This window comes from Bradyrhizobium sp. LTSP885 (genome assembly GCF_000938305.1).
Taxonomy (GTDB): domain Bacteria; phylum Pseudomonadota; class Alphaproteobacteria; order Rhizobiales; family Xanthobacteraceae; genus Bradyrhizobium.
Window position 1 is genome coordinate 57,672 of sequence record NZ_JYMT01000015.1, and the last position, 56,852, is coordinate 114,523.

A 56,852-nucleotide genomic window follows, 5' to 3' on the forward strand; every position below is an offset into this window, starting at 1 on the left:
AAAGAGATAAGCCGGATCGAGCCGGCCGCACGGCGCGATCTCCTGATCGAGGCGGAGGCGGCGCGACTCACCGCGCATCACGTCGGCCCGGTGATCGCAGCAGGTTCGACCGGTTCGATGCCGGCGACCGCGAAATTCCTGCATGCGGTCGCAAAGCTTTCGAACGGCGCGGTGGTGCTGCCGGGACTCGACACCGACCTCGACGAAGAGTCCTGGCAAACGATCGGCGGCGAGCGCAATGCGGACGGCCGGTTCTCTACGCCGCCGTCGTCGAACCATCCGCAATTCGCGATGCATGCGCTGCTCGACCGCTTCGGCATCAAACGACGCGATGTCGAGAGCCTCGCGGCGTCAGCGCCGCTCGGCCGCGACGTGCTGGCGTCGGAAACGATGCGGCCGTCGACCGCCACCGCACAATGGCACGACCGACTGGAACGGCCGGAGATCGCCGAACGCATCTCCGCCGGGATGACCAACCTTGCGGTGGTCGAGGCGCCCAATCCCGAGATGGAGGCGCTGGCGATCGCGGTGGCGATGCGCGAGGCGCGGCACCTCGGCAAGTCGGCCGCGCTGGTGACGCCGGATCGCGCGCTGGCGCGTCGCGTGATGGCCTCGCTGACGCGCTGGAATCTGGAATTCGACGATTCCGGCGGTGACGCGCTGATGGAGACCTCACCCGGCGTATTCGCCCGCCTCACCGCGGAAGCCGCGGCCAGAGGACTTGAACCGCCGACATTGCTCGCGCTGCTCAAGCATCCGCTGTTTCGGCTCGGCGGCGCCCATGGCGCGTTGAAAGGCGCGATCGAAGTTCTGGAGCTGGCACTGTTGCGCGGCACAAGGCCACAGGCCGGCAGCGCCGGCCTTGCGCGCGATTTCCAACGCTTCCGTGCCGAACTCGTGAAGCTCAACAGCGGTGAAACCTCATCGTTGCACAAGCTGGAGCAGCGCGCGCGCCTGCGAGACGACGAACTCAATCAGGCACAGGCGCTGATCGCAAAACTGCAAGCGGCGCTGGCGCCGCTCGAGGGCATGGCGTCGTCAAAACCTTACGACTTCGCCGAGCTGGCATCGCGCCATCGCGAGGCGTTGCTGGCATTGTCCTCAGACCAGCACGGCGTCGCCATCGTGTTCGAGGAGCGGGCTGGCGCAGCGCTGGCGTCGGCATTCGACGACCTCCTCGCCAAGCAGCAGCCGAGCGGGCTGATGACGCCGCTGGCCGACTATCCCGAAGTGTTCCAGACGGCGTTTGCCGACCGCATGGTGCGACGGCCGGAGTCCGCTCGCGCGCAACTCAACATCTTCGGTCAGCTCGAAGCGCGTCTCACCGAATCCGATCGCGTCATTCTCGGCGGACTGGTCGAGGGCGTCTGGCCGCCGGCGCCGCGGATCGATCCCTGGCTGAGCCGGCCGATGCGGCACGAACTTGGACTCGATCTGCCGGAGCGACGCATCGGTCTCTCCGCGCACGACTTTGCGCAACTGCTCGGCCATGACGAGGTGATCCTCACCCACGCCGCCAAGGTCGGCGGCGCGCCCGCTGTCGCCTCGCGCTTCCTGCATCGGCTGGAAGCGGTCGCCGGCGAGGCGCGCTGGAAAACGGCGACAGCGGCCGGCGATATCTATGTGCAATATGCCGCTGAGCTCGATCGCCCCGACAAGGTCGAACCGGTCCCGCAGCCGGAGCCCCGGCCGCCGCGCGAAACCCGCCCGCTGAAAATGTCGGTCACCGCCATCGAGGACTGGTTGCGCGATCCCTATACGATCTATGCGCGCTTCATCCTGAAGCTCGATCCGCTCGATCCCGTCGACATGCCGCTGTCGGCCGCTGATCGCGGCTCGGCGATCCATGAGGCGCTCGGCGAATTCACGCAAGTTTATGCCGATGCGCTGCCACCAGACGCGATCCGGGCGCTGCGCGAGATCGGCAGCAAGTATTTCGCGCCGCTGATGGAGCGCCCCGAGGCGCGCGCGCTGTGGTGGCCGCGCTTCCAGCGCATCGCGGCATGGTTTGCGGAATGGGAGACCGCGCGGCGCGGTCAGATCGTTGCCATCAAGGCCGAGACAAGGGGCGAGATCGGCATTCCCCTCGATGCTATCAGGACCTTCACCCTCTCTGCACGCGCCGACCGCATCGAGCGGCGTGACGACGGCAGCTTTGCGATCCTCGATTACAAGACCGGCCAGCCGCCGACCGGAAAACAGGTGCGCATGGGCCTGTCGCCGCAGCTCACGCTGGAAGCCGCGATCCTGCGCGAGGGCGGTTTCACTGACATTCCCGCCAACTCCTCGGTCGGCGAACTCGTCTATGTCAGGCTGAGCGGCAACAATCCGCCGGGCGAGGAGCGCTCGCTGGAACTGAAGATACGCCCCAACGACACACCGCAGCCGCCGGATGAAGCTGCCGACAGCGCGCGGCGCAAGTTGGAGGCGCTGATTCGCGCATTCGACGACGAGCAGCAGGCCTACACCTCGCTGAACCTGTCGATGTGGGCCAACCGCTACGGCGCCTATGACGATCTCGCGCGCATCAAGGAATGGTCCGCCGCCGGCGGCCTGGGGATCGAGGAATGGTGAAGGCTATCAGACCGATTCCGCCGGCGGTGCGCGACGCCCAGGCGCGCGCCTCCGATCCGAAGGCGTCGACCTTCGTGTCGGCCAATGCCGGCTCGGGCAAGACGCATGTGCTGGTGCAGCGGGTGATCCGCTTGCTGCTCGACGGCGTGCCGCCGGAAAAGATTCTCTGCATTACCTTCACCAAGGCCGCAGCCGCCAACATGGCCGAACGCGTGTTCACAACGCTCGGCCACTGGGTGACGCTTGATGACGCTGCACTCGATGACGCGATCCGCGATGCCGGCATCGCCCACCCGAATCCAAAGCTCAGGCGCGATGCGCGAAAACTGTTCGCCTGCGCGCTGGAGACGCCGGGCGGCCTGAAGGTGCAAACCATCCATGCGCTGTGCACGCGGCTGCTGCAGCAATTTCCGTTCGAGGCCAACGTACCGGCGCGCTTCGCCGTGCTCGACGACCGCGACCAGAACGAAATGATGGAGCGGGCCAATCTCGCCGTGTTCCTCGACGCCGCGCGCAATCCCGACAGTCCAATCGGCCGTGCGCTGATGACCGCGATGGCGAACGCCGCCGACGTTACCTTCAAGGACGTGGTCCGCGAGGCCTGCCTCAGCCGCGACCATTTCATGGCCTGGACCGATGCCGCGGGCAGCGCGGCCGCGGCCGCCGCGCAGATGTCGGCCGCGCTCGGCGTCGAGCCCGACGATCGCATCGAGGACGTCGAGCGTGAGATCGTCGACGGACCAAACCTGCCAAGGTCGGGCTGGAAAGAAACGGCATCGATACTCGACACCAGCACCAAAGCGGATCAAAAGCAGGCAGACCGGCTGCGGAGTGCATTGACGTTCACCGGCGCAGCTCAGGTCGAAGAATACCTCGGTGTATTCCTTACGGATGACCGCGCGCCTCGTGCATCGGTCGTCACTAACAACTTCATCAAGAAGAATCCTGTCGCAGGCCGGCGGTTCGAATCGGAGGTCGATCGGCTCGGTCCCTTGATCGAGCGGCGCCGCGCCATGGTTGCCTGCGACCGCACCGAGGCCCTGATCTACATCGCCACGGCGGCAGCCGCGAACTATCGCCGCGAGAAGCTGGAACGCGGCCTGCTCGACTATGACGATTTGATCGACAAGACGCTCGACATGCTCGACCGCGTCTCCTCGGGCTGGGTCCATTACAAGCTCGATCGCGGCGTCGATCACGTGCTGATCGACGAGGCGCAGGATACCAGCCCGCGGCAGTGGGACATCGTTGCGCATATCATTTCGGAATTCACTTCGGGCGCCGGCGCGCGCGACGGCCTGATGCGCACGGTGTTTGCGGTAGGCGACGAGAAGCAGTCGATCTTCTCGTTCCAGGGCGCCGCGCCGCGCGAATTCGACCTGCGCCGCCGCGAGTTGCAAAGGCGGTTCGAGGATGCCGGGCTGAAATTCGATCCGGTCTCCTTCACCTATTCGTTCCGCTCGGGGCCGACGATCCTGCATTCGGTCGACAATGTGTTCCGCGAGCAGGAGATCTTTCGCAGCATCCACGCGGTCGAGAACGGCTATCCGATCCACAATGCAATGGCGGACGCCGGCCCGAGCCTGATCGAGCTCTGGGATCTCGCCGTGGCCGACGACCGCCAGGACATCGAAGGCTGGCGCGCGCCGTTCGACGGCGTCGCGATGACGAGCCCCGAGGTCAAGCTGGCAAAGCGGATCCAGGCCGAGATCAGGCGCCTGGTCGAGAGCGGCACCATGACCGGCAGCGAAGGTGCGCGCCGCCCCTTGCGCTATGGCGACATGCTGATCCTGGTGCGACGGCGCGGCAACGCCTTCGATGCGGTGATCCAGGCGTTGAAGCACGCCGGCGTTCCAGTCGCCGGCGCCGACCGACTGAAGCTGACCGAGCACATCGCGATCATCGATCTGATGAATCTCGCCGATGCATTGTTGCTGCCGCAGGACGATCTCGCGCTCGCGGTGGCGCTGAAGAGCCCGCTGTTCGGCCTTACCGACGACGATCTGTTCAAGCTGGCCTGGCAACGCCGCGGCTCGCTGCGCGACGCGCTCGCCAAGCACGCGCCGACCGACGATCGGTTCTCGGCGGTACTTCAGCGTCTCGAGCAATGCGAGCGCCGCTTTGCCGACGAGACGCCGTTCGCGTTCTACGCCTGGCTGCTGGGCGGCGACGGCGGCCGCGCGCGCATCCTGCGGCGACTCGGGCATGAGGCCAACGACGCGCTCGACGAATTTCTGGAGCTCGCACTGAACTATGAGCGCAAGGCGCCGGCCTCGCTGCAAGGCTTCGTGGCTTGGCTGCGCGCGGCCGACACCGAGGTGAAGCGCGACATGGAGATCTCGCGCGACGAGGTCCGTGTCATGACCGTGCACGGCGCCAAGGGCCTCGAATCCGCGGTGGTATTCCTCGTCGACACCACGACCTCCCCCTCCGACACCCAACGGCTGCGGCTGATCCATCTTCCCCAGGGCAACGCCGCGCCGCACGCGCCCGGCGTCGTGGTGTGGGCCGGCAAGAAGGCGGAGGATCCGCCCAGCGTGGCCGACGCGCGCAAGGCGATGCTCGGCGACACCGAGGATGAGTATCGCCGCCTGCTCTATGTCGCGATGACGCGCGCCGCGGATCGGCTGATCGTCGGCGGCTGCCTGCCCGGCAACATGAACAGTGTGCGGAAATCCTCCTGGTACGATTTGATCACCAAGGGCCTCGCCAATTCCGGGCTGAAGCTCGAGGAGCTGGAGACGCCCGCCGGCAAAGTGATGCGCTATTCGCGGCCGGAGGACGTCACGGATGCCACCGGCGCAGCCGCGGCGGCGGCGCCGGTGACATCCGCACTGCCGCCATGGCTGCGTGCCTCGGCCACGCCCGAAGCCTCCACGCCGGGCCTGCTGCGTCCCTCCGACCCCGCTGACCATGACGGCCATCAGGTGCGGACCGGCGAATCCATCCTGCTGCGCGCCCGCGCCCTGCAGCGCGGCACGCTGGTGCATCGCCTGCTGCAGTCGCTGCCCGACGTCGCCGCCGAGCGCCGCCAGGACGCCGCGCTGGCCTATCTCGCCCGCAATGCCGATAGCTGGAGCGACGAAGAACGCGCGGCGCTCGCAGCCCAGGTGCTTGGCCTGATCGACGATCCGCGCTTTGCGCCGGTGTTCGCGCCCGGCAGCCGCCCCGAGGTCTCGATCGTCGGCCGGCTGGAGCGGCCGGGTCAGCCGAAGGCGCTGGTCTCCGGCCAGATCGACCGGCTGGTGGTGACACCAGGCGAGGTTCTGATCGTGGATTTCAAGACCAACCACACCCCGCCGAAGACCGCCGCCGAGGCGCCCAGGGGCCATGTCAGGCAGCTCGCGCTGTACCGCGCGGTGCTGTCGAAGCTTTATCCCCAGCGCCCGGTGCGCGCCGCGCTGCTCTGGACCGAAACGCCTGAAATGATGGAGATTTCCGCCCCCGCGCTGGACGCCGGGCTGGCATAAGATCATCATGGCGTGACCGAGCTTGACCCGGCAAGGTCGCGTTCATACGTTTGCCCCATGCTCACCGGGCGCGATTCTCCTCCGCGCCCTTTTGTTTCAACCGAACGAGGTACTCCCATGGCCGTTGGCAAGGTTTCTGACGCCGATTTCGAAGCCGAAGTGCTCAAGGCGACCGGGCCGGTGGTCGTGGACTTCTGGGCCGAGTGGTGCGGGCCGTGCCGCATGATCGCGCCCGCCCTTGACGAGATTTCCGGCGCGATGGGCGACAAGGTCAAGATCGTGAAGCTCAACGTCGACGAGAGCCCGAAGACCGCGTCGAAATATGGCGTGATGTCGATCCCGACCCTGATGATCTTCAAGGGCGGCGAGATGGCCTCGCGTCAGGTCGGCGCTGCGCCGAAGGCGAAGCTGCAGCAGTGGATCACTGCTGCGGTCTGATCCGTTTCGAAGTTGCTGATTTGCGAAACGGCCGGCGCATTGCTGGCCGTTTTTGTTTGTGACGCGTCCGTAGCCCGGATGGAGCGAAGCGTAATCCGGGGTGCTGCGTCTGAGGATCGGTTTGTCCCGGATTTCGCTGCGCTTCATCCGGGCTACAGATTACCTGATCCATCCCGTCGCCAGCGCCGACGCCATCTCGGCCTTGCCGTGCTGCCGCGCCAGCGCCGCCATCGCCTCGTGGTCGTATGGGATATGGCGGAAGGTCACCTGCCAGTCGCCATCGACCTGTTCGAGGATCGCATAGCGCGCGTCGGGCGAGCCGGCCTCGACGACATGCGGGTGTGGATGGGTATCGCGATAGCCAGGCGAGCCGACGCTGCCGGGATTGACGATCAGCCGGCCGTCGCGAAGCCGGACCGCGCGGGCGATGTGGGTATGGGCGCAGAGGATCAGCTTCTGCGCCACGCCAACGGCCCTCGCCTCGATCGATTCCAACGACGACATGCAGACCTCGCCGCTCGGCAGCACCGTCTCCAGCCAATAGGTTTCGTCATCCGCGGGCGTCGCGTGGCAGAGAAAGACCTGGTCGCGATAGACTGAATTCGCCGGCAGCGTGCGCAGCCAGTCGAGATGCCGCGGCTCGAGTTGCGTATGGACCAACCGTTCCCATGAGCTCATTTTCTCGTGTGGGCGGTCGATCAGATAGCGGTCGTGATTGCCGAGCAAATGGACCGCGCCGAGCTCCATCAGGATATCCACCGTCGGCCGTGCGTCGAGCGGTCCGCTCAGCATGTCGCCGAGATCGACGATCTCGGAAATCCCCTGCGCGCGAATGTCCGATAGCACGGCCTGGAGCGCGAGGTGATTGCCGTGGATGTCGGCGATGGCCGCAAAACGCATTGTGTCTCTCATTCTTTCGTAGCCCGGATGCAGCGAAGCGTAATCCGGGGTTCATTGTCGGCGGAGTGAGACGCCCCCGGATTTCGCTTCGCTCCATCCGGGCTACGGGATCAATGTTGTCTCATGCAGGAGGCGTGCCGTTGGCGGCAAGCACCGGACCGGCGAGATAGAGCGAGCCGGTGATAAGGATCCGCGGCGGCACCTCGTAGGCCAGCGCGGCGAGCCGCTGCAGCGCGACGTCGACCCCGGTTGCATTCTCGACGCGCATGCCGAGCGCGCGCGCGGCATCGGCCAGTCGGTCCGGCGGCATGCCGTTGTCACGGCCAGGCACCGGGACTGCGATGATGTGCCGCGTCAGCCCGGCGAAGTTGGCGAGGAAGGCACCGGCGTCCTTGTTGCCCATCATGCCGGCGATGACGACCAGCGGCCGCGACACGCGCTCCTCGAGATCGCCGAGAGCTGCGGCCGCGACCCGGCCGCCTTCGGCATTGTGCCCGCCGTCGAGCCAGATCTCGCAGCCTCGCGGCCCCTGGCTGACGAGCGTTCCGGAGACCAGCCGCTGCATCCGCGCCGGCCATTCGGCATTGACGATGCCGGCCTCGTAGGCCGCGATATTGAGCTTGAACGCGTCGATTGAACGCAGTGTTGCGATCGCAAGTCCCGCATTGTCGAACTGGTGACGGCCGAACAGTTTTGGTGCCGCGAGATCCATCAAACCGCGTTCGTCCTGATAGACCAGCCGGCCGCGTTCGACGCTGACGTGCCATTGCTGCCCGGCCGCGTGCAGCGGCGCGCGCATGCGATTGGCCTCTGCCTCGACGACTGCCATCGCTTCAGGCGCCTGCTCGGCAGAAATCACCGGCACCTTGCGCTTGATGATCGCGGCCTTCTCGCCGGCGATCAATGGCAACGTATCACCGAGGAATTCCATGTGGTCCATGCTGACAGGCGCGATCACGCAAGCCAGCGGTGTCTCGACCACGTTGGTCGAATCCAGCCGGCCGCCGAGGCCGACCTCGAGCAGCGCGACGTCAGCCGGGTGCTTTGCGAACAGGCTGAAGGCAACAGCCGTTTCCATCTCGAAGATGGTGACGGGGTTGCCGGCGTTGAGGCGCTCGCAATGTTCGAACGTCGCGCGCAGCTCGTCGTCGCCAACGAGCTTACCGCCACCCACTGCGCCCAGCCGGTAGCATTCGTTGATCCGCACCAGATAGGGCGAGGTGAAGACGTGGACGCGCAGGCCGGCGGCCTCCAGGATCGCGCGCAAATAGGCGATCGTTGAGCCCTTGCCGTTGGTGCCGGCGACATGGATGACCGGCGGCAGCTTGCGCTCGGGATGGTCGAGCCGCTCCATCAGCGCGAGCATGCGATCCAGGCTGAGATCGATGCGCTTGGGATGCAGCGCCGACACCCGCGCGATCAGCGCCTCGAACGAGGGCTGCGATGAGGCGGCGCTCGCGGTCACGCGTGGGGCGCAGCCGGCACCGCCTCCGGCGCCGTGACGATCTGGGCCGGCTCGGTGACGACGACCGCAGGCTTCGACGGGGTGTCGAGCGCCGGCGACTTCGTGAACAGACGGCACAGTCGCGCCAGCGTGGCCCGCATCTCGTGGCGGTGCACGACCATGTCGACCATGCCGTGCTCGCGCAGATATTCGGCGCGCTGAAATCCCTCGGGAAGCTTTTCGCGGATGGTCTGCTCGATCACGCGCGCGCCGGCAAAGCCGATCAACGCGCCGGGCTCGGCGATCTGAACGTCGCCGAGCATCGCATAGGACGCGGTGACGCCGCCGGTGGTCGGATTGGTCAACACGACAATGTAGGGCTGCTTGGCCTCGCGCAGCATCTGCACGCCGACCGTGGTGCGGGGCATCTGCATCAGCGACAAAATGCCCTCCTGCATCCGCGCGCCGCCAGAGGCCGCGAACACGATGAAGGGCGACTTCTTCTCGACCGCGAGCTCGAGCCCGCGCACCATGGCCTCACCGGCGGCCATGCCGAGCGAGCCGCCCATGAAATCGAAATCCTGCACTGCGATCACGACGCCGGCGCCTTCGAGCTTGCCGTAACCGACCTTGATCGCGTCGTGCAGCCCGGTCTTGGTGCGGGCGTCCTTGATGCGGTCGACATATTTGCGTTCGTCGCGGAATTTTAGCGGATCGGCCGTGACCTCAGGCAACGCGACGTCGAACCAGGTCTCGTTGTCGAACGTCGACTTCAGCCGCGCCACCGCGCCCATGCGCATGTGGTAATTCGAACCGGGAATCACGAACTGGTTGGCCTCGACGTCCTTGTAGAACACGAGCTGCCCGGAATCCGGACATTTGATCCAGAGATTCTCCGGCGTCTCGCGGCGCAGGATGTTGCGGATCTTCGGCCGGACAACGTTGGTGAGCCAATTCATGGTTCGCTCCGACATGCGGGTCGGTCCCGCATCACATGGATATATGGCGGGCCGGCCGAAACCCGGCAAGCTGCCATCAGCGGCGTTGTTGCCGCAAATTGTGGCTTATTCTGCGGCCTGTTTGGCGCCCCGGACCCCCTGGGCCAGCGACGACACGAGGTCCGCCACCGCCGTCACAGTCCTGGACGTCGCGCGGCCCTCGGCATCCAGACTGTCCTTGAGGGCATCAACCAGGGCGGTGCCGACCACCGCGCCGTTGGCGCTTTCGGCAATCGCGCGCGCCGCCTCGGGGGTGCGGATGCCGAAGCCAACGCAGACCGGCAGCTTGGTATGCCGCTTGATGCGGGCGACAGCTTCCCCAACCGCATTCGTGTCGGCCGATGCGCTACCGGTGATGCCGGTGATCGAGACGTAATAGACGAAGCCCGAGGTGTTCGCGAGCACCGCCGGCAGGCGCTTGTCGTCCGTGGTCGGCGTCGCCAGCCGGATGAAGTTCAGCCCCGCCTTCATCGCGGGGATGCAGAGCTCCGTGTCTTCTTCCGGCGGCAGGTCGACGATGATCAGGCCGTCGACGCCTGCGGCCTTCGCGTCCACCAAAAATGTGTCGACGCCGTAGATGTAGATCGGATTGTAATAGCCCATCAGCACGATCGGCGTAGCATCGTCGTCCTTGCGGAAGCCGCGGACCATCTCCAGCGTCTTCCTGAGCGTCATGCCGGCTTTCAGCGCGCGCAGGCCCGCGGCCTGGATCGACGGGCCGTCGGCCATCGGATCGGTAAACGGCATGCCGATCTCGATGATGTCGGCACCAGCCTTCGGCAGCGCCTTGATGACGTCGAGCGCAGTCTTGGGGTCGGGATCGCCGGCCATCACGAAGGTGACGAAGGCGGAGCGGCCCTGCTTCTTGAGCTCGGCGAAGGTAGCATCGATACGGGTGGTCACGTCTTCCTGCCCTTCAAGATGTCGCCGACCTGCGGCACGTCCTTGTCGCCGCGGCCGGAGAGATTGACCACCATCAGATGATCCTTCGGCCGCTGTGGCGCGAGCTCCGGCAATTTCGCGATGGCGTGCGCCGATTCCAGCGCGGGGATGATGCCCTCCAGCCGCGACAGCAGCTGGAAGGCAGCCAAGGCCTCCTCGTCGGTCGCCGAGAGATACTTTACGCGGCCAGTCTCGTGCAGCCAGGCATGCTCGGGGCCGATGCCGGGATAATCGAGCCCGGCCGAGATCGAATGCGCTTCCTCGATCTGGCCGTCAGCATCCATCAGGAGGTAGGTGCGGTTGCCGTGCAGCACGCCCGGGCGGCCACCGGCGATGGAGGCAGCATGCAGCTGCGTCAGGCCGTGGCCAGCAGCCTCGACGCCAAAGATTTCCACGCTGGGATCGTCGAGGAACGGGTGGAACAGGCCCATCGCGTTCGAGCCGCCGCCGATACAGGCGATCAGCGAGTCCGGCAGGCGGCCCTCGGCCTCCTGCATCTGCGTGCGGGTCTCATGGCCGATGATCGACTGGAAGTCGCGCACCATCATCGGATAGGGGTGCGGACCCGCGACCGTGCCGATGCAATAGAACGTGTTGTGCACGTTGGTGACCCAATCGCGCAGCGCGTCGTTCATCGCATCCTTCAGCGTGCGCGCGCCTGACTGCACCGGGATCACCGTGGCGCCCAGCATCTCCATGCGGATCACATTGGGCTGCTGCCGCGCGACGTCGACCGCGCCCATATAGACCACGCATTCGAGCCCGAAGCGGGCGCACAGCGTCGCGGTCGCAACGCCATGCTGGCCGGCGCCGGTCTCGGCGATGATGCGCTTCTTGCCCATGCGGCGCGCAACCATGATCTGGCCGAGCACGTTATTGACCTTGTGCGAGCCGGTGTGGTTGAGCTCCTCGCGCTTCAGATAGATCTTGGCGCCGCCGAGATGCTCGGTGAGCCGTTCGGCGAAATAGAGCGGCGAGGGCCGGCCGACATAGTCCTTCAGGTAGCCGTTCATCTCGGCCTGGAACGCCGGATCGGCCTTGGCCTCGGCGTAGGCCTTTTCCAGCTCGAGGATCAGCGGCATCAGCGTTTCCGCGACGAAGCGTCCGCCGAAAATGCCGAAATGCCCGCGCTCGTCGGGCCCGCTGCGGAAGGAATTGGGCAGGTTTGGATTCATCGAACCATCAGTTCTTGGGTGGCGCGCGCGGCGCGGATGAAGGCGCGGATCAGCTCGGGATCCTTGATGCCAGGCGAGCGCTCGACGCCCGAAGACACATCGACGCCGCCGGCGCGAGTGACCCTGACAGCCTCGGCGACGTTGTCGGCGGAGAGCCCGCCCGAGACCATATACGGCAAAGCGAGATCGAGATTTTCCAGCACGTGCCAGTCGAAGGTGGCGCCGAGCCCGCCGGGCCGCGTGGCATCCTTCGGCGCGCGGGCATCGAACAGGATGCGGTCGGCGACACCGGCATAGCCCGGGAGCGGGGCGAGGTCGGCAACGGTCTCGACCGGCAGCGCCTTCATCACGGGCAAGCCGAATTTCTGCTTGATGTCGCGCAGCCGCGCCACCGTCTCCTTGCCGTGCAGTTGCAGGATATCCGGCCGCAGCGTCTCAATGATGTTTTCCAGCGTGGCATCGTCGGCATCGACTGTGAGCGCGACCTTCACCGCGCGGCCCTTGGCGCGGCTGCCGAGATCGCGCGCGACCTCGAGGCTGATGTGGCGGGGCGACGGGGAGAAGAACACGAACCCGACCATATCGGCGCCGGCCGCAAGCGCGACGTCGAGCGTCTCGCGCGTGGACAGGCCGCAGATTTTGACGAGCAGGGACATGATCTTGGAACGGGCGTCTCTCAAACGGGTTTTTTGGGGCCGGAACCAGGGTGCGGCCCCCGACGGGGCGGGTTCTACAACGTCGCGCCCTGCTTGTCTCGCCCGGCGGACCCGTAAAAGCCGATCTGGGCCGGCGCCGGAAGCCGCTGCGCGTCGCCCCGGGAGGGGACCGCCGCGGCCCTGAGATCGGTCAACTCGGCGCGGGCCTGGCGGGCGTCGGCTTCGTGCTGCCGGGCGGCGCGGCGCCAGCGCCGCTGCCGGACCCAGGTCGCGGCGCCGCCTGCGATCACGCCCAGGATTGCGGATGCGATGATGACGACAAACAGCGGCAGCGTGACTGCAATCGCCGGCGTGATGGAATTGAAGGGATCAAACGACACCGTCACCCAATGACGGTTGGCGACCGCGAAGATGATGAAGATCAGCCCGAGCGGGATGACGACCAGTGCCGTAATGAACTTTCGCATGACCATCTCTCAGTGCGATGGAGAACGCACGGGCGCACAGCCCGCAGCACGGCAACGCCAGACGTCGCGTTACGCGTCGGCCTTCGGCGCGTCGACCTCGGGCGCTTCAGCTTCGTCGCGATTGAGGCGCTCGCGCATCTCCTTGCCGGTCTTGAAGAACGGCACGCTCTTCTGATCGACCGGCACATGCTCGCCCGTCCGCGGATTGCGGCCTGCCCGCGCCGGGCGGTGCTTTACCGAAAACGCGCCAAAACCGCGCAGCTCGACGCGGTCGCCACGTGCCAGCGCAGCGACGATCTCATCGAGAATCGCGTTCACGATGTTCTCGACATCCCGCTGATAGAGGTGCGGGTTGTGCTCGGCGATACGCTGAACAAGTTCGGATTTGATCATTGACAGTGGGATCCGGGATCTTGCGGAAGTCCATTTCCGTGAAAATGCCTTGCACTGTCAAGACGCTAAATGAGTTTTGGGCGCCGTGAAATTACGTGACAAATAGCCCAAACAGGGCATGTGGCAATTCCCGCAGAGCGGGAAGCGCCTAAAGGCACGCCTCCGTGCAGATCAGTTGGTTCCGGCCGGGCTCCACAGAGCCAGCATGCCGTCGAGCCCAAACCGGTCGACCGCCTGCACCATCCCGCCCTGCTCGATCCGCCGCGCGATGGCGCCAAGACCAAGCGCATCTGCTGTCACGGACGCCGCGGTGCGCAGGAATGTCAGGTCGCCGAAGCGCGGATTGAGCTTGTAGTCGCGCACCGGCAGGTCGCTCTTGACCTTCTTTTCCGCAACAAGCCAGGCGATCGCAGTGTTCTCGTCGCCGAGCTGGTCGATCAGCTTGAGATCGACCGCCTGCCGGCCGGTGAAGACGCGTCCGTCCGCGACCTTTTGCAGCAGCGCGTCATCCATGCCGCGCCGCTCCTTCACCAATCCACGGAACCATGCATAAGAGTCCTTCACCAGCGCGTCGATCGCGTCATGCGCTTCCGGGCTGGTCGGCTCAAAGCCGTTCGGCGCCGCCTTCAGCGGCGAAGATTTGATCTCTTCCATCTTCACGCCGACTGTCTTCAGCAGTTCGGAGACGTTCGGGAACTGGAACAGCACGCCGATCGAACCGACCAGCGAGGTCTGTTGCGCGACGATGTGGTCGGCCGCGATCGCCGTGATGTAGCCGCCCGACGCGGCCAGTCCCTCGACGACGACAACGAGCGGCTTCTTGGCCTTCAGCTGCACCAGCGAGTCGTAGAGCTGCTCGGAGCCCGCGGTGGTGCCGCCGGGTGAATTGACGTGCACGACGACAGCCGCGTATTGCGACGTCTCGAGTCGCTTCAGCGCCTCGACGCGCTCCTGGTCGCTGCGGATCAGCCCCTCGATGGTGACGCGCGCGATCGCACCCGGTGCTGCGAACATGCCGCGCCCGCCACTGGCGATCACAGCCACACCCACAATGGCCGCAATCGCAACAAGAGCGGCGGTGACGCGCCAGAACGTCAGCTTGCGCCTGATACGGCGGCGATCGACGATCACGTCTGAATCCAGCGACATCGAATTTCTCCAAATACGTCCCGCGCGTTTTGCAGTCGCAGCGTCATTATAGCCCTAATCAAATACATCAATTGCGGTGCAATATGAAGAAAACAAGGCCCGCAGAACCGTAGCCGGGATGGGAGCCAACGGGACCCGCAAAACAAAAGGCCCCGGCGTGCGCCGGGGCCTCGTTGATCACTCGGATTGAGCGAATGCTTACTTGTCGCCGCCGCGGTTCTTCAGCGCGGTGCCGAGGATGTCGCCAAGCGTGGCTCCCGAATCGGAGGAGCCGTACTGCGCGATGGCTTCCTTCTCTTCGGCGACTTCCAGCGCCTTGATCGAGACCTGCACCTTGCGGGCCTTCTTGTCGAACTGGATGACGCGGGCATCGACCTTCTCACCGACGGCAAAGCGTTCGGCGCGTTGGTCGTTGCGGTCGCGGGCCAGCTCGGACCGCTTGATGAAGGTGGTGAACTCGGTGCCCGAGATCCGGACCTCGATGCCGCTTTCCTTGACCTCAAGGATTTCGCAGGTCACGACCGCGCCCTTCTTGACGTCGCCCGGCTCCGCGAAGGGGTCGCCTTCGAGTTGCTTGACGCCGAGGGAAATGCGCTCCTTCTCGACATCGACATCGAGCACCACGGCCTTGACCATGTCGCCCTTCTTGAAGTTGTCGATCACCTGCTCGCCCGGAAGCTTCCAGTCGAGGTCGGACAGATGCACCATGCCGTCCACGTCGCCGTCGAGGCCCAAGAAAAGTCCGAACTCGGTCTTGTTCTTGACTTCGCCTTCGACCGTGGAGCCGACCGGGAATTTCTCGACGAACACTTCCCAGGGGTTGCGCATGGTCTGCTTGAGGCCGAGCGAGATGCGGCGCTTGACCGAATCGACTTCGAGAACCTGCACTTCGACTTCCTGCGAGGTCGAAACGATCTTGCCGGGGTGCATGTTCTTCTTGGTCCACGACATCTCCGAGACGTGGATCAGGCCTTCGATGCCCGGCTCCAGCTCGACGAACGCGCCGTAGTCGGTGATGTTGGTGACGCGGCCGGTGAAGCGGGCGCCGAGCGGATACTTCGCCTCGATGCCCTGCCACGGATCGTCCAGCAGCTGCTTCATGCCGAGCGAGATGCGGTGGGTCTCGTGGTTGATCTTGATGATCTTGACCTTCACGGTCTGGCCGATCGTCAGCACCTCGGTCGGGTGGTTGACGCGCCGCCAGGCGATGTCGGTGACGTGCAGCAGGCCGTCGATGCCGCCGAGATCAACGAACGCACCGTAATCGGTGATGTTCTTGACCACGCCGTCGATCACCTGGCCCTCTTCGAGGTTCTGCACCAGCTCCTGGCGCTGCTCGGCGCGGGTCTCTTCGAGAACCGTGCGGCGCGACACCACGATGTTGCCGCGGCGGCGGTCCATCTTGAGGATCTGGAACGGCTGCGAGTTGTTCATCAGCGGCGCAACGTCGCGGATCGGACGGATGTCGACCTGCGAGCGCGGCAGGAAGGCGACCGCGCCGTCGAGGTCGACGGTGAAGCCGCCCTTGACCTGGTTGAAGATGACGCCGTTGACCTTTTCGTTGTTCTGGAAGGCCTTCTCGAGCTTGCCCCAGCTCTCCTCGCGGCGCGCCTTGTCGCGCGACAGCACGGCTTCGCCGAGCGCATTCTCGATCCGGTCGAGGAACACCTCGACGGTGTCGCCGACCTTCAGATCGCTTTCACGGCCGGGGCCGGCGAATTCGCGCAGCGCGACGCGGCCTTCGGTCTTCAGGCCGACGTCGATGACGGCCATGTCTTTCTCAATTGCAACCACCGTACCCTTGATGACGGAGCTTTCCTGCAGGTTACCGCCGGCAAAGGACTCATCGAGCATCGCGGCGAAATCGTCGCGGGTCGGACTATAGGAAGCAGCAGAATTCGAAGCCATTTGTTCTCCAGATGCGGAATCTCGCCGGCTGTTAGGGTTGTTGGGCGCACCGCGCGTGGAGTGTCAGGGTTCCGCAAACCCTGACGACCGCTCGTTGCGGGAGGCGCAACAGCGGGCCGGCAGCAAAACTGCACGTTCGGTACGTTTGATTTTATCCGGGACCTGAAACGAGAGTATCGACTTCAAGACCGGGAGCGGGCGTTCCTCCTGATGCGGCTGGGGCTAAAACCCGTCACCGGCCCGCTCGGACGCAGCCTCGACATGATCGATGGTGGCCCGGACGGCGCTGATATAGCCCCGAGGCCGCTTTTGGGCAAGCCGGAAATGGCCGATTTACGGGGCTTTAAGCGTGCTAGCGGCCTCAAATCCTGCATTTCAACGCGTTGTTGACCGCACCAGGTGAAATGACCGGCGCCGGACTTCGGTGAGGCTTGGGCCGGAACCCACCCTTAACCAGGCCCCCACAGGATGACACCGTTCAAAACAGGGGGGTTACCCAATGAAAAGCTTTGTGGTGCTGGCGGCGATTGCCGTCCTGACGCTTGGAAATGCCGTCGCCGCGATGCCTGGTGCCGTTTCGACCGAGCATGCTGCTTCGATCCAGGCCGATCAGCCGCTTCTGACGATGGCCGATCAGGAGCTGCCGTTCGACCGCTACTGGTCAAAGAACTGATCCATCAGGACGTTATGTAGCCAGGACGTTGTGTAACAAAGAGCGCGATGACCCTGTCATCGCGCTCTTTGCCGTGATGCACTGGCTGAATCAGCGCCTGGCGCGAACCGCCTCGACGATGGCGATGGCGGCACGGACACCGGCCTCGATGTCGAGATAGGAATTGTCCAGCGTGTGGGCGTCCGGCGCCGCACGTAACGGCGCTGTCGACCGGTTCTGGTCGCGCTCGTCGCGCTTGAGGATATCGGCCAGCACCGCGTCCTCGTCGGCCTCCTCGCCGCGCGAGCGGGCCTCCAGCGTGCGCCGTTTGGCGCGCACCCGCGGGTCGGCGATCACGAAAATCTTCACGTCGGCGTCCGGGCAGATCACCGTGCCGATGTCGCGGCCATCGAGCACCGCGCCGGGCGGATCGGCGGCGAACTGACGCTGGAAGCTGACCAGCGCCTCGCGCACCCGGGGAAACGCCGAGACCACGGATGCGGCATCGCCGACCTTCTGCGTCTTCAGCACCGGATTACCAAATCTCTCGGGATCAAGCTCGAGCGCCGCGGCCACCGCCAGCGCCTCATCGTTGAGGTCGGCGCCCGCCTCCATCAGCGTATAGGCGACGGCGCGATAGATCACGCCGGTGTCGAGATGGCGATAGCCGTAATGATGGGCGAGCCGCTTGCCGAGTGTGCCCTTGCCCGAGGCGGCGGGACCGTCGATGGCGATGATCATGAGAAATCCGCTCCGAGCGAACGCATCATCGGGATGAAATCCGGAAAGCTGGTGGCGATGAAGGCGGTGTCGTCGACCTTGACCGGCTTGTCGGAAGCGAGGCCCATCACCAGCGCCGACATCGCGATGCGATGATCCATGTGGGTCGCGACAAGGCCGCCGCCCTCGACATGGCCGCGGCCTTCGACGATCAGATCGTCGCCGGAGATCTCGACCTTGACGCCGTTGACCCGCAGCATGTCCGCGGTGGCCTCGAGCCGATCGGATTCCTTGACACGCAATTCCTGCAAGCCGCGCATGATCGTGGTGCCCTCGGCGAAGCTCGCCGCAACCGCCAGCACCAGGTATTCGTCGATCATCGAGGGCGCGCGCTCCGGCGGCACCTCGACGCCGCGCAGCTTCGAGGCCCGCACGCGCAGCTGCGCCATCGGCTCGCCGGCGTCGCCGCGCACCTCGCTCTCCTCGATGGACGCGCCCATCTCGCGCAGCGTTGTGAACAGGCCGGTGCGCAGCGGATTGGTCATGACGTCGGAGAATACGACGTCGGAGCCGCCGACGATCAGCGCCGCCACGATCGGGAATGCCGCCGAGGACGGATCGGCCGGCACCACGACCTCCGCGCCGTGCAGCTCGGGCTCGCCTGACAGCGTGATCCTGCGGCCGTGGCTGCCGGCCTTCTCCGATGAGATCTCGGCGCCGAAATGCTTGAGCATCAGCTCGGTATGGTCCCGGCTGGCTTCCTGCTCGATCACGGTCGTCATGCCGGGTGCAGATAGCCCCGCCAGCAGCACCGCGGACTTGATCTGGGCCGAGGCGACCGGCGTCTTGTAGACGATCGGCACCGGATAGCGCGCGCCGCTCAGCGTCAGCGGCAACCGGCCGCCTTCCCTTATATCGCTGGTCCTGGCGCCCATCAGCTCCAGCGGGTCGAGGATCCGGCGCATCGGGCGGGTGCGCAGCGAGGCGTCGCCGTCGAACACCGCCGTGATCGGGCATCCGGCGACCGCCCCCATCACCAGCCGGCAGCCGGTGCCGGAATTGCCAAAATCGAGCGCGGTGGCCGGCTGGGCGAAGCCACCGACGCCGACGCCCGAGACCGTCCAGGCGAACGGGCCGGTTCGCTCGACCCTGGCGCCCAGCGCCTGCATGGATTTGGCCGTATTGAGCACGTCCTCGCCTTCCAGAAGGCCGGAAATGCGGGTTTCGCCAACCGAAAGCGCTCCGAGGATCAGGGCGCGGTGGGAAATCGATTTGTCCCCGGGAACGCGGACTCTGCCGGCCAAGGGGCCGCTCGCGCGGGATTCCAGTGGAGTCGGGGTGTCAGAATGGGCCAATATTGTGTCCTCTCGCGCCGCGGCAGGTATCACATAGGCAACACCGCGTCACGCGCCCGTCGAATGCGCGCAAAGCGCTATTGACAGCAGCGCCTCAACTAGCCAAGTGAAGCACCGTTTTTCAGCAAAATTCCCAGGATCACCACGTGGCCAAGTCCGATCTCGGAACCAAACGCATTTGCCCGACGACGGGCAAGAAGTTCTACGACCTGAACAAGAGTCCGGTGATCTCGCCCTACACCGGCGAAGTCGTGCCGATCGCGCCAGTTGCCCCGCCGCGAGGCCGTGCCGCTGCTGCCGCGGCGGCGCCGACAGCCGCAGCCGACACGCCGGAGCCGGCGGAAGCCGAGGAATTGGTCTCGCTCGAGGAGGCCGATGCCGAGGAGAACACCGGCAAGGTCAAGGCCGTGGTTCCCGAATCCGAGGACGACATCGAGGCCGATGAGACCATCGACGACGATGATGACGACGATTCGACCTTCATCGCCGACGAGGAAGAGGGCGATGAGGACGTGACCGACATCATTGGTGACGTCGGAGGCGACGAAGAGACTTGAGATCGTCGCCGATCTGTGGTGAAGGGTGCTGCCTCACGAGTCGCCTAGGGCTCGGGGGCCGGGCAGGATCGAAGGGTCGCGCCTAAACTGAAAGACTTTAAGGGGCCATAGCTCAGCTGGGAGAGCGCTTGCATGGCATGCAAGAGGTCGGCGGTTCGATCCCGCCTGGCTCCACCAGCCTTCGCTGGCTTCGCCAGCTTCGGCTCGGCAAGCCCTCTCGTAGCGAAGGCTGCCGCGGCGTAGCCCGAAGGGCGAAGCCGGGCTCTCGCCCCCTACTCCTCCAGCACTGCATTCAGCCGGTCGCGCAGCGCGACGATCTCGTCCTTCATCGCCAGCAATTCGCCGACCGAGCAGGCCGACGCCGCCAGGATCGACTGCGGCACGGCCTTGGCCTTGTCGCGCAGCGCGTGGCCCTGCGGTGTCAGCGCGATCAGCACCTGGCGTTCGTCCACGGTGCTGCGGGTTCGCTTGATCAAATCCGCCGCCTCGAGCCGCTTCAGGAGCGGCGTCAGGGTGCCGGAGTCCAGAAACAGCCGCTCACCGATGTCCTTGAGCGGAACGCCGTCGCGCTCCCACAGCGTCAGCATCACCAGATATTGCGGATAGGTCAGACCGAGCCGGTCGAGCAGCGGCTTGTAGACGCGGTTGAACGCATGCGCGGTCGAATAGACCGCGAAGCAGATTTGGTTGTCGAGCCGCAGCGCCTGGTCCGCCGCGGTTTGTTTCCTGACCATGGGAGATCCCGTCAAAACCTGTCACATTCCAAATTCATTCTGGGCCGGCGCGAGCCGGGATTCAATTGCGAACAATTAAATGTGAGGCCATCTGTTTTATATTGTACACAATCTAATTGCGTGCAATACATGATCTATCGAAACCAAGCCCAAGGGAGACCACCATGTCTGTGAACGTGCTCTACAAGACCAGCGCCAAGGCCACCGGCGGCCGTGACGGCCATGCAGCGACCCTCGATGGCGCGCTCGACGTCAAGCTCACCACTCCGAAGGAGCTCGGTGGCGGCGGCGGCGCCGGCAACAATCCCGAGCAGCTGTTCGCGGCCGGCTACGCCGCCTGCTTCATCGGTGCCATGAAATTCGTCGCCTCGCAGGGCGGCCCCAAGGTTCCCGCCGACGCCGCGGTGACCTCGACCGTCGGCATCGGCCCGCGCGCGGCCGGCGGCTTTGGCCTGACCGTCGACCTCGCCGTCTCCCTGCCCGGCCTTCCCCACGCCGAGGCCGAGGCCCTGGTCGAGAAGGCCCACCAGGTGTGCCCCTACTCCAACGCGACCCGCGGCAATATCGACGTCAAGCTGACCGTCGTCTAAGTCCCGGCCGATCCGGGAAATCCATCACACGGAATGGCCCGCCCTCACGGCGGGCCATTTGCGTTGCGGCGGCATGTGCCCGTGCGCGCCAGGCCATTGCTGGCGCCGGCGAAGCCCGTTAGCTCTGGGACCCCTAATTGACGATCCCATCTGAGCGAAGGTTGCTTCCATGAATACCCCAGCGGCTTCGGGCGCGATGACCGGACTGCGCGTGATCGATCTGACGCGCGTGCTCGGCGGCCCCTACTGCACCCAGATCCTGGCCGACCACGGCGCCGACGTGATCAAGGTCGAACCGCCCGCCGGCGATGAAGTCCGCGACTGGGGCCCTCCCTTCCACGAGGAGGACGCGGCCTATTTCGTCGGCATCAACCGCAACAAGCGCTCGATCGGCCTCGATCTCGCCTCCGAGGGCGGCCGCGCCGTGCTGATGAAGATGCTCGAGACCGCCGACGTGCTGATCGAGAATTTCAAGCCGGGTACCCTCGACAAATGGGGCATCGGCAACGACGTACTGCGCGCCAAATTTCCGCGCCTCGTGCATTGCCGCATCTCCGGCTTCGGCGCCGACGGCCCGCGCGGCGGCAATCCGGGCTATGACGCCATCATCCAGGCGATGACGGGCATGATCGCCGCGACCGGCTCGCCCGAGAGCGGACCGATGCGGATCGGCGTGCCGCTGGTCGACATCACCACCGGGCTCTATGCGGCGATCGGCATCCTGATGGCGCTGTCGGAGCGGCAGCGCTCGGGTCTCGGCCAATTCCTCGAGACCACGCTGTATGAGACCGGCCTTGCGATCATGCATCCGCACACCGCGAACTATTTCATGCATGGCAAGCCGCCGTCGCTGACCGGCAACGAGCATCCCAACCTCGTGCCTTACGCGATCTTCCCGACCAGGACCGACAACATCTTCATCGGCGTCGGCAATGACGGCACCTTCCGCAAGCTCGCCAGGGAGATCGGCAAGCCCGAGCTCGGCACTGATCCGCGCTTTGCCCGCAACAAGGACCGCATCGCCAACCGCGACGCGCTGCGCGCCGAGTTGGCCGCCGTGTTCAGCCAGCACGAGGCCGAGCCGCTGTGCAATCGCCTGCTCGCCGCGGGCCTGCCGGCAGGGCCGGTGCAGAAGATCGACCAGGCGCTGACCAACCCGCACACCATCCATCGCGGCGACGTCATTGAAAAGGATTGGTACAAGGGCGTCGCCTCGCCGATCCGGCTCGAGCGCACCAAGCCGAGCCTGCGCCGCACGCCACCGAAATTCAGCCAGCACTCCGCGGAAGTGCTCGGCGAGTTCGGCTACTCCAGGGACGAGATCAACGCCCTGGTCGACAAGGGCGTGGTCTGCCCCACGCGCAAGCGCTGATCGCACCTCTGATGCGGCGCAGCGTCACCCCTGACGTTGCGCCGCACGCGCGCGGCTGCAAGCTCCACCTTTTTTACCGCTTCCCACCGGCCTCGCTTCCCCCCTACGATCGGCTGGCTTATACGGTCATTTGAACGTCATCCGGCGCTGCTAGGCGCAACGGCTTATCGATGACGGTCCCAAGGGAGGAATTTTTGATGGGTTTTCGGCAATTTGGCGCTGCCGCGGCAGTCGCGGTCACACTGGCATTCGGCGCCTCGCCCGCGCTGGCCGTCACGGAAATCCAGTGGTGGCATGCGATGACCGGCGCCAATAACGACGTCATCGTCAAGCTCGCCAACGATTTCAATGCCGCGCAGAGCGATTACAAGGTCGTCCCGACCTACAAGGGCAGCTATCCCGATACGATGAACGCCGGCATTGCCGCGTTTCGCGCCGGCAGCGCGCCGCACATCATGCAGGTGTTCGAGGTCGGCACCGCGACCATGATGGCCGCTACCGGCGCCGTCAAACCGGTCTACAAGCTGATGGCCGACGCCGGCGAGAAGTTCGATCCCGGCAATTATCTGCCCGCGATCACTGGCTATTACTCGACCTCGAAGGGCGAGATGCTGTCGTTCCCCTTCAACTCGTCGTCGACCGTGATGTGGATCAATCTCGACGCGCTGAAGAAGGCCAATATCGCGGAAATTCCGAAGACCTGGCCCGAAGTGTTCGACGATGCCAAGAAGCTGAAGGCGTCCGGCTACACCACCTGCGGCTTCTCCGGATCCTGGGTCACCTGGGTCAATCTCGAGCAGCTCTCCGCCTGGCACAACGTGCCGCTCGCCAGCAAGGCGAACGGTCTCGACGGCTTCGACACAGTGCTCGAATTCAACGGCCCGCTGCAGGTCAAGCATCTCGAGAACCTGATCGAGCTGCAAAAGGACAAGACCTACGACTACGCCGGCCGCACCAACACCGGCGAGGGCCGCTTCACTTCCGGTGAATGCCCGATCTACCTGACCTCGTCGTCCTTCTTCGGCAACGTCAAGGCGCAGGCCAAGTTCAACTTCACCGCGGCGCCGATGCCCATTTATCCCGACGTCAAGGGCGCGCCGCAGAACTCGATCATCGGCGGCGCCTCGCTCTGGGTGATGGGCGGCAAGTCGGCCGAGGAATACAAGGGCGTGGCGAAATTCCTGACCTTCCTGTCGGACACCGACCGTCAGGTCTGGATCCACAAGGCCTCGGGCTATCTGCCGATCACCAAGGCCGCCTATGCCAAGGCCAAGGAAGAGGGCTTCTACAAGGACCAGCCCTATCTCGAGACCCCGCTGCTCGAGCTGACCAACAAGGAGCCGACCGAGAATTCCCGCGGTCTGCGCCTCGGCAACATGGTGCAGCTGCGTGATATGTGGTCGGAGGAAATCGAGCAGGCGCTGGCTGGCAAGAAGACCGCCAAACAGGCGCTGGATGCCGCCGTCGAACGCGGCAACCAGATGCTGCGACAGTTTGAAAAGACCGCCGTCCACTGAGACGGCACTCTAGATTCTTCTCTTGACGCGTTTTCTTCACGCGAACCGGTATCCACTTCGCTCGAAAACGCTCTAGACCGGCAACCCGGCAGGCCGCATCATGCGGCCTGCCATTTTCAGGACATCATGGAAAAGCAGTCGGTTTTTCAGTCAAAGCTGTTGCCCTACGCGCTGGTTGCCCCGCAGCTCGCAATCGTCCTGATATTCTTCTACTGGCCGGCCGTGCAGGCCGTGATCCAGTCGTTCCTGCTGCAGGACGCATTCGGTCTTTCCACGACCTTCGTCTGGTTCGAGAACTATCTCGAACTGTTCAAGGACGCAGCCTATTTCGAAGCGATCGTTAGAACGTTCGCGTTCTCGTTTGCGATCGCCTTCTCGTCGCTGTCCTTTGCGCTGCTGCTCGCGGTCATGGCCGACAAGCCGCTGCGCGGCGTCACGCTCTACCGTACGCTCTTGATCTGGCCCTATGCGGTGGCGCCGCCGGTCGTCGGCGTGCTCTTCATCTTCATGCTGCATCCCTCGCTCGGCGTGCTCTCGCGCTATCTGCGCGCGCTCGGCGTCGACTGGAATCCGCTGCTCAACGGCGACCAGGCGGCGCTGCTAATCATCCTCGCCGCCGCCTGGAAGCAGATCTCCTATAATTTCCTGTTCTTCCTCGCCGGCCTGCAGGCGATTCCGAAAAGCGTGTTCGAGGCCGCCGCGATCGACGGCGCCCGTCCGATGCGGCGGTTCTGGACCGTGACCTTCCCGTTGCTGTCACCGACCATCTTCTTCCTCCTTGTCATCAACATCGTCTACGCCTTCTTCGAGACCTTCGGTATCATCGACACGATGACCCGCGGCGGTCCCGGAAAATCAACTGAGACGCTGGTGTACAAGGTCTATTCCGACGGCCTGCTTGGCGGCAATCTCGGCTCCTCGGCCGCGCAGTCGGTCATCCTGATGGTCATCGTCATCGTGCTGACGGGAATCCAGTTCCGCTTCGTCGAACGCAAGGTGACCTACTGATGGTCGAGGAAGAAGGCATTCGCCGCTACGTCGCTCACATCATCCTGTGGATCGGCATCGCGATCGTCGCGTTCCCGGTCTATATCGCCATCATCGCCTCCACCCAGGACAACGCGGCGATCGCCAACGGCCAGATGTCGCTGTTGCCGGGCGGCCATTTCTTCGAGACCTACTACCAAACGCTGTTCGTGGGCACGAGCGGTTCGACCCGCGAGCCGGTCCTCAACATGATGCTGAATTCGCTGATCATGGCGATGATGATCGCGGTCGGAAAGATCGCGATCTCGATCATCTCGGCCTACGGAATCGTCTATTTCCGCTTCCCGTTCCGGATGCCTATCTTCTGGATCATCTTCATCACCTTGATGCTGCCGGTCGAGGTCCGTATCTATCCGACCTACAAGATCGTCGCCGACCTGCATCTGCTCGACAGCTACGCCGGCCTGTCGCTGCCGCTGATCGCCTCCGCCACCGCAACGCTTCTGTTCCGGCAGTTCTTCATGACGGTGCCGGACGAGTTGCTGGAGGCGTCGCGGATCGACGGCGCGGGCCCGTTCCGCTTCTTCTGGGATACGCTGCTGCCGCTGTCGCGCACCAACATGGCGGCGCTGTTCGTGATCCTGTTCATCCTGGGCTGGAATCAGTATCTCTGGCCGCTTTTGATCACCACCCGCGACGACATGCAGACCATCCAGGTCGGCATCCGCAAGATGATCACCACGACCGACGCGCTGACCGAATGGCCCGTGGTGATGGCGACCGCTTTGCTCGCGATGCTGCCGCCGATCTTCGTCGTCGTCGCGATGCAGAAATTGTTCGTGCGCGGATTGGTCGAGACGGAAAAGTAATTCCAAGAGAGAGTTCATGGCAAACGTCACGCTGCGCAACGTCCGCAAGACCTATCCCGGCGGCTTCGAAGCCATCAAGGGCGTCAACGTCGATGTCGGCGACGGCCAATTCTGCGTGCTGGTTGGCCCCTCCGGCTGCGGCAAGTCCACGCTCTTGCGCATGGTCGCAGGCCTTGAAACTATTTCCAGCGGCGAGATCGATATCGGCGGCCGCATCGTCAACCAGATCGAGCCCGCCGATCGCGACATCGCAATGGTGTTCCAGAATTACGCGCTCTATCCGCATATGAGCGTCTACAACAACATGGCCTACGGCCTGCGCAACCGCGGCATGGCGGAGGCCGAGGTCAAGACCCGGGTCGAGGAGGCCGCGCGCGTCCTCGAGCTGGCGCCGATGCTGGAGCGCAAGCCGCGACAGCTCTCCGGCGGCCAACGCCAGCGCGTCGCGATGGGCCGCGCCATCGTGCGGCAACCAAAAGTGTTCCTGTTCGACGAGCCGCTGTCGAACCTCGACGCCAAGCTGCGCATCGCGATGCGGGTCGAGATCCGGAAACTGCAACGCCGCCTCAACACCACGTCGATCTACGTCACCCACGACCAGCTGGAGGCGATGACACTCGCCGACATCCTCGTGGTCATGAACGGCGGCCAGGTCGAGCAGATCGGCAACCCGCTCGACATCTACCAGAAGCCGGCGACCACCTTCGTCGCCTCCTTCATCGGCGCACCGCCGATGAATTTGATGCCGCTCGGCTCGGACGAGCTGAAATCCCAGATCGCCGGCCCCGATGGCGCCGGCATCCTCGGGATCCGGCCGGAGGATTTTGTCCTCTCCAGCGAGACCGTATCCGGCGGCGTCGCGCTCGACCTGACGGTCGAGGCGATCGAACATGTCGGCGCCGAGACCTTCGTCTATGGCAGCCGCCAACGCGCGGAACAGGGGGTTGCCGCCAACCCGGGCGAACTGCCGCCCGGCGAGGTCATCGTCCGGGTTCCCGGCGCCACCGGACCCGCCATCGGCGAACGGATCCGGGCGCTTGCCCCCCGCGACAAATTGCACCTGTTCACGGCTGACGGCCGGAAACGGGTCGGCTGAGAGTCCCGCACGTGGTCATTCCGGGGCACCCGCGAGCGGGAACTCCCCTTGATTCCGGGTCAGGCGTTCGGCCGGCCGGCCTGCCATGACGGAAAAGCAATGTTCAAGAGCAATTAAGCCTGATTCCTGAGATGCTTGAACCCTGTCCAAATCACCCCCATATTGACGATTGACCGGAGGCCAAACGGGCCCGCCGGTTGCATGGGGTGCCGCAAGGGCCCCTCAAAGTCGCTTCGAGAGGACTTTGTAATGTCTCGTGTTCCATCGTTGTCCAGTCCGTTCCTTCTAGGGTTCGACGAAATCGAGCGTGCGCTCGATCGGGTCGTGAAGGGCGCTGACGGCTATCCTCCCTACAACATCGAACGGTGTGACCGGTCCAACGGTGCACCCGAACGCCTGCGCATCACGCTGGCGGTGGCCGGGTTTACCCGCGACCAACTCGATGTGACCATTGAGGAAAACCAGCTCGTCATCCGCGGCCGCCAGCAGGACGACAAGGCCCGGCAATACATCCATCGCGGCATCGCCGCGCGCCACTTCCAGCGCACCTTCGTGCTGGCGGAGGGGATGCATGTGCTGGGTGCGGATCTGAAGAACGGGCTGTTGTCGATCGACCTCGCCAGGCCAGAACCTGAACGGGTCGTTAAGACAATCGCTATCAATGAGCACGAATAATAGAAACCAGGAGCGGACTCGACCGCTTATCTGACTGAGGAGTCGAGACCATGAGTGACATGAGCACCACCACCATCGAATCCGACAGCGTCACGCCGGAAGCACTGGCCCATCTGGGCGAGGGTCATATCGCGTACGTGAAGCAGGTCCGTTCCGAGGATGTGCCGGGACTGTTTCCCGAGGCACCCAAGATTGCGCCGGGCCTCAAGCTGTTTGCGCTTCACGCCGCCGACGGCACCCCGATCATGCTGACCGACAGCCGCGAAGCCGCCGTCGCGAACGCCTGGAGCAACGAGCTACAGGCCGTCAGCGTCCACTGAGCGCCGGCTGACAGTTCATCCGCGAGTTCAAATGCGCGGGCATGCCTCGACACCGGTCGATGCGGCCCGCGCATTTTTTGTGGGTGACCTGCGACGCGACAGAGCATGATGCGATCTGCTTCGCGATTAGCCCAAACCGACACGCGTCCTCAGGTCCGGCCTCTCGGCGAGCACCTGGACCAGCCAGGACACACATCGTTCGGCGGTATCCAGGGCATCAGTTGCTGAAGCGTAGCTAACGCCCGAATAATACTGGACGGGCGTCCATTGCCCGGCATCTTCGATGTCCCGCCTGAATTCCTCGAATCCGTAGCTGCCATCCGATCTGGAAAACATATCCACGCATCTGTCGTGCTCGGCATTTTCGATGCTGACGAAGACGGTCCATGACTTGTCGATGCGCTTCGACATGAAGCTCTCTATCTTGGCCTTGTCGAAATGAGCCCGGGTCACTCCGGAATTCCGCCCTCCGATCGATCTCAAACGGAGTTCTCTCCGGCGATAGCGCGGTCGAGGGCGTCGATCAGCGTTTGAAGCTCGACGAACTTGTTGCGTGCTCGCTCGGCCTTTTCACGATCAAACGGAGCCGCCAGCACTTTCGCATGCGCGTCCCTGTCCTCGATCATGCGGCCACGGGCTTTCTTCAGTGTTTCAAGCCGCTCGTTCACCCGGGATCCTCCGCAATAGCTTGTCGCTCGCAACCTGGAGCATGATGACACGTCGAGGATAAGTCATCATGTCTTAACGACTCAATCGAAGGCAGCCGGGAGATCGCCCTTCCGGAAGAACACCGTAGGCTCATCGTCATAATCGCCAAACTCGGGATCGCCGGTGGACGAGAACGCGACGACGGCGAGCTTGCTCAAAGCCAGTCTCTCCGCCGTTCGCAGGGCTCCACTTGCCGACTTGCAGACGATTGGAGAGTCGGGCTTCAGATATCCGCCCTTGCCGGCATTGAATGCCTGCACGACGTAGGTTGTTTCGCGGGCCATCGTGGCTCCTATGACCTGTCGGGAAACGCGGTTGACGCCAACGACTGCCCGGCCGCGCTCAGCGGCTCATCGAGTCCATGAGCGCGGAAATCTTGATTGTTGCGAAACTGGAGTAGGTGTCCGACACGGCATAAGGCAAAACGATCAGGTCATTGTGCCTCATCGCACCGCAGGTATAGACGACGTTGGGAACGTATCCTTCGCGCTCGGATGGTTCGGGCCGCAACAGCGGCTCGCTCGAACGCGCCAGCACTTTCGATGGGTCCCGCTTGTCGAGCAGCGCCGCCCCGATCGAGTATTTGCGGACCGGACCAACGCCGTGCGTCAGCAGCAGCCAGCCTTCATCAAGCTCGATCGGCGACCCGCAATTGCCGATCTGGACGAACTCCCAGGGAAATTGCGGCTTCAGAATCGGCTGACCGTCCTCCCACGAGTAGAGGTCGTCCGAATAGATCAGATACAAGTTCTCGTTGTCCTGTCGTGCGATCATGGCATACTTGCCGTCGATCTTGCGCGGGAACAGCGCCATTCCCTTGTTGCGTGCTGCGGCCCCCCGCAAAGGCGACAGTCGAAACGACATGAAATCGCTGGTCTCGATCAACTCAGAACGGATCGCCCGTCCGCTGTAGGCCGTGTAGGTCGCGTAGTAGATCTTCCGATCGCCATCGACAAATTCAACAAAGCGTACATCTTCGATGCCGTTGGACTGGGATTCGGTCACTGGAAAGATCACGCGTTCGCTGAGATCTTCCTCAGGCTTGAAGATCAATTCGACGGACTCGCCGTCCGGCCCGGAGATGCGATTGGAAATCCGGGGAACCGAGGCGAGGCGAGCCGTCGGATCAACCGTCAGGCTGCCATCGGCCGCGATTGCTCCGGTTCGAAACGTCAGTGACGACACATGTCCTTCGCCGATCGCACGCAGGCTGATGATGACGCGCGTGCCGCCCTTCGGCGCATCAGATTGGTCGGGATGCGGCACGATGCTGGGATTGAACAAGGCGGAGGCTTCGAACGAATACTCGCTGAGAAAATAAGCGCCCACCAGCTGACGCTGGGTCTTCGAGAACAGGCCGTGGGTCGCAAGAGCGTCTTCCATCTCATCCGCGCGGGCTTCGAAGGTCTCCAACAAATTCCGATGTCGACCCAGGAAATTATCCAGGACATCGGCGAGCTGAGCGGCGACGGCCTCCGAATCGAGTGCGAGAACCCGGTCGACGATATGATTTGCGCGCATCTTGTCGGTCGGATTCAAATCGCGCGGTTCAGTCGTCGGCTTGAATGGCCGCACGATGACCCGCGCGGGATCGGGGCGCAAATGAAGCGCCTGCCGGTTCAGGAAGGTTGCTTGTGACACGGTATCCTCGGCTTGCTGGAATAGGGGGTGAAGTTCAGGCGCCCACGGCGCGCAAGGCAGCGGGCTTTGTCAGGCTGGTACTAACGCGCGCAAGCTGACGCATCTCCGCGAGTCCGAGGAGATAGCAAACAACCGACTCGCCTCCGCGGTTTTCATTGGCGCGATCGGGGTGCAATCCATCGCGGCAACTTCCGGTGTTCGGATCGACCAGCGCCACGGACAGATCGTTGCTGCCGAGAAACCAGCCGAAGGCGCGCGCTGCCATGGCCTTCCATTCGGAATCGCCGTTCGCGCGCCACGCCGCCAGGCAGGCAGCGATCGTCGCCGTCGCTTCGACGGGTTGCTGATCGAAGGCACGGGGATGTTGCCGCTGCTCGCCGAAGCCGGCGGTGCCGACCGGCCGGAAATGACCTGCCGGTGTCGTTTGTTGCGTCATGAGCCAGCGCAGAGACCGCAATCCGGCATCGAGGTACTTTGGCGTTTTCGTCGCCATGCCTGCAAGCATCAAGGCCTGCGGCAGTCGCGCATTGTCGTAAGCGAGCCCATCCTCAAACCACACCCAGTCCGGCGTCTCGACCGACGCCAGACAGGACATCAACCTGTCGGCGAGAGAGTGCCGGACTTCCCTGGCGTGGAGATCGTCCAGAGCGACGACGCAATAAGCGTCCAGACCCAGAAGTGCGAAAGCCCACGCTCGGGGCGAACGGAAGCTCTCCACGGTCGGCAATGCCTCGGCGAACAAGGCCGTGGCCCAGCGGCGCCGCGATGGACTTGCATCACTGCGCGCAGCCTCCCCTAAGGCCCATAGCGTTCGCCCGTGACTGTCTTCGGAGCCCCGGTCTTCAAGCCAGGTTCGATTGAAGCCCATGAAGTTGCGAAAATGCCTGGTGTCAGGGTTCCAAGCATGCTGCACGAAAGCCGCAAAGCGAGTCGTCAAGACATCCGGCAGCGGCTGTTCACCTGGATTGTTCAGCGCGCAGGCCAGCAGCAAGGCGCGAGCATTGTCGTCGACGCAATAGCCGTGCGCGCGGTCGGGCACCGAATGGACCGCATGCTGGTACAGCCCGGTATCGTCGCACATCGACAGGAAATGGCCGATCTGCATATCCGGCGGCGCGGGAGCGCGTGGTTCCGGCGCGCCCATGTCGGAGCGCGCGAAGATCTTGGGCCGGTTCGCTTGCCGTGCATTCTCGAAGACGGACATGTAGCGCTCGGCGGTGCGCTCCCACGTCATCGTTCGGCTCGCCGCATAGGCGCGCCTGGACATCGCCTGCCGGCGAGCGTCGTCGGTAAGCAATTTTGCGATTTCGCTGCCGATCGCCGAAGCGTCGCCAAAAGGCACCAGAACGCCGCATCCGTCAGCCAGCAGCTCGCGTGCATGCCAGTAGGGCGTCGAAACCACCGGCTTCCCCAGTCCGAAGCTGTAGGCCAGGGTTCCCGACGTCATCTGCGCCTCGTTGAGATAGGGCGTGACATAGACGTCGCACATCGAGATGAATTCGAGCAGCGTGGCCAGATCGACGAACCGGTCAAGGAACTCGACATGGCCCTCTATTCCAAGCTCACGCACCCGCGCCTTCAGGCCATCGCGATAGGCCTCGCCCTGGTTTCGAACCAAATTAGGGTGCGTTGCGCCGAGCACGACGTACACCGCATCCGCGCAGCGTTTCAGAATCGACGGCATGGCGTCGATCATGACTTCGATGCCCTTGTTCGGCGATAACAGGCCGAATGTCAGGATGACCGAATTTCGCTCGAAGCCGAGCCTGGCCTTCGCTGCATCAGGCTCGACAAAGGCGACGTCGGGAATGCCGTGGGCGATGACCTCGATCTTATCGTCGGGTACCTGGTAGACATCGCGCAACAGCTCGCGGCCCTTGTTGGCCATCACCACGACCTTCGACGACGCATCGACGATGCGCTCCATGACCGTACGTTGCCTGACCGTCGGATCGGCCAGCACGGTATGGAACGTCGTCACGACAGGCATGGTGAGGCGCGACAACAGCACGAGGATATGGGCGCCGGCTTCACCGCCGAAAATCCCGAATTCATGCTGCAGGCACACGGTGTCGAACTGGCCGGCATTGAGGAAATCTGCGGCGCGCGTGTATTCTTCGATATTGCCGTCTCTGATCTGAAAAGCGACCGCAGGGGGATAATCATAGGCTTGGCCGCGATCGGTCATCGCAACGATGCAAGTCTCAAGATCCGGGCGCGAAACCGATAGCGCGTTACGGAGATCGGTCGTGAAGGTTGCAATTCCGCATCGACGAGGCAACGAGTTGCCGATAATGGCGATACGGCGGAGCGGCGTCATGCGGGCGATCTGTACCGAGGCATGCTCGATGGTCATGAATTGTCCTGACGTGTAACGTGCACGCCAACGCGACATGCCGTTGGTCGGTTCCATTCGGAGGATCTGGCGTGGCTAAGACGTCGCGCTTCGCGACAGGCGCTGCCGCAACGATTCGACGACGTCATCTCATCAAGTGGCTACTCGGGTACCCGATAGCAACCTTTGCGCAGGGCGGTACCCTCTCCGTCTCCCGCTTCCGCGCAGACCTCAACAACCGCGACAGATATTCTTGAGCTTCGCCGCGATCCGGGCGTCTTCTGCGATCAACGGATCATTGTATGCGGCACGCGGCGCGCTGTTATTGGCCGCTGGTGGCTCCTTCGGCTTCGGAGGATACGCAACGTCGTAACAGGCGAGACGCGGGCCCGTGCCTTCGATCGTGCGACAGTTCGGTTCTGCGGCGAGCGCGTCTTGCGCGAATGTACCGAGCGCGAATGCGACGACAAGCGTATTCATGTCGGCCAGACGAAATCGCGGCACGCACGCTCCTCCTCTTTGGCGGGAGCGTTTCGTTACCCTCAGTCACCGATCGAAGCCGTGGGAAGGACGGTGATGGAGCGACATTACGCTTACGCTCGGCGAATAGCGAGCTTTAAACGCAGTGCGATATCGAATGCGATTTCGGCGTAACGGACCTGGTTTTCGTTTTCACGCGTTTTCTTTACGCGAACCGATATCCACTCCGGCCGAAAACGCTCTAACCGCTCAAAAGGGCGGCGAGCCGCGCGCGGATGTCCGGCTTCAGCACCTTGCCGACCTTGGAGCGCGGAAGGTCGTCCCAGACCTCGATCTGCTTCGGCGCCTTGACGCTGCCGATCCGCTGCTTGACGAAGCCGGCGAGCTCCGTCGCATCGATGCTGTGACCGGCGCGGGGTTGCACCACGGCGACGATCCGTTCGCCCCATTTATCGTCGGGCAGACCGATCACGGCGCAATCCTGTACCGACTGATGGGCGCGCAGCGCATTCTCGACCTCGATCGAATAGACGTTGAAGCCGCCGGTGATGATCATGTCCTTGGCGCGGTCGACAATGAAGAGATAGCCGTCCTCGTCGAGGTAGCCGATGTCGCCGGTGTGGTGCCAACCATGTGTCGAGGCCTCGGCCGTGGCTTCGGGGTTTTTGTAATAGCCGTCCATCACCAGCGAGCCGCGCACCACGATCTCGCCGCGCTCACCCGTCGGCATCAGATGGCCATCGCCATTGATGATGCCGGCCTGGACCAGCGGGCTGATCCGCCCGGCCGAGGCGAGGCGCTCGATCGCGATCGTGCCGTCGGGGTGATAATGCTCGTCGGGCGCCATGGTCGAGATCATCATCGGCGCTTCGGTCTGGCCAAACAGCTGCGCCATCGGCCCGATCCGTCGCAGCGCCTCCGCAAGCCGCGTCGCCGAAATCGGCGCCGCGCCGTACCAGAAGCATTGCAAGGAGGTGAGATCAGCCGAATCGAGCTTCGGATGGTCGAGCAGCATGTAGATTACCGTCGGCGGCAGGAAGGTGTGCGTGACGCTGTAACGCGCGATCAGCGTGAGGAACTCGCCGATGTCGGGGTGATGCATGATCACGATGCGGCCGCCGCGCGTCATGATCGGGAAACACAGCACACCGGCAGCGTGGGTCAGGGGCGCCAGCGCGAGATAGACCGGGCGGCCCTTGAATGGATAGCCGATCAGCGTCAGCGCGGTCATCGTCTCGATGTTGCGGCCGGACAACATCACGCCCTTGGGCTTGCCGGTGGTGCCCCCGGTGCCCGGGATCATCGCGAGATCGTCGACCGGCGCGCGCTGATAGTGATCGTTGGCGAGGCCGTTGAGCCAACTTTCGAACGATGGCGCGAACGGCAGCTCGGCATCGAGGCAGACCAGCGCGCGCAGCTTCGGCAGGTCGGACCGCACCGCCTCGACCATGGCGGCGAAGCTGGAATGAAACAGCAGCAGGCTGCAATCGAACGCATCGAGGATGAATTTGTTCTCGGCCGCCTCATTGCGCGGATTGATCGGGCACCACACAGCAGCAGCGCGCGAGATGCCGAACACGCAGGCAAAGGCGATCGGATCGTTGCCGGAGAGGATCGCGATTTTCTCGCCGGGCGCAACGCCCGAACGGTCGAGCCCGCGCGCGATCCGGTAGCTCAGCTGCTGGACTTCGCGATAGCTGAGGTCGCGGCCATCCATCGTCAGGCATGGCGCATCGGCGCCGAGCGAGGCGCCTTTGTCGAGATAGTCGATGAAGCGCATGATCAATCCCCGCGGGACGGAAGCAGGTGGCGCGTGTGATCGCGCCGCCCGCTTTGATGCTTCAGTCGTGCACGGTCAGGATCGGCTTGCTGACCAGGCCGAAGCTGCGCAACTGCCCGAGCAGCTCATGATGGCCGAACGCCTGGCAGCCGGAGGCGAAGCCCACGCGCTTGGGCGGCTGCTGCAGCAGGTGTGCCGCGGCATAGGCCTGCAGCAGGCCGGTCTGCTTGTAGTTGCTGTTGCCGTAGATGATGCAGTGCGCGCGCCCCAGCGGGCCGGAGGCATGCACCGAATCCATCGACTTGTTGACGCGCGGATTCTCGCGCGGCGGCATGCTGTTCATCACGCCGGCGGCGGTCTGCGCCAACGCGGCGTAGCGTTCGTCAGGCTTCATGTCCTTGGTCGCATCCAGCGCGGCAGCGACGATCTGCGGCACGGCCTGCATCAGCCCGCGGTTGAAGACGCCGCCCAGCACCTTCACGTTGGCCACGCGCGGATCGCGCTTGAACCACACCGGGTGCGAGGTGCCGCCCCAGGGCAGCGCCAGAGCCAGCTCGTGCTGGCCGGGGATGGCGAGGCTGTAGAGGCCGGCATCGGGCTGATGCTCGACATACTTGTTCTGCTCCAGGTAGTAGGCCTTGGCCATCGCGGCGTTGACCAGGATGGTCGCCGTCGAGGCGATGGTCGGGCTGCCGCCCCAGAACACGGCGATGTCAAGCGTGTCGAGGCCGGGCGTTTCCAGGCACAGCTGGGCTGCGATCTCGCCGGTGGTGTACATCTGCGCGATGCCCGGCGCCAGCAGGAGGCCGGCATTTGCGAATTTCGCGCCCCACTCCTGTTCGAGCGTGATCAGCCAGTCCTGCTCGCCGGTGGTGTCGGTGTAGTGGCATCTGGAAGCCCAACAGGCCTGCACCACCTCGCCGCCGAACTTGGCGAAGGGGCCCACTGTGTTGAGTACCACGGAGGCGCCGTTGAACAATTCGGTCAGCGCGGCCACGGTGTGCGGCACCTCAACAACCTCGTAGTCCGCGGTCTCGATGCCGGCCACGTTCGCCTTCATTGCGCCGTTGAGCTTCTCGGCGCTGCGGCCGGCGGCGATGAAGGGGATGTTGTACTCGCGCAGATATTCGCAGACCAGGCGGCCGGTGTAGCCGGAAGCGCCATAGACGATGACGGGCTTCTTGTCGCTCATTGCGATCCTCCAGAATGATTGTTGTCGCGTTGGTTGTTTAGATGCCCAGCTACATACCCATGCCGCCGTCGACCGGCAGTCCGATGCCGGTGATGAAGCGCGCCTCGTTCGAGCAGAGGAACACTGCGGCGTCGCCGATATCGGTGACCTCGGCGAGCCGGCCAAGCGGTGTCTGCTCGACGACGGAGCCCACCGCCGCGTTGATGTCGGCCGCGAGCCCGACCTGAACGATGTCGTTGGCGAGCTGCATGCCCATGTCGGTCGGAATCAGACCCGGATAGATGCAGTTGACGCGCACGCCGAAGCCGAGCTTGCCAGCTTCCATCGCCGCGACCCGGGTCATGCGATCGACCGCGGATTTGGTGCCCGAATAGACTGCGATGCTCGGGAAGGCGATGGTTGCCGCGACCGAGGAGATGTTGACGACGGCGCCGCCCTTGCCTGCCGGCCCGCCCGGCCGCATCGCGCGCAGTGCGTGTTTCATGCCGAGCACGGTGCCGACGATGTTGACGTTGCACATCCGCAGCGCGTCCTCCGCCTTGACCTCGCTGACCAGCGAGGTGATCTCGATGCCGGCGTTGTTGATCAGGATGTCGAAGCCGCCGAGCGTTGCGACCGTCGCGGCCACGGCCCTTTCCCATTGCGCGTCGTCGGTGACGTCGAGCTTGACGAAGCCGGTCTTCACGCCGGTTTTCGCGATTTCGCCGGCTGTGGTCTTGCCGACATCGTCGAGAATGTCGCCGATCATGACCGCCGCGCCAGCCTTTGCCAGCGCCTGCGCGATGGCCGCGCCGATACCCCGGGCGCCGCCGGTGATCAGGGCTGTCCTGCCTTCAAGACTCTTTCCGCTCATGACGTAGTCCTCCCTTTGCTGGTTGTTGATTGGTGCTGTGGTGATTGGCGGCATGTGCCGGCGGGCTGACGTGATCGCAGCCGAGCGCGGTGTCGGCGGAGCGCAGCATTGGCGCTTCCCGCGACGGATTTCCTCCCTGTTTTCGACGTCTTGACGACTGTCCAAATTATTGAACCAAACCTCGTCCAGAAGCTTGACACTTGTCAAGCGCGAATTTGACAAGTGTCCAAGAGAATGGTTGTGAGAGGATGGAGCGCGCCGCACTTGGCGCGGTATAAGTCGTTGCAAGAACGGCCGAGAGGGAATGCATTAGATGGCGCGGCAAGCGACGCGAGTGGCTCAACGGGTGGCGGTGGCGACCGAAGTGCTGCGCGATGAAAAATTCAACGCGCGACGGATCGAGCTTGCTGAAGCCGCGCTGGAAACGCTCGGGGAGCTCGGCTTCGCACGCACCAGCCTGCGCGAGATCGCGCAGAACTCGGCGTTCACGCACGGCGTGTTTCATTATTACTTCAGCGACAAGCTCGACCTGATCTGCTGCTGCGTCCGCCACTACAAGGCCAAATGCGTGACGCGGTATGACGAGGTGGTGACGTCAGCGCAGAGCCGCGACGAATTGACCGAAGGCTTCCTCGCCAAGCTCGCGGCAACCTTGCAGGACGAAGCCCGCATGCACCGTCTCTGGTACGATCTGCGCTCGCAGGCGATGTTCGAGGCCGCGTTCCGCAAGGACGTGCTCGAGATCGACAAGAGCCTGGAGGCAATGATCTGGCGGATCGCCTCGCGCTATGCCGAACTGGGCGGCACACGGCCCGCGTCATCTCCGGCCGCGCTCTATGCATTGTTCGACGGCCTGTTCCAGAGCGCGCTGCTCAAGCACCTCGCCAATGACGACCGCGCGATTCCCGAACTGCTCGACGAAGTGCGGCGCCTGCTGCCGACGATCTGCTGAGCATTGCAACCTGCAACGAGCGACCGTGCTGTGTGTGCTACCCCCAAAGGCACAGCGGCTCTGGGTGCGCGCTATCTCAAGGATTCCCTGAGAACGAGCAACGCCGCCTTGAGCGGCGGCAGATCGTCCTTCACTGCCTTCCAGATGATCGTGGCATCAACGCGCTGGTAGTCGTGGCGCAGAATATTGCCAATGCCGGCAATGTCCATCCAGCGGACATCCTTATGTTGCGCTTTCAGATCGCCGCTGAGATGGCGGCTCGCTTCCAAAATGATTTCTATTCCGCGCTCGACTGCGGAACGCAGCAGCCATGAGCGCTCGTAGTCGCGGATTGTCTTGCCTACAAGCGCCTTATCGATCCCACGAATTGCTTCGAGCATATCGTGGATGCGCAGCAACGGCGTTCGCGCGATCATTCAGAAAACCCGCGTCGCCTCGGCCTCGATCTGCTTGCGTAGCAGCGGATGGAGCCCCTTGCGGGTGGTCAGATCGACCGGAACACCCAGGTTTTCCTCGAGCATTCGCTTGGCCGCGACCAGATCCAGGACGTTGAAACGTCCGCGAGGATCATAGTCGACGAAAAGATCGAGATCGCTCTTCGCCGTGGCCTTGTTGCGAGCCGTTGAACCGAACAGGTAAAGCGAGGTGGCTCCGAGCGCCTTGATGGCGTCGGCCTGTCCGCGCAACCTTCTGAGTGCTTCGGTTCTCGTCATACCGCTGTTCTATCACGGCCGGCGCAATGCGAGCAAAAGGCCGTTAAGCTGGACCTGCGAGAGCTACGCCGCGCTCGCCGGCGGCAGCGCCAGCACCGAGTAGATCGCCTGCGCGTCGCGGGAGGCGCGCAGCTTCTTGGCGACGTCCTGGTCGCGCAGCAGGCGGGCGATCCGTGCCAGCGCCTTGAGGTGGTCGGCGCCGGCGCCTTCGGGCGCCAGCAACAGGAAGATCAGGTCGACCGGCTGGCCGTCCATGGCTTCGAAATCGATCGGGCGCTCGAGGCGAGCAAACAGCCCGAACAGCTTTTCGAGCTTGGGCAGCTTGCCGTGCGGAATCGCGACGCCGTAGCCGACGGCGGTGGTGCCGAGCTTCTCGCGCTGCAGCAGCACCTCGAAAACGGCGCGCTCATTCTGCCCGGTCAGGCTAGATGCGCGCGCGGCAAGTTCCTGCAGCGCCTGCTTCTTGCTGATGACTTTCAAAGTCGGGAGAATCGCCTCGGGTGCGACCAGATCGGTAATCGGCATGGGACGTTCCGAGGTGAATGAAACCGTCAGGTTGCGAAATAGGCGTTACAGCGGTGGTGTCAAGAATGTGTGGTGGGAGATGGCCTTAGCCCGGGTCCCGGTTGGCAGGGCTTCTACTCCAACGCATTGGCAGTGCCAACACCTGCAAATCCCACCTGCAAACCCTGTTCCACCCCTTATCCCTTGGGGCGGCGGACCATAAGCAGGGCTGGCTTCCGCCGTCAATGCCATGCGTCATATATCTCAGGGGTTAACCGCCGGGGGGTCGACCCAGCCGACATTGCCGTCGGTGCGGCGGTAGATGATGTTCACCCGGCCGCTGCCGCCGTGCTGGAAAACCAGGCAGGCGGCGCCGCTCAGGTCGAGCTCCATGACGGCTTCGCTGACCGACAGCCGCTTCAGCGCGGTGGTCGCCTCGGCAATGATCACCGGGCTGTACTCGGTGACCTCGTCGTCGCTCTCGGGCGCCTCGATGACATAGCTCGGCGCGTCGAGCTCGACCCCGTTCAGTTCGGCGAACGCGGTGGCGGCAGCATAGGTCTTGCGGGCCGAGCGGTCCTTCAACCGGCTCTTGTAGCGGCGCAGGCGCTTTTCGATCATCAACAGCGCCGCGTCGGCGCTGGCATAGGCGTCGGCCGCGTTGGATTCCGCTTCCAGCGAGATGCCGGAATCCAGATGCAGCGCGCAATCGGTCCGGAAGCCGAAGCCGTCCTTGCTCAGCGTGATGTGACCGGAATAGTTGCCATCAAAATACTTTCGCAGGACCTCGTCGGTGCGGTCGCCGACGCGCGCGCGAAGCGCTTCGCCGATGCTGATGCTCTTTCCCGAGATTCGAAGGGTCATTTGATGCCTCGATTGCTGGATGCCTCGATCACTCGCTTGCTGGAGCATGATGCTTTCGGAATGCGACGACCTGCCTTTCTGGATCACGCTGCAAGGAGAACAAGGGGAGTTGAGAGTATCGCGATTTGACGCGAACGCAACGAGCCGATGATCCGGATCGGATCATGCTCAAAAAGTAACCTAAACTGCAGCCGTATCGCGCGACCGGTCCGGAGCGGAGGCAGGGGCCGAAAGGGCATTACCGAGCATGCTCTGTTTGTCACGGCGGCGCTGCACCGAGGACGGTATCCGCATCGCTTCGCGGTACTTCGCGACGGTGCGGCGGGCAATATCAATGCCGGACACCCGCAAACGTTCCACGATCGTGTCGTCGGACAGGATCGCCACCGGCGCTTCGCCGTCGATCAGCTGCTTGATGTGGTGCCGCACCGCTTCCGCCGAATGCGCTTCGCCGCCGTCGGCGGATGCGATCGACGCGGTGAAAAAATACTTCAATTCAAAACTGCCGCGATTGGTCGCCATGTACTTGTTGGCGGTGACGCGCGACACCGTCGATTCATGCATCTGGATCGCGTCAGCGACCGCCTTCAGATTGAGCGGCCGCAGATGCGCGACGCCGTGGGTGAAGAAGCCATCCTGCTGGCGAACGATTTCGGTCGCGACCTTCAGGATGGTGCGGGCACGCTGGTCGAGCGCGCGCACCAGCCAGGTCGCGTTCTGCAGGCAATCGGTGAAGTACGATTTGTCACCGTCCTTGCGGATCGTCTTCGACAGCTCAGTGTAATAGGTCTGGTTGACCAGCACGCGCGGCAGAGTGTCGCTGTTGAGTTCGACATGCCAGCCGCCGTCGGGACCCGGACGCACATAGACGTCGGGCACCATGGTTTGCGTCTTCGCGGCGCCGAACTTCAGGCCGGGCTTCGGATTGAGCCGGCGGATCTCCGCGATCATGTCAGTGATGTCGTCGTCATCGACGCCGCAGAGCTTTCGCAGACTGGCGATGTCGCGCTTGGCGAGCAGGTCGAGATGCTCGACCAGCGCCTGCATCGCGGGATCATAGCGGTTGAGCTCGCGCAGCTGGATCGCGAGGCACTCGCTCAGGTTTCGCGCGCAGACGCCCGGCGGATCGAACTTCTGCAGCGTCGCGACGACCTCGTCGACCGCCTGCTGCGACGCGCCGAGCCGTTCGGCGGCCTGGCCGAGATCGGAAGGCAGGTAACCGGCGTCGTCGACCAGGTCGATCAGATACTGCCCGATCATGCGCTGCGCCGGCGCCGAGAAGGCGACCGCGAGCTGCTCGGCGAGATGGTCGCCCAGCGTCATCTCGGCGGCGACGAAGGCTTCGAGATTGTAATCGTCGTCGCTGGAGGCGCCGCCACCCCATTCGGTGTAGACCGACGGCGGCGCATCCTGCGCGGCGCGCGCGGCGGCTTCGGCGGGCTCTTCGGTGAAGACGTTGTCGAGGCCGGTATCCAGCGTCTGTTCGATCTCGGTGCGGGTCCCGAGGTCGCGGTTCATCCACTCCTCCTGGCCGGGCTCGAAGGCGTCGCCACTGGCACCGCCGGCCAGGTCACCACCGTCATCGCCGTAGCTCGTGGAACCGTCGCCATCGGCGTAGTCGGACCGCTCCATGGCGGGTTCCCCCGCCACCGGCGCCTCGGGGCCGTCAGCCCCCCGGTCGAGCAGCGGATTGCGTTCCAGCTCCTCCTCGACGAAGGCCGACAGATCGAGGTTCGACAGCTGCAGCAGCTTGATCGCCTGCATCAGCTGCGGCGTCATCACCAGCGACTGCGATTGTCGGAACTCTAGTCTCTGTGTCAGTGCCATGGAGGCAAGAACGGTCCCAAAATTGGCTCGATTCTTGCTTATCCTACTCTTCAGCCGATGTACACGGCTTGACGGACCAGAAAGTTGCGCCTAGAGGCGGAATTCCTCGCCAAGGTAAAGGCGACGTACGTCCGGATCATTCACGATCTCATCCGGGCTGCCCTCCGTCAAGATTTCCCCGGCATAGACGATATACGCACGGTCGGTGAGGCCGAGCGTCTCGCGGACATTGTGGTCGGTGATGAGCACGCCGATGCCGCGATTGGTCAAATGGCGCACCAGATCCTGGATGTCGCCGACCGCGATCGGGTCGATGCCGGCGAACGGTTCGTCGAGCAGCATGTAATTGGGGCGCGTCGCCAGCGCGCGGGCAATTTCGACGCGGCGGCGCTCGCCGCCGGACAGCGCGATCGATGGGCTTTTGCGCAGGCGCGTGATGTTGAATTCGTCGAGCAGCGAATCCAGCTCGTGCTCGCGCTTCTTCGCCGAGGTCTCGACGACCTCGAGCACCGCGCGGATGTTCTGCTCGACGGTCAGACCGCGGAAGATCGAAGCTTCCTGCGGCAGATAGCCGATGCCGAGACGGGCGCGCTGGTACATCGGCAGCTTGGTGACGTCATGGCCGTCGAGTTCGATCGCACCGCGATCGGCCTTGATCAGGCCGGTGATCATGTAGAACACGGTGGTCTTGCCGGCGCCGTTGGGCCCGAGCAGGCCGACCGCTTCGCCGCGGCGCACATAGATGCTGACGCCGCGCACGACCTGGCGGCTGCCAAAGCTCTTTTCCACGCTATGCACAGCCAGGTAGCCCGGCTTTTTGATCAGGCGCGGCGCGGTGGCGCCGTTGCTCTTCGCACGCGGCTTGTCGGCGCGGGTCGGCTCAGGTGACGGCTGGGCTCGCAACTCGACGCCGGGAACGGCGGCGGCGCGCGCCATCGGCGGCGCATCACGCACCGGGCTCGCCAGCATGTCGCCGAACGAATCGCCGAGCGCTGTGATGTCGTCGTGCGAGCGCGCAAATCCGGCACTGCGTTTCGCAGGGCGCCGCCGGAACATGCCGAGTAAATCCACCATCCCCGCTTCGCTTTAGCCCTCTTAAGGTGATCCCGCGACCTTGCCTGCGGTCGAATTGATTCGCACGCGCGCCTCGCCAGCATGATCCGGAAAAGTGGATACCGGCTTTCCCCCGACAAACGCGAAACGCATTTGCGCGGCGATCATGCTCAAACAACGGCAAAGCGCGATATCAGCGCTTTGAATGACTGGATGCCCCTTGCTCCGGCTGACGCCACGATCCCCTCAGATGCGCCTCACAGCCGAGCCGCCACAGTAGATACAGGCTCACGGGGCGAGCTTCAACCTCGCGGCTGCGAGATATTATATAACATGCTGATATATATTGGTTTATTTTGATTTCCCAGGATTCGGCGAAGGCAGCGCGGATCCCGCCGCATTGCCACAATCCTGTCCCTGACCGACCAATGCCTGCACCTTGCCGCTGTCGGATTCCACGCGCGAGACGCCGGTGGTCATGTCGACCAGCAGCCGATCGCCGCGCACCACATTCTTGCACTGGGTCAGCACTACGCCGCCGAGCATGGTGATCAAATTGGCCTTGGTATCGAAGATCGCGGTCTCGCCGGTCACAACCTGATCCTTCTGGGTGACGACGACATTGCCCTTCGCCACCAGCCGCTTGATCGACGAGGCACCACCGGGACCGGGGGTCGCCGACTGCATCGGGGCGCCGCCCTTTGCGGCCTTGGTGTCCGCTGGGGGCGCCGACGGCTGGGTGGATTTGTCCTCGTAGAACGCGACCAATGTTTTCGAGATCATGGTGGTGTCGCCCTGCACCACTTTCACATTGCCGGCAAAGGTGGCCTCCTTCTTCTTGTCGCGCATTTCGAGCGAGGCCGCTTCGATCCGGACCGGCTGGTCGCGATTCTGCGCGAAGCCTTGCATGGCGTTCGGCAGGGAGGCTGCGCCCTGCGCACGCGCCTCGTCGAACGCGATCACCGCGAGGACGCAGATGGCGGCGGCAAGAATGCGCAGAAAAGCCTCCTGATCTACTTGGGCTTACTTTGGCTTCCCGGGAGCAGGGACGGGAGCGCCGGGGCAGCACCAGGAGCGCCGGGCGTCCCGCAGCCCTGGTTGGGCTGGCCGGCCTGGTTCTGGATGAACAGCCCCTGCACCTTGCCGCTGTCGGATTCGACCCGCGAGACGCCCGTGGTCATGTCGACCAGCAGGCGGTCGCCGCGCAGCACGTTCTTGCACTGGGTCAGCACCACCTGACCACCGCTGCCGCCGAGCATGGTGATCAGGTTGGTCTTGGTGTCGAAGATCGCGGTCTCGCCGGTGACGACCTGATCCTTCTGGGTGACGACGACATTGCCCTTCGCCTCCAGCCGCTTGATCGACGAAGCGCCGCCGGGACCGGGGGCCGCCGCCGGCATCGGGGCAGCGGCGCCCTTCGCGGCCTTGGCGGGCGCGGCCGGCGCCGCCGGCTGGGTGGATTTGTCCTCGTAGAACACGACCAGGATCTTCGAGGTCATGGTGGTGTCGCCCTGCACCACCTTCACATTGCCGGAGAAGGTCGCTTCCTTCTTCTTGTCGCGCATTTCAAGCGCCGCGGCCTCGATCTGGATCGGCTGGTCGCGGTTCTGCGAAAAGCCCTGCATCGCGTTGGGTACGCCCGTCATCGTCGAGCTCTGCGCGGATGCAGCGCTCGCCGCGATGAGCGCGAGCAGGAAGGCCGCGATGGCCGTGACGCGCGGAGAAAATCTCATCATCAGGATCATTTCGGGTTGGCTGATTTGCGCGTCTTCGGCGCCGGCGGAGGAGGCGGTGCCGGCTCGGCGGCGGGTGGATTGTTGTCGCCGAGCTTATCCAGGTTCATCACGACGTTGCCCTCGAACCGGACCAGCTCGCCGCTGTTATAGATCCGCAATCTGTCTGACGTCAGCGTGCCGTCGAGCAGCTTGACGTCGACATGCTCGTCCGAACTCACGTCACCCTTGTTGATGTCGACCAGCGCCGACGTCAGCTTCGCCTCATAGCCGGTGGACGATTGCAGGAAGATATCCTGGCGAAGGTCGAGCATCTGCTTCTTTTGGTCGAAGAAACCGGTGCGCGCGTCCATGATCACCGTCGACTGATCCTGTTGCGCCACCTTGGCGCGGATGGTTTTCAACTCGAGATGATCGGGATCGGTGACGTCCTGGATCGCGGCCTTGGCCCACATTTCGTAGGGCCGCCCGTCGGCCGAGAAGCCGGCCAGATGCGGCGCTTCCATCGTAATCTTGGTGCCGGAGACCACGAGATTGTCCATCTCGACCGGCAGGTTGGGCATCAAGGCGCGGAACGGATTGACGACCGAGACGAAGACGATCGCCGCCATCGACACCACCACCGCGGCGGGAACGGCGACGCGCAGGATCCGCACCATACGGCTGTGGCGCGCGGCCGCGGCAAAGCGCGCCTCGAGACCGACGACGTCATAGGCTGGATTCTGGACCGAACTCACACATGCTCCCGAGGCGCGAAATCGCACCCCATTCTACCCGCAGCTGTCCAAATATGCAGCTAACGCCTTGCGTCGCGCCCCGGAGTGGGACCTCGCGGGAACAGTTTGGCCGAAACGGGGCGGAAATCGCCCCTCGCTCCCAAAATCGCCATTCAGGAATGGGCGAAGATGTCCTCGGCTTCCCAGCCGTCGAGATCGAGCCGGGCGCGGGAGGGGAGGAATTCGAAGCAGGCCTTGGCGAGGTCGGTCCGCCCCTCGCGCGCCAGCATGACGTTGAGCCGCTCCCGCAGCGCATGCAGATGCAGCACGTCGGAGGCCGCGTAAGCCAGCTGGGCCTCGGACAGGCTCGGCGCGCCCCAGTCGCTCGACTGCTGCTGCTTTGACAGGTCGACGTTCAGGACTTCCCGCACCAGGTCCTTGAGGCCATGGCGGTCGGTATAGGTGCGGGTCAGGCGCGAGGCGATCTTGGTGCAGTAAACGGGGGTCGGCATCACGCCCAAGGCGTTATAGAGCACAGCGACGTCGAACCGCGCGAAATGGAAGATCTTGGTGATGCCAGGGTTGGCCAGCAGCGCCTTCAGGTTCGGCGAATCGGTGTGGCCCTTCGGAATCTGGATCACGTCGGCGGTGCCGTCGCCGTTCGACATCTGCACCACGCAGAGCCGGTCGCGATGCGGGTGCAGCCCCATGGTCTCGGTGTCGATCGCGACCGAATCGGTGTAGCGGGACAGATCGGGCAGGTCGCCGCGATGCAGGCGGATAGTCATGAAAAACAACCTCGGGTTCCAAATGTCGATTCGGGCGAAACACTAGCGTCCTAAGGCTCGAAGGGCGAGCGGGTAGACGGCCCCAAGGCGGGTCAGACCAAGCTTTTCGCCGCGATTTTTGCCGTTGGCCCCCGCATTTCGGCATACGGCTTTGCTTCCCTTTGCCGATGAAATCGGCCCGCACCCACCCTATCTGTTGCCAGCCCCTCGCCCGCCCGCCTCCAATGAAATGAGCCACATGTCCGAACAGACCATCGCTGCGCCGATCGACGACCCGCAAGAGCTGGAGCGCGGCTTTACGCGCTACCAGTCGGTCCTGATTGCGCTGCTCGCATTCACCCAATTCACGATCATTCTCGACTTCATCATCATGTCGCCGCTCGGCGCCATCCTGATGCCCGCGCTCAACATCACGGCCGCGCAATTCGGCGTCGCGGTGTCGGCCTACGCCTTCAGCGCGGGACTGGCGGGCATCCTTGCCGCCGGCTTTGCCGACCGCTTCGACCGCAAACGCCTGCTGCTGTTCTTCTATGCCGGTTTCACGCTTGGCACCCTGCTCTGCGCGCTGGCGCCGAACTACCATGTGCTGCTGATGGGGCGGATCGTGACCGGCTTGTTCGGCGGCGTGATCGGCTCGGTCGTGCTCGCCATCGTCACCGATTTGTTCGCGCTGCATCTGCGCGGCCGCGTGATGGGCTTCGTTCAAACTGCGTTTGCCGCAAGCCAGGTCCTCGGCATTCCGGCCGGCCTGTTTCTCGCCAATCACTGGAACTGGCACATTGCCTTCTTCGCGATCGTCGGCCTGTCGATCGCGGCGATGGTCGTCATCGCGTTCATGATGCAACCGGTCGACGCGCATCTGCGGCTGAAGCCGGACCACAATCCCTTTCATCATCTGATCGCGACCATCGGACAGCCGCGCTACACGCTGGCCTTCCTGGTCACGACGCTGCTGGCGACCGGCGGATTCATGCTGATGCCGTTCGGCAGCGCCTTCACCGTGCATAACCTCGGCATCGATATCGTGCACCTTCCGACCATCTATCTGGTCACTGGCCTGTTCACGATCGCCATCGGGCCGCTGGTCGGCCGTGCGAGCGATGCGTTCGGCAAATATCCGACTTTCGTGTTCGGCAGCGCCGTGTCCGTGACCATGGTGCTGATCTACACGCATCTCGGTCAGGTCTCGTTGACGACCGCGATCGTCGTCAACGTACTGATGTTCGTCGGCATCTTTTCGCGCATGATCCCGTCGCAGGCGCTGATGTCGGCGATTCCCGATCCGAGCCAGCGCGGCTCGTTCAGCGCGATCAGCGCATCCGTGCAGCAACTCTCCGGCGGACTCGGCTCGGTGTTCGCCGCCGCGATCATCGCGGAGAATGCGGACGGCTCGCTGTTGCATTTCGAGCGGATCGGATACGTCGTCGTGACGACGTCGATCATCTCTGTCATCGCGATGTATTTTGTGCAGCGATCAGTCGCGAAGCGGGCCGGCAGGCGGGTGGTATGAGGGCAGGCGCCGGGCAGGTACGTCGATCCCGCCTGAGACGGTCAACATCAACGCGATCACACCGGTGCTCGTGGCCGTCTGCGTCCGGCTTTATGGCGCGAGGCCTGGCAAGCGAACCGGCGGCCGACTGAGCCGCCATTCCTTATCGTTGCACTCAAGCAACACCCCACGGAAAAGCAAATCCAGTGGCACGCCAAACTGTCGCACCCAGAGGTTTCATGACAGAAATCGGGCGGCAATATTTTGGGAATGCTGGGGAATGGGAATGCATCGTTTTGCGATCTTCGGACTTGGGCTGCTTTCGATTGTGGACGTGTCAGGCACGGCATCGGCCGCCGACCTTGCGGCGCGGCCCTATACCAAGGCGCCCGCTCTCGCCTCGGTCTATGACTGGAGCGGCTTTTACATCGGTCTCAATGGCGGCGGCGGGTCGGCCCATGGCTGCTGGGACCTCACCAGCGTGGCCGGTGTCGCGATCGCGCCCGCCGCGAGGGAAGGCTGCAACACCGGGACCGGCGCGTTGGCCGGCGGTCAGATCGGATATCGCTGGCAGTCCGCGAATTGGGTGTTCGGCCTCGAAGCCCAGGGCGATTGGGCCGACCTGAAGGGAACGAACGCCAGCCTGACGGCACTGATTCCCTACAACAACCAGACCAAGGTCGACGCCATCGGCCTGTTCACCGGCCAGATCGGTTACGCCTGGAACAACGTCCTCCTCTATCTGAAGGGCGGCGCTGCGGTCACCGACAACAAGTACTCGAGCTACTTCCCCGTCGGCAACATCTTCGCCGCGGCCGGCGTCCCCTGGAATTCGGCAAGCGACACCCGTTGGGGCGGCACGGTGGGAGCCGGACTCGAATTCGGCTTTGCGCCGAACTGGTCGGTGGCGCTCGAATACGACCACCTGTTCATGGACAAGCCGAACGTCACGTTCCCGATCAGCACCATCGCAGTCGGACGCACCGACAATATCAGCCAGAACGTCGACATCGGAACGATCCGCCTGAACTACCGCTTTGGCGGTCCGGTCGTTGCGAAATACTGATCGACGTTTCGGCGTCCGATCTGTCGCAACAATCGAAGCCCCGGCAATGCCGGGGCTTTCTTCTTTGGCATCGAATCGATGACGATGCGAAGCGAATGTCCCAACGACATGGAGATCGAGCAGCAACGCGTAGGGTAGATTAGCCGAAGGCGTAATCCGCCTTAGCTGATTCCGTGATACGTTGATTACGGAATGAGCATTGGTGGATCAGGCGATGACAGTGCCTTGGCTTATCGAAATTGCCATCGAACCCAAGTTGAAAGCAGAAAGCGTGAAGCTTGATGCTGCCCTCGCCGAACTCACCGCTGAGGATCCGTCCTTCCGCGTGTCCATCGATCACGAGTCCGGCCAGCTCATCATGAAGGGCGTGAGCGAACTGCATCTCGACGGCAAGATCGATCTCCTGAAGCGCATCTACAAGGTCGACGCCCGTATCGGCGCGCCGCAGGTCGCGTTCCGCGAGCGTGTCACCAAGCGCGTCGAGCACAGCTACATCTACAAGAGGCCGCTCGGCCCCATGAGCCAGTTCGCTTCCGTCACCCTCGTGGTCGAGCCGAACGAGCCCGACAAGGGCTATGAGTTCATGATCGTCGGCGACGCGGTGCCGAAGGAATACATCCCCGGCGTCGAAAAGGGCCTTGCGAGCGTGCTGTCCTCGGGCGTGGTCGCCGGTTTCCCGGTGGTCGACGTCAAGGTACAGCTGATCGACGGCAAGTTCCACGACGTCGACTCGTCGGTGATGGCCTTCGAAATCGCCACCCGCGCCTGCTTCCGCGAGGCGCTACAGATGGCGAAGTCCGTGCTGCTCGAGCCGATCATGAAGGTCGAGGTGGTAACCTCAGGAGAGCGCCTAGCTCCAGTCATGCACGACCTGAGGCTTCGTCGCGCCAGGATTCAGGATCAAAGCGTCCGCGGCGACGGCATCGTTATCACTGCGATGGTGCCACTGATGAATATGTTTGGCTACACGAACGGCCTGTACGCGGCGAGCCAAGGGCGCGCGACCTTCGCGATGCAGTTCGATCACTATGCGATAGCACCACCCAACGATGATGACCCGCCCTTTGGACCTGCGATAGGAATGCGCGCCTGAAACTGCGGCGCCACGAGCGCCCGAATCCCGCTCGGGCGCAATGACCGCCGGCGGGTTACGGCTTCCGCCTTCGCTCCTTGAGCTACGGCGGACGCGGGCGCCTCACCCGCCCTACGGATGCTCAGCGATCTCAATCGCTTAAAAAGGGGGGTGGTGCCCAGGAAAGGACTCGAACCTTCACGGCCGTTAAGCCACTGGCACCTGAAGCCAGCGCGTCTACCAATTCCACCACCTGGGCGTGGGCGCGTTACTAAAGTTCGGTCGCGCGCTTGTCAAATTCGCGAATGGGAATTCTTATACGCTGTACAGGATGGGGCCGATGGCGTATCGCCAAACGGCTAAGTGCCCTCAATAACTCTCGAATCCGGCAGGAATGGACCTCATGGCATCGAACCTGGAAACAACAGTCACGGTCTTCGGCGGATCGGGTTTTCTGGGGCGGAACGTGGTCCGGGCGCTGTGCAAGCGCAATTATCGGGTCCGTGTCGCGGTGCGGCGGCCCGAACTCGCCGGCCATTTGCAGCCGCTCGGCCTGGTCGGCCAGATCCACGCCGTGCAGGCCAATGTGCGCTACCCGGCCTCGGTCGAGGCGGCGATGCGCGATTCGGACATCGCGATCAATCTGGTGGGCATCCTGAGCGAGGGCGGCGGGCAGACCTTCGACGCCGTGCAAGTGAAGGGGGCCGAGACCATTGCCAAGGCGGCGGCCGCGGCGGGCGCCCGGATGATCCATGTCTCGGCTGTGGGCGCCGACGAGAATTCGCTCTCCAGCTATTACCGTTCCAAGGCCGCCGGCGAGGCGGCGGTGAAAGCGGCAGCGCCGTCGGCCACCATCGTGCGGCCGTCGCTGATGTTCGGACCCGAGGACCAGTTCACCAACCGCTTTGCGGCGCTGGCGCGGATGTCGCCGGTGCTGCCGCTGGTCGGCGGCGGGGTCAACAAATTGCAGCCCGCCTATGTCGCCGACGTCGGGCGGGCGGTGGCTGATATCGTGGACAGCAATGCCAAGGCCGGCGCGACTTACGAGCTCGGCGGGCCGGAAGTGCTGACCATGCGCGAGGTGATGGAGATCATCCTCGAGATCACGCAGCGCGATCGCATGCTGGCGCCGCTGCCGTTCGGCCTCGCCAAGCTGCAAGCGCTGGTGCTGCAATTCGCGCCGGGTGCGTTCAAGCTGACGCCCGACCAGGTGACGATGCTGCGCTCGGACAATGTGGTGTCGGAGGCCGCGAAGACAGCCGGGCTGACATTCGAAGGTCTCGGCATCACGCCCGACTCGATGGAAGCGATCGCCCCGCAATATCTCTGGCGCTTCCGCGCGACGGGGCAGTTCCAGAAGAAGAGCGCGTAGCTCTTTCGTCGTCCCGGCCAAGCGAAGCGCGAGCCGGGACCCATAACCACGACTGTCCGAGTTCTGTAAAGCTGGGGCCACAGCTCTACGTAACCAACAGAGAGCTGTGGTTATGGGTCCCTGCTTTCGCAGGGACGACAGCGGAATTCTTGATTACTTCCCCATCGCCAGCGCGATCAGGCCGAGGGTGCCGACGATCACGCGCCACCAGGCGAAGAAGGTGAAGCCGCGGCGGGTGACGAAGTTGAGGAATGCGCGCACCACGACCAGCGCGGTGATGAACGAGACCACGAAGCCGACTGCGATCAGGCTGAGATTGTCGGTCGTGAAGTCGCCGCGGTTTTTGTAGAAATCATAGGCGAACGCGCCGATCATGGTCGGGATCGCGAGGAAGAACGAGAACTCCGCCGCGGCGCGCTTTTCCGCGCCCAGCAGCATCGCGGCGACGATGCTGGCGCCGGAGCGCGACACGCCGGGGATCATGGCGAGGCACTGCGCAAGGCCGATCCAGAAATACATCAGCAGCGGAAACCGCGTGGCCTCGTCCTCGTGCGGATGCAGATCGAGCTGATCGACCCACATCAGCACAGCGCCGCCGACGATCAGGGAGAAGCAGACCACCCACGGATTGAACAGGTATTCCTTGATGTACTTGCCGGCAATCAGGCCGATCACCACCGCCGGCAGGAACGCCACCAGCACGCCGATGACGAAGCGCCGGTCGTCGGGGTTGGAGAACATGCCGAGCGCGACCCGCCACAATTTGGCGAAGTAGAGCACGACGATCGCGAGGATCGCGCCGAGCTGGATCAGGATCGCAAAGCTCTTCCAGAAGTTGCCTTCGCCGAGATCGAAGAAGCGCTCCGCAAGCAGCAGGTGGCCCGTCGAAGAAACCGGCAGGAACTCGGTGACGCCCTCGACAATGCCGAGAATCACCGCCCGCACCATATCCGTCATCATGATCTGGCCTGCCCCATGTCTGGAGAGAAGTCTGCAAAAACCGCGCCCTTCTCGCCTATTCCCCCATTTGCTGCAATCGCAAAAAAACGCCAAACAGGGTTGCCTGATCGGTTTGCTGGGCTATAGCGTTTTTGTGACCCGCATCCTGTGCGGGGGTGGCTATCCGTTCGTGTGACGACGCGACATAGAGATGACCGAGTCTTGTGCGGCCACGTCACACAGGCTCAGGCCACACAGGTTGATGGTTTCTTAAGCGCCGCGACACTACCAAGGACTCCATGTACACGCTGTATCACCACCCGTTCTGCCCGCATTCGCGCTTCATTCGCCTGGTGCTCGGCGAGTATGGCCTCGATCTGCGCCTGGTGGAGGAACGGGTCTGGGAGCGGCGCGAGGCGTTCCTTGCGCTCAATCCGGCGGCGACCACGCCGGTGCTGATCGCCGAGGGTTTTCCGCCGATCCCCAGCGCGCCGATCATCGCCGAATATGTCGACGAGGCGCATGGGCTGGAGGCCGGCGAGCGGCGGCTGCTGCCGGCGTCGATCGCCGAGCGCGTCGAGGTGCGCCGGCTGATGGCGTGGTTCAACGAGAAATTCTTCGAGGAGGCCTCCAACCCGCTGGTGACCGAGCGGATCTACAAGCGCTTCATGAGCGAGGAGAACGGCGGCGGCGCGCCGGCCGCCGACGTGATGCGCGCGGCCAAGGTCAATGTGCGCTATCATCTGAGCTATATCGGCTGGCTGGCGAAGACGCGGAACTATCTGGCCGGCGACCGGCTGACCTACGCGGACCTCGCCGCCGCGGCGCATCTTTCGGCGATCGACTATCTGGGCGACGTGCCATGGAGCGAGGACGACGCGGCAAAGGCATGGTACGCGCGGGTGAAATCCCGGCCGTCGTTCCGCCCGCTGCTCAGCGAATGGCTGGCGGGGGTGCCGGCGTCGCGGACCTATGTGGACCTCGACTTCTGAGCCAGGCGGTCAGGCTTTCTCCCGATGATCTCAAGGCGGCGCTGACGCGCGAAGCGCGCGCGCTCGGCTTCGACCAGATTGGTGTCACCGACCCCGGCGCCACCGCGCAGGCCGGAAAGTATTTCCTCGAATTCCTCGACTCTGGCGGCCATGGCGACATGGATTGGCTGGCCGCCAATCCGGAGCGCCGCGCCGATCCGCGCGTGCTGTGGCCCGGCGTGCGCTCGATCATCATGCTCGGCGTCAATTACGGACCCGACGCCAATCCGCTTGAGAGCCTCAAGCGCCGCAGCTCGGGCACGATCTCGGCCTATGCGCAGGGCGACGATTATCACGACGTGATCAAGAAGCGGCTGAAGACGCTGGCGCGCTGGCTCGCTGCAATCAGCGGCGACGAGGTGAAGGTGTTCGTCGACACCGCGGCCGTGATGGAGAAGCCGCTGGCGCAGGCCGCGGGGATCGGCTGGCAGGGCAAGCACACCAACCTGGTCTCGCGCGAATTCGGCTCGTGGCTGTTTCTCGGCGCGATCTTCAGCGCATCCGACCTGCCGCGTGATAGCAGCGACACCGATCATTGCGGCAGCTGCACCGCCTGCCAGGACATCTGCCCGACCGCGGCGTTTCCCGCGCCGTTCAAGCTCGATGCGCGACGCTGCATCTCCTATCTCACCATCGAGAACAAGGGACCGATCCCGCGCGAGTTTCGCAAAGCTATCGGCAACCGCATCTATGGCTGCGACGATTGCCTTGCCGTGTGCCCGTGGAACAAGTTCGCGCAAGAGGGGCGCGAAGCCAAACTCGCTGCGCGTGATGCGTTGCGTGCGCCCGCGCTTGTCGATCTCGCGCGGCTCGACGACGCCGCGTTCCGCGCGCTGTTCTCGAAATCGCCGGTCAAGCGCATCGGCCGCGACCGTTTTGTTCGCAATGTGCTGATCGCGATCGGCAATTCCGGCGATGCTGATCTCGCCGACGAGGCGCGGCGTCTGCTCGACGATACGAGCCCGCTGGTGCGGGGTGCTGCGGTGTGGGCGTTGTCGCAGTTGATCGAGCGGGATGCGTTCGCGGCGCTGGCGTTACAGGCTGACGGCGAGCAGGACAGCACTGTGCAGCAGGAATGGCAGGCGGCGGCCTCTTGATTTCACCAAAACATTTCCGTCATGGTCGCAGGCCATGACAAACCAGCCCTTCTTCACCAGGCGCGGCGACGGCTTCATGCCGACGGCTGTTGCGAACGGACCGTGGAGTCCGGAATCCCTGCACGGCCGCGTCGTGATCGGCCTGCTTGCTTTCGTCATCGAGGAGCGCCACGGCGCCGACGATTTCGTCCCGGCACGGCTCACGGTCGACATGTTTCGCCTGCCCAACATCACGACGCCGATCGAGGTGACGACAAAGCTCGTGCGCGACGGCATGCGCATCAAGGCGATCGAGGCGGAGTTCGTCTCCGGCGGCACCAGCATGGCGCGCGCCTCCTGCCAGTTATTGCGCAAGACGGAAAATGCCCCGGGCAATGTGTGGTCGCCGCCGAACTGGGAGGTGCCGGCGCCATCAGACATTCCGAAGCCGACCGATCCGAGGCTCGGCATGAACGGCAAATGGGAAACGCGGCCGATTGTCGGCCATATGGGCTCGCTCGGTCCGCGCCGGCTCTGGATGAGCGAGCTGCGCGAGCTGGTCGAGGGCACGCCGATGACGCCGTTCGTCCATGTCGCCACGGGTGCGGATTTCGCCAGCCCGTTCGCCAATGCCGGCGACCAGGGGCTCGGCTACATCAACAGCGATGTGACGATCTATCTGCATCGGCTGCCGGTGACCAACTGGATCGGCTTCGAGGTGGTGAACCATCACGCCACCGACGGCGTCGCGATCGGCGAGTGCTGGCTCTACGATGAGAAGGGCCCGATCGGCACGTCGACGGTCGCAGCGCTGGCGCAGCGCAAGCCGATGACAAACCCGCCGCCGCCGTAACCATTCGTCATTCCGGGGCGCGCGAAGCGCGAACCCGGAATCTCGCGCCGCAACCTCTGGATTCCGGGTTCATCGCTGCGCGATGCCCCGGAATGACAGCTAGGCCAGATGCCGCGCCATCTCCGGCCGCGCCTTCAGCGCGGCGCCCTGCCGGGCCATGATCTTGGCGATGCGCTCAGCTGCGAAGTTGAGGTCGACGAAGGCCGGCGCGGTGTTGGCGACCTCGTGGTACTCCGTGATCTTGCCATCGCGCAGCCGCATGATCGCGACGCCCTCGAACATCGCCCGCGCGCCCTTGGCTTCCGGCAGGATCGAGCGATAGCTGAACGTGTAGCGCGCATAGAGCGTCTCGCCGTCGCTGACGGGCGCGTGCATATCCCAGCGGAAATCGGTCGCGGTGCGGTAGAACCAGTCGTCGATCATCTCGGCGATTTTGGCGTGGCCCGCGAACGCGCCATAGAACACGTCGTGGTAGACGCCATCCTCGGTGAACAGGCTTGCGAAGGCGTTGCCGTTGCGCTGCTCGACCGCGTCGCAGAACGCACGCAGCATTTGTGTCGTATCCATTGGCGTTGCTCCCTTTGCGGGAAGCCTAACCGATCTCCGCCACCGCGGCGATGATGCGCGCGATGTCCTGCGGGCGCGACAGGCGGTGATCGCCGTCCTGGATCATGGTCAGCACCACGTCATCGGCCGGCAGCCGATGCACCAGCGCGAAGGCGTGCTTCCACGGCACGTCTGGATCCTGCGCGCCCTGCAGGATGCGCACCGGGCAGCCGACATCGATCTGGCTACCGAGCAGCAAATGGTTGCGGCCCTCCTCGATCAGGTTGCGGGTGATCGGATAGGGCGTGCCGTCGCCATATTCCGACGGGCGGAGCCAGACGCCGTTGGTCTCGATCTCGGCGCGGATCTCGGGCGAAAATCCCTTCCACATCAGTTCCTCGGTGAAATCGGGCGCCGGCGCGATCAGCACCAGGCCTGCGAGCGAGGCGCGCCCGCCAGCATCGTCCCGTTTGGCGATCTCGCGCGCCAGCAGCAGCGCCATCCAGCCGCCCATCGAGGAACCGACCACGACCTGCGGCCCGCGGCAGAACTGCGTAAATACCGCCACGCTCTCCTCGAGCCAGCGGCCGATCGTGCCGTCGGCGAATTGCCCGCCGGATTCGCCATGGCCGGAATAGTCGAACCTGATGCAGGCGCGGCCGTGCTCGGCGGCCCAGCCGTCCAGCGCGATCGCCTTGGTGCCCGTCATGTCGGAATTGAACCCACCGAGCCAGAAGAGGCCGGGATCATTGCCGTTTCGGGCACGCACCGCGATTCGGCGCGCCCCACCGCCCTCGCCGACCTCGATAAAGGCGGGTTCCTCAGTGGATGCGGCAGCTTGGCTCATGGTTCGGTCACTCGCGCGTCAGATACTCGCTTTTCAATGAGCTGATGGCATCGGTCAACGGCCGTGGCCTTTGCGCCTTGCGCAGCGCGCAGCAGCGCTATATCTGCCGGGCGTGACCAAAATGCCTCGCATTTGACGGTTTTGCGGCGTAACTAGCGAGTTCGCTTGCCCCTTGCAGCGTCTTGCTTCAAAATATCCGCCTTCCCTTTCACAACCTTGGAGAGCTACCCATTCGCCGTCCCAATAGAGCCCCGCCGACAGTCGCCAAAGACGGGCCGCGCACCAATGATGAGATTCGCAACGCACAGATCCAGCTGATCGATGTGGATGGTGTCAACAAAGGCACCATCGAAACCGTGGTGGCCATCAAGATGGCCATGGATGCCGGTATGGATCTCGTGGAGATTTCGCCGAACACCAGTCCGCCGGTCTGCAAGATCATGGACTACGGCAAGTACAAATAT

Annotated in this window: 55 protein-coding genes, 2 tRNA genes and 2 pseudogenes (2 of these 59 cut by a window edge); 23 read left to right on the forward strand and 36 right to left on the reverse strand. The window is 64.0% G+C overall.

Features of this window, described 5'->3' with window-relative positions; genetic code table 11:
• The 3 genes from addB to trxA all read left to right on the forward strand — a co-directional run.
• Positions 1–2,574, forward strand: the 3' portion of a protein-coding gene (addB, locus tag UP09_RS09590) for a double-strand break repair protein AddB (protein WP_044537895.1). 573 nt of this gene lie to the left of the window's left edge; the window shows 2,574 of its 3,147 coding nt (coding positions 574–3,147); its start codon lies beyond the left edge, outside the window; the stop codon is at positions 2,572–2,574.
• Complete coding sequence (gene addA, locus UP09_RS09595) at positions 2,568–6,044, forward strand: double-strand break repair helicase AddA (protein ID WP_044537896.1); 3,477 nt, start codon at positions 2,568–2,570, stop codon at positions 6,042–6,044. The genes addB and addA overlap by 7 nt, the downstream gene beginning before the upstream one ends.
• 117 nt (positions 6,045–6,161) lie before the next feature.
• Entirely contained in the window at positions 6,162–6,482 is a 321-nt protein-coding gene (trxA, locus tag UP09_RS09600) for a thioredoxin (protein WP_016847387.1), read from the forward strand.
• A gap of 159 nt (positions 6,483–6,641) precedes the next feature.
• Here the strand turns inward: trxA and UP09_RS09605 are convergent, their stop codons facing one another.
• The 10 genes from UP09_RS09605 to rpsA all read right to left on the reverse strand — a co-directional run bounded on the left by UP09_RS09605 (position 6,642) and on the right by rpsA (position 16,514).
• Entirely contained in the window at positions 6,642–7,382 is a 741-nt protein-coding gene (locus UP09_RS09605; RefSeq protein WP_044537897.1) for a metallophosphoesterase family protein, read from the reverse strand.
• A gap of 121 nt (positions 7,383–7,503) precedes the next feature.
• Entirely contained in the window at positions 7,504–8,847 is a 1,344-nt protein-coding gene (locus tag UP09_RS09610) for a bifunctional folylpolyglutamate synthase/dihydrofolate synthase (protein ID WP_044537898.1), read from the reverse strand.
• Positions 8,844–9,785, reverse strand: coding sequence for an acetyl-CoA carboxylase, carboxyltransferase subunit beta (gene accD, locus UP09_RS09615; RefSeq protein WP_044537899.1), 942 nt, complete (start codon positions 9,783–9,785; stop codon positions 8,844–8,846). Before accD ends, UP09_RS09610 begins: the two co-directional genes overlap by 4 nt.
• Before the next feature lie 105 nt (positions 9,786–9,890).
• A complete protein-coding gene (trpA, locus tag UP09_RS09620) occupies positions 9,891–10,727 on the reverse strand; it encodes a tryptophan synthase subunit alpha (protein WP_044537900.1) in 837 nt (278 codons plus the stop codon).
• Complete coding sequence (gene trpB / locus UP09_RS09625) at positions 10,724–11,941, reverse strand: tryptophan synthase subunit beta (RefSeq protein WP_044537901.1); 1,218 nt, start codon at positions 11,939–11,941, stop codon at positions 10,724–10,726. Before trpB ends, trpA begins: the two co-directional genes overlap by 4 nt.
• The gene (locus tag UP09_RS09630) at positions 11,938–12,597 is read right to left on the reverse strand and encodes a phosphoribosylanthranilate isomerase (protein ID WP_044537902.1); all 660 of its coding nucleotides are present in this window, start codon (positions 12,595–12,597) and stop codon (positions 11,938–11,940) included. The genes trpB and UP09_RS09630 overlap by 4 nt, the downstream gene beginning before the upstream one ends.
• Before the next feature lie 74 nt (positions 12,598–12,671).
• Positions 12,672–13,064: a lipopolysaccharide assembly protein LapA domain-containing protein gene (locus UP09_RS09635; RefSeq protein WP_044537903.1), complete on the reverse strand. Its 393-nt coding sequence runs from the start codon at positions 13,062–13,064 to the stop codon at positions 12,672–12,674.
• 69 nt (positions 13,065–13,133) lie between these two features.
• Entirely contained in the window at positions 13,134–13,457 is a 324-nt protein-coding gene (locus tag UP09_RS09640; protein ID WP_044537904.1) for an integration host factor subunit beta, read from the reverse strand.
• Between the two features lie 171 nt (positions 13,458–13,628).
• Positions 13,629–14,606 (reverse strand): signal peptide peptidase SppA, encoded by a 978-nt coding sequence (sppA, locus tag UP09_RS09645; RefSeq protein ID WP_044537905.1) that lies wholly within the window; start codon positions 14,604–14,606, stop codon positions 13,629–13,631.
• 198 nt (positions 14,607–14,804) lie between these two features.
• Positions 14,805–16,514: a 30S ribosomal protein S1 gene (rpsA, locus tag UP09_RS09650; protein WP_044537906.1), complete on the reverse strand. Its 1,710-nt coding sequence runs from the start codon at positions 16,512–16,514 to the stop codon at positions 14,805–14,807.
• Between the two features lie 499 nt (positions 16,515–17,013).
• On the opposite strand from rpsA, the gene UP09_RS37525 reads away from it, so the two are divergent.
• Positions 17,014–17,187, forward strand: coding sequence for a hypothetical protein (locus UP09_RS37525; RefSeq protein WP_156164541.1), 174 nt, complete (start codon positions 17,014–17,016; stop codon positions 17,185–17,187).
• Between the two features lie 90 nt (positions 17,188–17,277).
• Here UP09_RS37525 and cmk read toward each other — a convergent pair whose 3' ends face one another.
• The gene (gene cmk, locus UP09_RS09655) at positions 17,278–17,907 is read right to left on the reverse strand and encodes a (d)CMP kinase (protein ID WP_044537907.1); all 630 of its coding nucleotides are present in this window, start codon (positions 17,905–17,907) and stop codon (positions 17,278–17,280) included.
• On the reverse strand, positions 17,904–19,241 hold the full coding sequence (gene aroA / locus UP09_RS09660; RefSeq protein WP_044537908.1) for a 3-phosphoshikimate 1-carboxyvinyltransferase: 1,338 nt from the start codon (positions 19,239–19,241) through the stop codon (positions 17,904–17,906). The genes cmk and aroA overlap by 4 nt, the downstream gene beginning before the upstream one ends.
• Positions 19,242–19,387: 146 nt before the next feature.
• Here aroA and UP09_RS09665 point away from each other — a divergent pair, with 146 nt between their 5' ends.
• Both UP09_RS09665 and UP09_RS09670 read left to right on the forward strand, forming a co-directional pair.
• The gene (locus UP09_RS09665; RefSeq protein WP_044537909.1) at positions 19,388–19,798 is read left to right on the forward strand and encodes a TIGR02300 family protein; all 411 of its coding nucleotides are present in this window, start codon (positions 19,388–19,390) and stop codon (positions 19,796–19,798) included.
• 101 nt (positions 19,799–19,899) lie between these two features.
• Positions 19,900–19,975: transfer RNA gene (locus UP09_RS09670), tRNA-Ala, on the forward strand.
• Between the two features lie 95 nt (positions 19,976–20,070).
• Here UP09_RS09670 and UP09_RS09675 read toward each other — a convergent pair.
• Entirely contained in the window at positions 20,071–20,532 is a 462-nt protein-coding gene (locus UP09_RS09675) for a MarR family winged helix-turn-helix transcriptional regulator (protein ID WP_044537910.1), read from the reverse strand.
• 164 nt (positions 20,533–20,696) lie between these two features.
• Here UP09_RS09675 and UP09_RS09680 point away from each other — a divergent pair, with 164 nt between their 5' ends.
• The 8 genes from UP09_RS09680 (at position 20,697) to UP09_RS09715 (ending at position 27,958) form a co-directional block, all read left to right on the forward strand.
• On the forward strand, positions 20,697–21,122 hold the full coding sequence (locus UP09_RS09680; protein WP_044537911.1) for an organic hydroperoxide resistance protein: 426 nt from the start codon (positions 20,697–20,699) through the stop codon (positions 21,120–21,122).
• 169 nt (positions 21,123–21,291) lie between these two features.
• Positions 21,292–22,494, forward strand: coding sequence for a CaiB/BaiF CoA transferase family protein (locus UP09_RS09685; RefSeq protein WP_044537912.1), 1,203 nt, complete (start codon positions 21,292–21,294; stop codon positions 22,492–22,494).
• 197 nt (positions 22,495–22,691) lie between these two features.
• Positions 22,692–24,011, forward strand: coding sequence for a sn-glycerol-3-phosphate ABC transporter substrate-binding protein UgpB (gene ugpB / locus UP09_RS09690; RefSeq protein ID WP_044537913.1), 1,320 nt, complete (start codon positions 22,692–22,694; stop codon positions 24,009–24,011).
• 126 nt (positions 24,012–24,137) lie between these two features.
• Positions 24,138–25,019 (forward strand): sn-glycerol-3-phosphate ABC transporter permease UgpA, encoded by an 882-nt coding sequence (gene ugpA / locus UP09_RS09695; protein WP_044537914.1) that lies wholly within the window; start codon positions 24,138–24,140, stop codon positions 25,017–25,019.
• Positions 25,019–25,867, forward strand: coding sequence for a sn-glycerol-3-phosphate ABC transporter permease UgpE (gene ugpE, locus UP09_RS09700; RefSeq protein ID WP_044537915.1), 849 nt, complete (start codon positions 25,019–25,021; stop codon positions 25,865–25,867). Before ugpA ends, ugpE begins: the two co-directional genes overlap by 1 nt.
• Before the next feature lie 16 nt (positions 25,868–25,883).
• A complete protein-coding gene (locus tag UP09_RS09705; RefSeq protein ID WP_044537916.1) occupies positions 25,884–26,963 on the forward strand; it encodes a sn-glycerol-3-phosphate import ATP-binding protein UgpC in 1,080 nt (359 codons plus the stop codon).
• A 249-nt stretch (positions 26,964–27,212) separates the two neighbouring features.
• On the forward strand, positions 27,213–27,638 hold the full coding sequence (locus UP09_RS09710; protein WP_044537917.1) for an Hsp20 family protein: 426 nt from the start codon (positions 27,213–27,215) through the stop codon (positions 27,636–27,638).
• A 50-nt stretch (positions 27,639–27,688) separates the two neighbouring features.
• Positions 27,689–27,958, forward strand: coding sequence for a BQ00720 family protein (locus tag UP09_RS09715; protein ID WP_044537918.1), 270 nt, complete (start codon positions 27,689–27,691; stop codon positions 27,956–27,958).
• Between the two features lie 126 nt (positions 27,959–28,084).
• On the opposite strand, the gene UP09_RS09720 is transcribed toward UP09_RS09715, so the two are convergent.
• The 8 genes from UP09_RS09720 to UP09_RS09760 all read right to left on the reverse strand — a co-directional run bounded on the left by UP09_RS09720 (position 28,085) and on the right by UP09_RS09760 (position 36,947).
• On the reverse strand, positions 28,085–28,369 hold the full coding sequence (locus UP09_RS09720; RefSeq protein ID WP_044538014.1) for a hypothetical protein: 285 nt from the start codon (positions 28,367–28,369) through the stop codon (positions 28,085–28,087).
• A gap of 68 nt (positions 28,370–28,437) precedes the next feature.
• Positions 28,438–28,626 (reverse strand): hypothetical protein, encoded by a 189-nt coding sequence (locus UP09_RS09725; protein ID WP_044537919.1) that lies wholly within the window; start codon positions 28,624–28,626, stop codon positions 28,438–28,440.
• An 81-nt stretch (positions 28,627–28,707) separates the two neighbouring features.
• Entirely contained in the window at positions 28,708–28,950 is a 243-nt protein-coding gene (locus tag UP09_RS09730; protein ID WP_044537920.1) for a hypothetical protein, read from the reverse strand.
• Positions 28,951–29,008: 58 nt separating this feature from the next.
• A complete protein-coding gene (locus UP09_RS09735; protein WP_044537921.1) occupies positions 29,009–30,307 on the reverse strand; it encodes a glycoside hydrolase family 130 protein in 1,299 nt (432 codons plus the stop codon).
• Between the two features lie 34 nt (positions 30,308–30,341).
• Positions 30,342–32,627 (reverse strand): glycosyltransferase family 4 protein, encoded by a 2,286-nt coding sequence (locus tag UP09_RS09740; RefSeq protein ID WP_044538015.1) that lies wholly within the window; start codon positions 32,625–32,627, stop codon positions 30,342–30,344.
• Between the two features lie 736 nt (positions 32,628–33,363).
• Entirely contained in the window at positions 33,364–34,902 is a 1,539-nt protein-coding gene (locus UP09_RS09750) for an AMP-binding protein (protein WP_044537923.1), read from the reverse strand.
• Between the two features lie 61 nt (positions 34,903–34,963).
• On the reverse strand, positions 34,964–36,094 hold the full coding sequence (locus UP09_RS09755; protein WP_044537924.1) for a DUF5938 domain-containing protein: 1,131 nt from the start codon (positions 36,092–36,094) through the stop codon (positions 34,964–34,966).
• Between the two features lie 49 nt (positions 36,095–36,143).
• Positions 36,144–36,947, reverse strand: coding sequence for an SDR family NAD(P)-dependent oxidoreductase (locus tag UP09_RS09760; RefSeq protein ID WP_044537925.1), 804 nt, complete (start codon positions 36,945–36,947; stop codon positions 36,144–36,146).
• Positions 36,948–37,260: 313 nt separating this feature from the next.
• Here UP09_RS09760 and UP09_RS09765 point away from each other — a divergent pair, with 313 nt between their 5' ends.
• Positions 37,261–37,899, forward strand: a complete 639-nt coding sequence (locus tag UP09_RS09765; protein ID WP_044537926.1) for a TetR/AcrR family transcriptional regulator — start codon at positions 37,261–37,263, stop codon at positions 37,897–37,899.
• Here the strand turns inward: UP09_RS09765 and UP09_RS38960 are convergent.
• The 11 genes and pseudogenes from UP09_RS38960 to UP09_RS09815 all read right to left on the reverse strand — a co-directional run.
• Positions 37,846–38,043: pseudogene (locus UP09_RS38960) on the reverse strand (hypothetical protein); the annotation flags it as partial. The gene UP09_RS09765 and the pseudogene UP09_RS38960 sit on opposite strands and share 54 nt — an antisense overlap.
• Positions 37,971–38,315, reverse strand: a complete 345-nt coding sequence (locus UP09_RS09770; RefSeq protein WP_044537927.1) for a HepT-like ribonuclease domain-containing protein — start codon at positions 38,313–38,315, stop codon at positions 37,971–37,973. The gene UP09_RS09770 and the pseudogene UP09_RS38960, both read right to left, overlap by 73 nt.
• Positions 38,316–38,612, reverse strand: a complete 297-nt coding sequence (locus UP09_RS09775; RefSeq protein WP_044537928.1) for a nucleotidyltransferase family protein — start codon at positions 38,610–38,612, stop codon at positions 38,316–38,318. It abuts the gene before it with no gap.
• 63 nt (positions 38,613–38,675) lie between these two features.
• Positions 38,676–39,137, reverse strand: coding sequence for a PTS IIA-like nitrogen regulatory protein PtsN (gene ptsN / locus UP09_RS09780; protein ID WP_044537929.1), 462 nt, complete (start codon positions 39,135–39,137; stop codon positions 38,676–38,678).
• A gap of 243 nt (positions 39,138–39,380) precedes the next feature.
• Positions 39,381–39,980 (reverse strand): ribosome hibernation-promoting factor, HPF/YfiA family, encoded by a 600-nt coding sequence (hpf, locus tag UP09_RS09785; protein WP_044537930.1) that lies wholly within the window; start codon positions 39,978–39,980, stop codon positions 39,381–39,383.
• Positions 39,981–40,160: 180 nt separating this feature from the next.
• Positions 40,161–41,807: an RNA polymerase factor sigma-54 gene (gene rpoN / locus UP09_RS09790; RefSeq protein WP_044537931.1), complete on the reverse strand. Its 1,647-nt coding sequence runs from the start codon at positions 41,805–41,807 to the stop codon at positions 40,161–40,163.
• A gap of 90 nt (positions 41,808–41,897) precedes the next feature.
• Complete coding sequence (gene lptB, locus UP09_RS09795; protein WP_044537932.1) at positions 41,898–42,881, reverse strand: LPS export ABC transporter ATP-binding protein; 984 nt, start codon at positions 42,879–42,881, stop codon at positions 41,898–41,900.
• A 330-nt stretch (positions 42,882–43,211) separates the two neighbouring features.
• Entirely contained in the window at positions 43,212–43,823 is a 612-nt protein-coding gene (locus UP09_RS09800) for an LptA/OstA family protein (RefSeq protein ID WP_502689036.1), read from the reverse strand.
• A 50-nt stretch (positions 43,824–43,873) separates the two neighbouring features.
• On the reverse strand, positions 43,874–44,605 hold the full coding sequence (locus UP09_RS09805) for an LptA/OstA family protein (protein WP_044537934.1): 732 nt from the start codon (positions 44,603–44,605) through the stop codon (positions 43,874–43,876).
• Entirely contained in the window at positions 44,602–45,330 is a 729-nt protein-coding gene (gene lptC, locus UP09_RS09810; RefSeq protein ID WP_044537935.1) for an LPS export ABC transporter periplasmic protein LptC, read from the reverse strand. The genes UP09_RS09805 and lptC overlap by 4 nt, the downstream gene beginning before the upstream one ends.
• A 152-nt stretch (positions 45,331–45,482) precedes the next feature.
• On the reverse strand, positions 45,483–46,097 hold the full coding sequence (locus tag UP09_RS09815; RefSeq protein WP_044537936.1) for a ribonuclease D: 615 nt from the start codon (positions 46,095–46,097) through the stop codon (positions 45,483–45,485).
• Between the two features lie 238 nt (positions 46,098–46,335).
• On the opposite strand from UP09_RS09815, the gene UP09_RS09820 reads away from it, so the two are divergent.
• The 3 genes and pseudogenes from UP09_RS09820 to UP09_RS09830 form a co-directional block, all read left to right on the forward strand.
• Positions 46,336–47,607: an MFS transporter gene (locus tag UP09_RS09820; RefSeq protein ID WP_044537937.1), complete on the forward strand. Its 1,272-nt coding sequence runs from the start codon at positions 46,336–46,338 to the stop codon at positions 47,605–47,607.
• A 265-nt stretch (positions 47,608–47,872) separates the two neighbouring features.
• A complete protein-coding gene (locus UP09_RS09825) occupies positions 47,873–48,652 on the forward strand; it encodes an outer membrane protein (protein ID WP_044537938.1) in 780 nt (259 codons plus the stop codon).
• Positions 48,653–48,881: 229 nt separating this feature from the next.
• Positions 48,882–49,745, forward strand: a pseudogene (locus UP09_RS09830) (translation factor GTPase family protein); the annotation flags it as partial.
• A gap of 151 nt (positions 49,746–49,896) precedes the next feature.
• On the opposite strand, the gene UP09_RS09835 reads toward UP09_RS09830, so the two are convergent.
• Positions 49,897–49,983 (reverse strand) — tRNA-Leu (locus UP09_RS09835).
• A gap of 144 nt (positions 49,984–50,127) precedes the next feature.
• Here UP09_RS09835 and UP09_RS09840 point away from each other — a divergent pair.
• Positions 50,128–51,096 carry a complex I NDUFA9 subunit family protein gene (locus UP09_RS09840; RefSeq protein WP_044538016.1) on the forward strand — a complete coding sequence of 323 codons (969 nt, stop codon included), beginning with the start codon at positions 50,128–50,130 and terminating at the stop codon, positions 51,094–51,096.
• A 153-nt stretch (positions 51,097–51,249) separates the two neighbouring features.
• Here the strand turns inward: UP09_RS09840 and UP09_RS09845 are convergent, their stop codons facing one another.
• Entirely contained in the window at positions 51,250–52,056 is an 807-nt protein-coding gene (locus tag UP09_RS09845; protein WP_044537940.1) for an undecaprenyl-diphosphate phosphatase, read from the reverse strand.
• A gap of 278 nt (positions 52,057–52,334) precedes the next feature.
• Between UP09_RS09845 and UP09_RS09850 the strand changes: the two genes are divergently transcribed.
• Genes UP09_RS09850 through UP09_RS09860 form a run of 3 tightly spaced genes read left to right on the forward strand, consistent with a single transcriptional unit; the run spans position 52,335 to position 54,995 of the window.
• Entirely contained in the window at positions 52,335–53,027 is a 693-nt protein-coding gene (locus tag UP09_RS09850) for a glutathione S-transferase family protein (protein WP_044537941.1), read from the forward strand.
• Positions 52,976–54,163, forward strand: a complete 1,188-nt coding sequence (gene queG, locus UP09_RS09855) for a tRNA epoxyqueuosine(34) reductase QueG (RefSeq protein ID WP_044537942.1) — start codon at positions 52,976–52,978, stop codon at positions 54,161–54,163. Before UP09_RS09850 ends, queG begins: the two co-directional genes overlap by 52 nt.
• A gap of 34 nt (positions 54,164–54,197) precedes the next feature.
• Positions 54,198–54,995 (forward strand): acyl-CoA thioesterase domain-containing protein, encoded by a 798-nt coding sequence (locus UP09_RS09860; RefSeq protein WP_044537943.1) that lies wholly within the window; start codon positions 54,198–54,200, stop codon positions 54,993–54,995.
• A 99-nt stretch (positions 54,996–55,094) separates the two neighbouring features.
• Here the strand turns inward: UP09_RS09860 and UP09_RS09865 are convergent, their stop codons facing one another.
• Both UP09_RS09865 and UP09_RS09870 read right to left on the reverse strand, forming a co-directional pair.
• Entirely contained in the window at positions 55,095–55,562 is a 468-nt protein-coding gene (locus UP09_RS09865; protein ID WP_044537944.1) for a nuclear transport factor 2 family protein, read from the reverse strand.
• Positions 55,563–55,587: 25 nt separating this feature from the next.
• Entirely contained in the window at positions 55,588–56,388 is an 801-nt protein-coding gene (locus UP09_RS09870; protein ID WP_044537945.1) for an alpha/beta hydrolase, read from the reverse strand.
• A gap of 230 nt (positions 56,389–56,618) precedes the next feature.
• Here UP09_RS09870 and infC point away from each other — a divergent pair, with 230 nt between their 5' ends.
• Positions 56,619–56,852, forward strand: the 5' portion of a protein-coding gene (gene infC, locus UP09_RS09875; RefSeq protein ID WP_044538017.1) for a translation initiation factor IF-3. It continues 306 nt past the right edge of the window; the window shows 234 of its 540 coding nt (coding positions 1–234); the start codon lies at positions 56,619–56,621; the stop codon falls past the right edge of the window.

Bases quoted from the DNA above. Each gene is read 5' to 3' on its own strand.
- addA (WP_044537896.1), top strand. From the start codon at position 2,568: ATGGTGAAGGCTATCAGACCGATTCCGCCGGCGGTGCGCGACGCCCAG.
- trxA (WP_016847387.1), top strand. From the start codon at position 6,162: ATGGCCGTTGGCAAGGTTTCTGACGCCGATTTCGAAGCCGAAGTGCTC.
- UP09_RS09605 (WP_044537897.1), bottom strand. From the start codon at position 7,382: ATGCGTTTTGCGGCCATCGCCGACATCCACGGCAATCACCTCGCGCTC.
- accD (WP_044537899.1), bottom strand. From the start codon at position 9,785: ATGAATTGGCTCACCAACGTTGTCCGGCCGAAGATCCGCAACATCCTG.
- trpB (WP_044537901.1), bottom strand. From the start codon at position 11,941: ATGAATCCAAACCTGCCCAATTCCTTCCGCAGCGGGCCCGACGAGCGC.
- UP09_RS09630 (WP_044537902.1), bottom strand. From the start codon at position 12,597: ATGTCCCTGCTCGTCAAAATCTGCGGCCTGTCCACGCGCGAGACGCTC.
- UP09_RS09635 (WP_044537903.1), bottom strand. From the start codon at position 13,064: ATGCGAAAGTTCATTACGGCACTGGTCGTCATCCCGCTCGGGCTGATC.
- UP09_RS09640 (WP_044537904.1), bottom strand. From the start codon at position 13,457: ATGATCAAATCCGAACTTGTTCAGCGTATCGCCGAGCACAACCCGCAC.
- sppA (WP_044537905.1), bottom strand. From the start codon at position 14,606: ATGTCGCTGGATTCAGACGTGATCGTCGATCGCCGCCGTATCAGGCGC.
- rpsA (WP_044537906.1), bottom strand. From the start codon at position 16,514: ATGGCTTCGAATTCTGCTGCTTCCTATAGTCCGACCCGCGACGATTTC.
- UP09_RS37525 (WP_156164541.1), top strand. From the start codon at position 17,014: ATGAAAAGCTTTGTGGTGCTGGCGGCGATTGCCGTCCTGACGCTTGGA.
- cmk (WP_044537907.1), bottom strand. From the start codon at position 17,907: ATGATCATCGCCATCGACGGTCCCGCCGCCTCGGGCAAGGGCACACTC.
- UP09_RS09675 (WP_044537910.1), bottom strand. From the start codon at position 20,532: ATGGTCAGGAAACAAACCGCGGCGGACCAGGCGCTGCGGCTCGACAAC.
- UP09_RS09680 (WP_044537911.1), top strand. From the start codon at position 20,697: ATGTCTGTGAACGTGCTCTACAAGACCAGCGCCAAGGCCACCGGCGGC.
- UP09_RS09685 (WP_044537912.1), top strand. From the start codon at position 21,292: ATGAATACCCCAGCGGCTTCGGGCGCGATGACCGGACTGCGCGTGATC.
- ugpB (WP_044537913.1), top strand. From the start codon at position 22,692: ATGGGTTTTCGGCAATTTGGCGCTGCCGCGGCAGTCGCGGTCACACTG.
- ugpA (WP_044537914.1), top strand. From the start codon at position 24,138: ATGGAAAAGCAGTCGGTTTTTCAGTCAAAGCTGTTGCCCTACGCGCTG.
- ugpE (WP_044537915.1), top strand. From the start codon at position 25,019: ATGGTCGAGGAAGAAGGCATTCGCCGCTACGTCGCTCACATCATCCTG.
- UP09_RS09705 (WP_044537916.1), top strand. From the start codon at position 25,884: ATGGCAAACGTCACGCTGCGCAACGTCCGCAAGACCTATCCCGGCGGC.
- UP09_RS09710 (WP_044537917.1), top strand. From the start codon at position 27,213: ATGTCTCGTGTTCCATCGTTGTCCAGTCCGTTCCTTCTAGGGTTCGAC.
- UP09_RS09715 (WP_044537918.1), top strand. From the start codon at position 27,689: ATGAGTGACATGAGCACCACCACCATCGAATCCGACAGCGTCACGCCG.
- UP09_RS09720 (WP_044538014.1), bottom strand. From the start codon at position 28,369: ATGTCGAAGCGCATCGACAAGTCATGGACCGTCTTCGTCAGCATCGAA.
- UP09_RS09730 (WP_044537920.1), bottom strand. From the start codon at position 28,950: ATGGCCCGCGAAACAACCTACGTCGTGCAGGCATTCAATGCCGGCAAG.
- UP09_RS09740 (WP_044538015.1), bottom strand. From the start codon at position 32,627: ATGACGCCGCTCCGCCGTATCGCCATTATCGGCAACTCGTTGCCTCGT.
- UP09_RS09750 (WP_044537923.1), bottom strand. From the start codon at position 34,902: ATGCGCTTCATCGACTATCTCGACAAAGGCGCCTCGCTCGGCGCCGAT.
- UP09_RS09755 (WP_044537924.1), bottom strand. From the start codon at position 36,094: ATGAGCGACAAGAAGCCCGTCATCGTCTATGGCGCTTCCGGCTACACC.
- UP09_RS09760 (WP_044537925.1), bottom strand. From the start codon at position 36,947: ATGAGCGGAAAGAGTCTTGAAGGCAGGACAGCCCTGATCACCGGCGGC.
- UP09_RS09765 (WP_044537926.1), top strand. From the start codon at position 37,261: ATGGCGCGGCAAGCGACGCGAGTGGCTCAACGGGTGGCGGTGGCGACC.
- UP09_RS09770 (WP_044537927.1), bottom strand. From the start codon at position 38,315: ATGATCGCGCGAACGCCGTTGCTGCGCATCCACGATATGCTCGAAGCA.
- UP09_RS09775 (WP_044537928.1), bottom strand. From the start codon at position 38,612: ATGACGAGAACCGAAGCACTCAGAAGGTTGCGCGGACAGGCCGACGCC.
- ptsN (WP_044537929.1), bottom strand. From the start codon at position 39,137: ATGCCGATTACCGATCTGGTCGCACCCGAGGCGATTCTCCCGACTTTG.
- hpf (WP_044537930.1), bottom strand. From the start codon at position 39,980: ATGACCCTTCGAATCTCGGGAAAGAGCATCAGCATCGGCGAAGCGCTT.
- rpoN (WP_044537931.1), bottom strand. From the start codon at position 41,807: ATGGCACTGACACAGAGACTAGAGTTCCGACAATCGCAGTCGCTGGTG.
- lptB (WP_044537932.1), bottom strand. From the start codon at position 42,881: ATGGTGGATTTACTCGGCATGTTCCGGCGGCGCCCTGCGAAACGCAGT.
- UP09_RS09805 (WP_044537934.1), bottom strand. From the start codon at position 44,605: ATGATCCTGATGATGAGATTTTCTCCGCGCGTCACGGCCATCGCGGCC.
- UP09_RS09815 (WP_044537936.1), bottom strand. From the start codon at position 46,097: ATGACTATCCGCCTGCATCGCGGCGACCTGCCCGATCTGTCCCGCTAC.
- UP09_RS09820 (WP_044537937.1), top strand. From the start codon at position 46,336: ATGTCCGAACAGACCATCGCTGCGCCGATCGACGACCCGCAAGAGCTG.
- UP09_RS09825 (WP_044537938.1), top strand. From the start codon at position 47,873: ATGCATCGTTTTGCGATCTTCGGACTTGGGCTGCTTTCGATTGTGGAC.
- UP09_RS09840 (WP_044538016.1), top strand. From the start codon at position 50,128: ATGGCATCGAACCTGGAAACAACAGTCACGGTCTTCGGCGGATCGGGT.
- UP09_RS09845 (WP_044537940.1), bottom strand. From the start codon at position 52,056: ATGATGACGGATATGGTGCGGGCGGTGATTCTCGGCATTGTCGAGGGC.
- UP09_RS09850 (WP_044537941.1), top strand. From the start codon at position 52,335: ATGTACACGCTGTATCACCACCCGTTCTGCCCGCATTCGCGCTTCATT.
- queG (WP_044537942.1), top strand. From the start codon at position 52,976: ATGGCTGGCGGGGGTGCCGGCGTCGCGGACCTATGTGGACCTCGACTT.
- UP09_RS09860 (WP_044537943.1), top strand. From the start codon at position 54,198: ATGACAAACCAGCCCTTCTTCACCAGGCGCGGCGACGGCTTCATGCCG.
- UP09_RS09865 (WP_044537944.1), bottom strand. From the start codon at position 55,562: ATGGATACGACACAAATGCTGCGTGCGTTCTGCGACGCGGTCGAGCAG.
- UP09_RS09870 (WP_044537945.1), bottom strand. From the start codon at position 56,388: ATGAGCCAAGCTGCCGCATCCACTGAGGAACCCGCCTTTATCGAGGTC.